This window comes from Georgenia alba, from assembly GCF_042665525.1.
In the GTDB taxonomy this organism is placed as follows: Bacteria; Actinomycetota; Actinomycetes; order Actinomycetales; family Actinomycetaceae; genus Allobogoriella; species Allobogoriella alba.
Window position 1 is genome coordinate 227,678 of record NZ_JBHTCQ010000005.1, and the last position, 56,618, is coordinate 284,295.

Annotated in this window: 49 protein-coding genes and 1 pseudogene (2 of these 50 running past the window's edge); 19 read left to right on the top strand and 31 right to left on the bottom strand. The window is 72.7% G+C overall.

Going from position 1 to position 56,618, the window contains the following annotated elements:
- Nucleotides 1-1,084, top strand: partial view of an ABC transporter permease gene (locus tag ACFQQL_RS18745; RefSeq protein ID WP_382396686.1) — the final stretch only. The gene continues 1,568 nt to the left of window position 1, outside the view; 1,084 of the gene's 2,652 nt are visible here — the last part of the coding sequence; its start codon lies beyond the left edge, outside the window; it ends in the stop codon at nt 1,082-1,084.
- 21 nt (nt 1,085-1,105) lie between these two features.
- Here ACFQQL_RS18745 and ACFQQL_RS18750 read toward each other — a convergent pair whose 3' ends face one another.
- Nucleotides 1,106-3,769: an ExeM/NucH family extracellular endonuclease gene (locus ACFQQL_RS18750; RefSeq protein WP_382396687.1), complete on the bottom strand. Its 2,664-nt coding sequence runs from the start codon at nt 3,767-3,769 to the stop codon at nt 1,106-1,108.
- Between the two features lie 346 nt (nt 3,770-4,115).
- Here ACFQQL_RS18750 and ACFQQL_RS18755 point away from each other — a divergent pair, with 346 nt between their 5' ends.
- From ACFQQL_RS18755 to ACFQQL_RS18765, 3 genes are all read left to right on the top strand, one after another.
- On the top strand, nt 4,116-4,553 hold the full coding sequence (locus tag ACFQQL_RS18755; RefSeq protein WP_382396688.1) for a phage holin family protein: 438 nt from the start codon (nt 4,116-4,118) through the stop codon (nt 4,551-4,553).
- Nucleotides 4,550-4,855, top strand: a complete 306-nt coding sequence (locus ACFQQL_RS18760; RefSeq protein WP_382396689.1) for a DUF3618 domain-containing protein — start codon at nt 4,550-4,552, stop codon at nt 4,853-4,855. Before ACFQQL_RS18755 ends, ACFQQL_RS18760 begins: the two co-directional genes overlap by 4 nt.
- Before the next feature lie 159 nt (nt 4,856-5,014).
- Nucleotides 5,015-5,203, top strand: a complete 189-nt coding sequence (locus ACFQQL_RS18765) for a DUF3073 domain-containing protein (protein WP_382396690.1) — start codon at nt 5,015-5,017, stop codon at nt 5,201-5,203.
- Between the two features lie 325 nt (nt 5,204-5,528).
- Here ACFQQL_RS18765 and purM read toward each other — a convergent pair whose 3' ends face one another.
- From purM to ACFQQL_RS18785, 4 genes are all read right to left on the bottom strand, one after another.
- Nucleotides 5,529-6,638, bottom strand: coding sequence for a phosphoribosylformylglycinamidine cyclo-ligase (purM, locus tag ACFQQL_RS18770; protein ID WP_382396691.1), 1,110 nt, complete (start codon nt 6,636-6,638; stop codon nt 5,529-5,531).
- On the bottom strand, nt 6,635-8,146 hold the full coding sequence (gene purF, locus ACFQQL_RS18775; protein ID WP_382396692.1) for an amidophosphoribosyltransferase: 1,512 nt from the start codon (nt 8,144-8,146) through the stop codon (nt 6,635-6,637). Before purF ends, purM begins: the two co-directional genes overlap by 4 nt.
- Nucleotides 8,147-8,214: 68 nt before the next feature.
- Nucleotides 8,215-8,886, bottom strand: a complete 672-nt coding sequence (locus ACFQQL_RS18780; protein WP_465254076.1) for a response regulator — start codon at nt 8,884-8,886, stop codon at nt 8,215-8,217.
- Nucleotides 8,874-10,178 carry a sensor histidine kinase gene (locus ACFQQL_RS18785; RefSeq protein ID WP_382396694.1) on the bottom strand — a complete coding sequence of 435 codons (1,305 nt, stop codon included), beginning with the start codon at nt 10,176-10,178 and terminating at the stop codon, nt 8,874-8,876. Before ACFQQL_RS18785 ends, ACFQQL_RS18780 begins: the two co-directional genes overlap by 13 nt.
- Nucleotides 10,179-10,285: 107 nt before the next feature.
- Between ACFQQL_RS18785 and ACFQQL_RS18790 the strand changes: the two genes are divergently transcribed.
- Nucleotides 10,286-11,053: an ABC transporter ATP-binding protein gene (locus ACFQQL_RS18790; protein ID WP_382396695.1), complete on the top strand. Its 768-nt coding sequence runs from the start codon at nt 10,286-10,288 to the stop codon at nt 11,051-11,053.
- Nucleotides 11,038-12,747, top strand: coding sequence for a hypothetical protein (locus ACFQQL_RS18795; RefSeq protein ID WP_382396696.1), 1,710 nt, complete (start codon nt 11,038-11,040; stop codon nt 12,745-12,747). Before ACFQQL_RS18790 ends, ACFQQL_RS18795 begins: the two co-directional genes overlap by 16 nt.
- Nucleotides 12,748-12,773: 26 nt before the next feature.
- On the opposite strand, the gene ACFQQL_RS18800 is transcribed toward ACFQQL_RS18795, so the two are convergent.
- The 4 genes from ACFQQL_RS18800 to ACFQQL_RS18815 form a co-directional block, all read right to left on the bottom strand.
- A complete protein-coding gene (locus tag ACFQQL_RS18800; protein WP_382396697.1) occupies nt 12,774-14,252 on the bottom strand; it encodes an RNB domain-containing ribonuclease in 1,479 nt (492 codons plus the stop codon).
- Nucleotides 14,253-14,254: 2 nt separating this feature from the next.
- The gene (locus ACFQQL_RS18805; RefSeq protein WP_382396698.1) at nt 14,255-14,644 is read right to left on the bottom strand and encodes a hypothetical protein; all 390 of its coding nucleotides are present in this window, start codon (nt 14,642-14,644) and stop codon (nt 14,255-14,257) included.
- Complete coding sequence (locus ACFQQL_RS18810; RefSeq protein WP_382396821.1) at nt 14,641-15,000, bottom strand: sterol carrier family protein; 360 nt, start codon at nt 14,998-15,000, stop codon at nt 14,641-14,643. Before ACFQQL_RS18810 ends, ACFQQL_RS18805 begins: the two co-directional genes overlap by 4 nt.
- Before the next feature lie 116 nt (nt 15,001-15,116).
- Nucleotides 15,117-17,264 carry a bifunctional metallophosphatase/5'-nucleotidase gene (locus tag ACFQQL_RS18815; protein ID WP_382396699.1) on the bottom strand — a complete coding sequence of 716 codons (2,148 nt, stop codon included), beginning with the start codon at nt 17,262-17,264 and terminating at the stop codon, nt 15,117-15,119.
- Nucleotides 17,265-17,485: 221 nt separating this feature from the next.
- On the opposite strand from ACFQQL_RS18815, the gene ACFQQL_RS18820 reads away from it, so the two are divergent.
- A complete protein-coding gene (locus ACFQQL_RS18820; protein WP_382396701.1) occupies nt 17,486-18,421 on the top strand; it encodes a CPBP family intramembrane glutamic endopeptidase in 936 nt (311 codons plus the stop codon).
- On the opposite strand, the gene ACFQQL_RS18825 is transcribed toward ACFQQL_RS18820, so the two are convergent.
- Nucleotides 18,390-19,142 carry a copper homeostasis protein CutC gene (locus ACFQQL_RS18825; protein WP_382396703.1) on the bottom strand — a complete coding sequence of 251 codons (753 nt, stop codon included), beginning with the start codon at nt 19,140-19,142 and terminating at the stop codon, nt 18,390-18,392. The genes ACFQQL_RS18820 and ACFQQL_RS18825 overlap by 32 nt on opposite strands.
- 22 nt (nt 19,143-19,164) lie before the next feature.
- The gene (gene purL / locus ACFQQL_RS18830; protein WP_382396823.1) at nt 19,165-21,417 is read right to left on the bottom strand and encodes a phosphoribosylformylglycinamidine synthase subunit PurL; all 2,253 of its coding nucleotides are present in this window, start codon (nt 21,415-21,417) and stop codon (nt 19,165-19,167) included.
- 165 nt (nt 21,418-21,582) lie between these two features.
- Between purL and ACFQQL_RS18835 the strand changes: the two genes are divergently transcribed.
- The gene (locus tag ACFQQL_RS18835; protein WP_382396705.1) at nt 21,583-22,653 is read left to right on the top strand and encodes a DUF2804 domain-containing protein; all 1,071 of its coding nucleotides are present in this window, start codon (nt 21,583-21,585) and stop codon (nt 22,651-22,653) included.
- A 4-nt stretch (nt 22,654-22,657) separates the two neighbouring features.
- Here ACFQQL_RS18835 and ACFQQL_RS18840 read toward each other — a convergent pair whose 3' ends face one another.
- Nucleotides 22,658-24,751 carry an acyl-CoA dehydrogenase family protein gene (locus ACFQQL_RS18840; RefSeq protein WP_382396707.1) on the bottom strand — a complete coding sequence of 698 codons (2,094 nt, stop codon included), beginning with the start codon at nt 24,749-24,751 and terminating at the stop codon, nt 22,658-22,660.
- A 17-nt stretch (nt 24,752-24,768) separates the two neighbouring features.
- On the bottom strand, nt 24,769-25,494 hold the full coding sequence (locus ACFQQL_RS18845; RefSeq protein WP_382396709.1) for a TetR/AcrR family transcriptional regulator: 726 nt from the start codon (nt 25,492-25,494) through the stop codon (nt 24,769-24,771).
- A 78-nt stretch (nt 25,495-25,572) separates the two neighbouring features.
- On the opposite strand from ACFQQL_RS18845, the gene ACFQQL_RS18850 reads away from it, so the two are divergent.
- The 8 genes from ACFQQL_RS18850 to ald all read left to right on the top strand — a co-directional run bounded on the left by ACFQQL_RS18850 (nt 25,573) and on the right by ald (nt 34,774).
- Nucleotides 25,573-26,916 carry an acetyl-CoA C-acetyltransferase gene (locus ACFQQL_RS18850; protein WP_382396711.1) on the top strand — a complete coding sequence of 448 codons (1,344 nt, stop codon included), beginning with the start codon at nt 25,573-25,575 and terminating at the stop codon, nt 26,914-26,916.
- Nucleotides 26,917-26,931: 15 nt separating this feature from the next.
- Entirely contained in the window at nt 26,932-28,323 is a 1,392-nt protein-coding gene (locus tag ACFQQL_RS18855; protein WP_382396713.1) for a 3-oxoacyl-ACP reductase, read from the top strand.
- Nucleotides 28,324-28,376: 53 nt separating this feature from the next.
- A complete protein-coding gene (locus ACFQQL_RS18860; protein WP_382396715.1) occupies nt 28,377-29,342 on the top strand; it encodes a MaoC family dehydratase in 966 nt (321 codons plus the stop codon).
- Nucleotides 29,343-29,655: 313 nt separating this feature from the next.
- On the top strand, nt 29,656-30,426 hold the full coding sequence (locus ACFQQL_RS18865; protein ID WP_382396717.1) for a MerR family transcriptional regulator: 771 nt from the start codon (nt 29,656-29,658) through the stop codon (nt 30,424-30,426).
- Nucleotides 30,427-30,498: 72 nt separating this feature from the next.
- Nucleotides 30,499-31,218: a helix-turn-helix domain-containing protein gene (locus ACFQQL_RS18870; protein ID WP_382396719.1), complete on the top strand. Its 720-nt coding sequence runs from the start codon at nt 30,499-30,501 to the stop codon at nt 31,216-31,218.
- A gap of 43 nt (nt 31,219-31,261) precedes the next feature.
- Nucleotides 31,262-31,825: a dihydrofolate reductase family protein gene (locus ACFQQL_RS18875; protein WP_382396721.1), complete on the top strand. Its 564-nt coding sequence runs from the start codon at nt 31,262-31,264 to the stop codon at nt 31,823-31,825.
- A 75-nt stretch (nt 31,826-31,900) separates the two neighbouring features.
- Entirely contained in the window at nt 31,901-33,556 is a 1,656-nt protein-coding gene (locus ACFQQL_RS18880; RefSeq protein ID WP_382396723.1) for an ABC-F family ATP-binding cassette domain-containing protein, read from the top strand.
- A gap of 93 nt (nt 33,557-33,649) precedes the next feature.
- Nucleotides 33,650-34,774 (top strand): alanine dehydrogenase, encoded by a 1,125-nt coding sequence (gene ald / locus ACFQQL_RS18885; protein ID WP_382396725.1) that lies wholly within the window; start codon nt 33,650-33,652, stop codon nt 34,772-34,774.
- Here ald and ACFQQL_RS18890 read toward each other — a convergent pair.
- From ACFQQL_RS18890 to ACFQQL_RS18930, 9 genes are all read right to left on the bottom strand, one after another.
- A complete protein-coding gene (locus ACFQQL_RS18890; protein ID WP_382396727.1) occupies nt 34,771-35,109 on the bottom strand; it encodes a WhiB family transcriptional regulator in 339 nt (112 codons plus the stop codon). The genes ald and ACFQQL_RS18890 overlap by 4 nt on opposite strands.
- A gap of 271 nt (nt 35,110-35,380) precedes the next feature.
- Entirely contained in the window at nt 35,381-36,082 is a 702-nt protein-coding gene (gene purQ / locus ACFQQL_RS18895) for a phosphoribosylformylglycinamidine synthase subunit PurQ (RefSeq protein ID WP_382396729.1), read from the bottom strand.
- Entirely contained in the window at nt 36,079-36,354 is a 276-nt protein-coding gene (gene purS / locus ACFQQL_RS18900; protein ID WP_382396731.1) for a phosphoribosylformylglycinamidine synthase subunit PurS, read from the bottom strand. The genes purQ and purS overlap by 4 nt, the downstream gene beginning before the upstream one ends.
- Before the next feature lie 115 nt (nt 36,355-36,469).
- A complete protein-coding gene (locus tag ACFQQL_RS18905; RefSeq protein ID WP_382396733.1) occupies nt 36,470-36,964 on the bottom strand; it encodes a CoA-binding protein in 495 nt (164 codons plus the stop codon).
- Nucleotides 36,961-38,298, bottom strand: coding sequence for an O-acetylhomoserine aminocarboxypropyltransferase/cysteine synthase family protein (locus ACFQQL_RS18910; protein WP_382396735.1), 1,338 nt, complete (start codon nt 38,296-38,298; stop codon nt 36,961-36,963). The genes ACFQQL_RS18905 and ACFQQL_RS18910 overlap by 4 nt, the downstream gene beginning before the upstream one ends.
- Before the next feature lie 36 nt (nt 38,299-38,334).
- Nucleotides 38,335-39,489, bottom strand: a complete 1,155-nt coding sequence (sfnG, locus tag ACFQQL_RS18915; protein ID WP_382396737.1) for a dimethylsulfone monooxygenase SfnG — start codon at nt 39,487-39,489, stop codon at nt 38,335-38,337.
- Between the two features lie 38 nt (nt 39,490-39,527).
- On the bottom strand, nt 39,528-40,394 hold the full coding sequence (locus ACFQQL_RS18920) for an ABC transporter permease (RefSeq protein WP_382396739.1): 867 nt from the start codon (nt 40,392-40,394) through the stop codon (nt 39,528-39,530).
- Nucleotides 40,391-41,425 carry an aliphatic sulfonate ABC transporter substrate-binding protein gene (locus tag ACFQQL_RS18925; RefSeq protein WP_382396741.1) on the bottom strand — a complete coding sequence of 345 codons (1,035 nt, stop codon included), beginning with the start codon at nt 41,423-41,425 and terminating at the stop codon, nt 40,391-40,393. Before ACFQQL_RS18925 ends, ACFQQL_RS18920 begins: the two co-directional genes overlap by 4 nt.
- A 37-nt stretch (nt 41,426-41,462) precedes the next feature.
- Nucleotides 41,463-42,287, bottom strand: a complete 825-nt coding sequence (locus ACFQQL_RS18930; RefSeq protein ID WP_382396743.1) for an ABC transporter ATP-binding protein — start codon at nt 42,285-42,287, stop codon at nt 41,463-41,465.
- A 186-nt stretch (nt 42,288-42,473) separates the two neighbouring features.
- Here ACFQQL_RS18930 and ACFQQL_RS18935 point away from each other — a divergent pair, with 186 nt between their 5' ends.
- A complete protein-coding gene (locus ACFQQL_RS18935; RefSeq protein ID WP_382396745.1) occupies nt 42,474-43,622 on the top strand; it encodes an FAD-dependent monooxygenase in 1,149 nt (382 codons plus the stop codon).
- Here ACFQQL_RS18935 and ACFQQL_RS19175 read toward each other — a convergent pair.
- The 4 genes and pseudogenes from ACFQQL_RS19175 to ACFQQL_RS18950 form a co-directional block, all read right to left on the bottom strand.
- Entirely contained in the window at nt 43,597-44,193 is a 597-nt protein-coding gene (locus ACFQQL_RS19175; protein ID WP_465254081.1) for a cysteine hydrolase family protein, read from the bottom strand. The genes ACFQQL_RS18935 and ACFQQL_RS19175 overlap by 26 nt on opposite strands.
- A gap of 84 nt (nt 44,194-44,277) precedes the next feature.
- Nucleotides 44,278-44,694: pseudogene (locus ACFQQL_RS19180) on the bottom strand (GNAT family N-acetyltransferase); the annotation flags it as partial.
- A gap of 19 nt (nt 44,695-44,713) precedes the next feature.
- The gene (locus tag ACFQQL_RS18945) at nt 44,714-45,805 is read right to left on the bottom strand and encodes a fatty acid desaturase family protein (protein ID WP_382396749.1); all 1,092 of its coding nucleotides are present in this window, start codon (nt 45,803-45,805) and stop codon (nt 44,714-44,716) included.
- A 129-nt stretch (nt 45,806-45,934) separates the two neighbouring features.
- On the bottom strand, nt 45,935-46,876 hold the full coding sequence (locus ACFQQL_RS18950) for a phosphoribosylaminoimidazolesuccinocarboxamide synthase (protein WP_465254082.1): 942 nt from the start codon (nt 46,874-46,876) through the stop codon (nt 45,935-45,937).
- A gap of 61 nt (nt 46,877-46,937) precedes the next feature.
- Here ACFQQL_RS18950 and gndA point away from each other — a divergent pair, with 61 nt between their 5' ends.
- On the top strand, nt 46,938-48,386 hold the full coding sequence (gene gndA / locus ACFQQL_RS18955) for an NADP-dependent phosphogluconate dehydrogenase (protein ID WP_382396751.1): 1,449 nt from the start codon (nt 46,938-46,940) through the stop codon (nt 48,384-48,386).
- A gap of 30 nt (nt 48,387-48,416) precedes the next feature.
- Here the strand turns inward: gndA and ACFQQL_RS18960 are convergent, their stop codons facing one another.
- The 5 genes from ACFQQL_RS18960 to ACFQQL_RS18980 all read right to left on the bottom strand — a co-directional run bounded on the left by ACFQQL_RS18960 (nt 48,417) and on the right by ACFQQL_RS18980 (nt 55,790).
- A complete protein-coding gene (locus ACFQQL_RS18960; protein ID WP_382396753.1) occupies nt 48,417-48,899 on the bottom strand; it encodes a hypothetical protein in 483 nt (160 codons plus the stop codon).
- On the bottom strand, nt 48,896-51,337 hold the full coding sequence (locus ACFQQL_RS18965; RefSeq protein ID WP_382396755.1) for a molybdopterin oxidoreductase family protein: 2,442 nt from the start codon (nt 51,335-51,337) through the stop codon (nt 48,896-48,898). The genes ACFQQL_RS18960 and ACFQQL_RS18965 overlap by 4 nt, the downstream gene beginning before the upstream one ends.
- A gap of 117 nt (nt 51,338-51,454) precedes the next feature.
- Entirely contained in the window at nt 51,455-52,303 is an 849-nt protein-coding gene (locus tag ACFQQL_RS18970) for an LLM class F420-dependent oxidoreductase (RefSeq protein ID WP_382396757.1), read from the bottom strand.
- Nucleotides 52,304-52,371: 68 nt separating this feature from the next.
- Nucleotides 52,372-53,649 carry a phosphoribosylamine--glycine ligase gene (gene purD, locus ACFQQL_RS18975; protein ID WP_382396759.1) on the bottom strand — a complete coding sequence of 426 codons (1,278 nt, stop codon included), beginning with the start codon at nt 53,647-53,649 and terminating at the stop codon, nt 52,372-52,374.
- 299 nt (nt 53,650-53,948) lie between these two features.
- Nucleotides 53,949-55,790, bottom strand: coding sequence for a phosphoenolpyruvate carboxykinase (GTP) (locus ACFQQL_RS18980; RefSeq protein ID WP_382396827.1), 1,842 nt, complete (start codon nt 55,788-55,790; stop codon nt 53,949-53,951).
- Between the two features lie 129 nt (nt 55,791-55,919).
- On the opposite strand from ACFQQL_RS18980, the gene ACFQQL_RS18985 reads away from it, so the two are divergent.
- A protein-coding gene (locus ACFQQL_RS18985; RefSeq protein ID WP_382396761.1) for a helix-turn-helix domain-containing protein crosses the window boundary here: on the top strand, nt 55,920-56,618 show its 5' portion. It continues 786 nt past the right edge of the window; the window shows 699 of its 1,485 coding nt (coding positions 1-699); it begins with the start codon at nt 55,920-55,922; its stop codon lies off the right edge, out of view.

Below are 56,618 nucleotides of genomic sequence, written 5' to 3' on the forward strand. Positions count from 1 at the left end.
CACGGCGAACACCTCCGGCGCGCTCATGATCGGCATGGCCCTCGTCGGAGCGTGCTCCGTGCTGGCCTCCTCCGCCGAGGCCTCGACCAGCTCGATCGTCGCCACCGAGGCGCGGGCGGACTTCTTCGTCCAGTCCGCCACCCGGTCGGTCCCGCCGGGGGCTTCAGCGGCCATCACGTCGCTGCCGGAGGTCGGCCGGGCGGACACGATCACCAGCGGCCGCACCACGGTGCGCGGTCCGGGTGACGCGGAGGGTGACGGCGTCGGCGTGCTCGCGCTGCCGGCGGACGCCTTCGGCGAGACGATCGACGTCGAGACGACGGCCGGCTCGCTGGAGTCGCTCGCCGACGGCGAGGTCGCCGTCGCCCGCACCACCGCCGTCGACCGTGGCTGGGCCGTGGGCGACGAGCTGCGGGTCAGCGGCCCGGACGGCACGGTCTCGATGCGGATCGGTGCCGTCATCGCCTCACAGATCCTCAACGCGCCGGTCGTGCTGGCGGAGTCCGAGTTCTCCCGGGCGGTCCCAGCCGGCCAGTCGACGATCCAGTCCCTGTTCGTGGACGCGGCGGACGGCGTCTCCCAGGCCGAGCTGCGGGCCGCGCTCGACGAGGCCGCCGAGCCCTACCTGGTGCTGACCGTCCAGGACGCGGAGGAGCTCAGCAGCTCGCTCGCCGAACAGGTCGAGCAGGCGATGGTGATCCTCTACGCCCTCCTCGCCCTCAGCGTGGTCATCGCCGTCCTCGGCATCGTCAACACGCTCGCCCTGTCCGTGATCGAGCGCACGCAGGAGATCGGCCTGGTCCGGGCGGTCGGCCTCGGCCGGCTGCAGCTCGCCGGGACGATCACCGTGGAGTCGGTCCTGACCGCGGTCTTCGGGACGCTGCTCGGCGTGGCCGTCGGCGTCGGCCTGGCCTCGGCGCTGCCGAGCGTGTTCGCGGAGGAGGGCCTGACCGAGCTCGCCGTCCCGTGGACCATGCTCGCCGGCATGATCCTGCTCTCCGGCGTCGTCGGCGTCATCGCGGCGCTCTGGCCGGCGGCCCGGGCCGCGAACCTGCCCGTGCTCGACGCGGTGACCCACGAGTAGCCGACCCCGCCGGAGGCTCCCTCAGCGGTGCCGCGGGACGTGCACCTCCGCGGTCGCGCTCGTCTCGTTGCCGGCCTCGTCGGTGGCACGGAAGGTCACCGTGTACGTCCGGCCGTCGCCCTGGCCGGACCGTTCGGCGCGCAGCCGGTAGGTCGTCTCGTCGACCACCACGACGTCGTCGGTGGTGTTGCCGTCCCCGCGCCCGTTGTCCGGCTCGTCCGACGTCACCGAGACCAGCTCGTGGTCGACCGCGCCGCCGTCGTCATGCGCGGAGACGTCCGCGGTGACCTCGACGTACCGGTGGTTCGGAGGCCACAGCACGTCGTGGCTGAGCTCCACGGACAGCGACGGCGGGGTGGTGTCCGGCTCGGCGAGGTCGAGGCCGACCAGCACCGGGTCGTGGTCGGAGGAGCGGTAGGCGTCCGGCCGCCACAGGTCCGCGGGCCGGCCGAAGTCCAGGTTGTAGTCCAGGATGTCCGGCTCGTCGGCGTTGATGTGCCACTCGGAGGTGCCCGTGACCTGGCCGGCCAGCGACTCGTTCCCCAGGGCGTGGTCGAGGTAGCCGACCATGCCGTCGAAGACGTAGCCGTAGGCGTGCTCGCCGCCGAGCTGCTCCACGAGGTCGTTGTACCCGCCGGCCCGGAGGGCGTCGATCGGGTCCTCCTGGTCGTAGGCGTTCAGGTCCCCGATGACCAGGTGGTCCGGGTCGCCGCTGCCGGTGGGGTCCTCGGCGAGGTAGTCGACGATCGCCTCCGCGGCCTGCGTGCGGGTGACGTTGCAGTTCCCCTGACCGTCCTCGGGTGTCGATCCGTCGTCGCACGCCGAGCCCTTGGACTTCAGGTGGTTGATCGAGACGGTGAAGACCTCGCCGGTCGCCCGCTCGCGGAAGGTCTGGGTGAGCATCGGCCGGTTGAGGGTGTCGTCGAACCGGGGATCGACCGAGGAGTCGAGGACCGCCACGTCGCCCACGGGCTCCACCACGCGCGGCTGGTAGAGGAAGCCGAGCCGGATCGCGTCGGTTCCGACGACGCCGGTGTCGACGTAGTCGTAGGTGCCGGGACCGAGACGGTCGTTGAGGCCCGCGGCGAGGTCACCGGCCGGCTCCACGCCGGGCGTGTTCTCCATCTCCATGAGCCCGACGACGTGGGCGTCCAGCTCGCCGAGCGCGGCGAGCGTCGCCTGCCGCTGGCGCTGCAGCTCCTCGGTGCTGTCCGCGCCGCGGCACTCCATCGACCGGTCGGGGCCGCAGACCCAGTCGCCCTCGTCGACGGTGAGGAAGTAGTTGAGGACGTTGAAGCTGGCGACCCGCACCGACCCGCCGACCTCGGGCGGCCCCTGCGGGCGCGGGTTGGTGGCGTGGTACGTGCCGTACTCGGTGGGCTGGACCCGGTAGAGGCCGTGGGTGTGGTCGACCACGCCGCGCACGCCGGTCACCGTGTCACCACCGCGGAAGGAGTGGTCGGCGCTGAACGGCTCGCCGGTCCCCGGGTGCGGGATCGTCCCCGGGTTCTGCGCCGAGGCGGAGTCGTCGAGGGTGATCACGCGGCGGTCGTACTCGGCCTGCAGGGCCTGCGCGTCCGCGCCGGGCTCGACGACGGCGGTCGGGGTGTGCAGCCGGTCCTGACCGTCGAGCGGCTTGGCGAGGACCACCTCGCCGTACCGGTCGTAGTTGAAGTACTCGCTGATGACCAGGGTGTCGGTGAGCTCGACGAGCATGCCCTCGTGGGCCTCGAGCGACTCCGGGGAGTCGACCGGGAAGGTGACGGAAGCCGGCTCGATCCTCGCGTCGTCGCCGAGGATCTCGGTGGTGGCGTTCGTGAGCTGGGTCTGGGAGGACTCGCTGGTCGCGTACTCGCCGACCGTGCCGGTGACGCGCACGAGCATGCCCACCTCGAGGGCCTCGGGGAGGTCGCCATAGACGAACAGGCCTTCCGACGTCGCGGCGTCCCCGTCCGAGTCGGCGGCCTCCTCCTGCACGTAGAACCCGTCCAGCCCGGGCTTGACGGTGGTGACGACCGCCTCGACGGTCTGCTCGCCCGAGCAGGCCTCGTCGAAGGTCTCGCCGGTGCCCTGGATGTCCGAGATCAGCGCGACCGCCTCGTCGGGGTCTCCGCAGGTGTCGGTGGGCGGCTCCGGTTCCCCCGAGTCGTCGTTGCGGGTCCCGAAGGAGCTCTCGGCCGGCCCGGTCCACGTCCCGTCGACGCGTTGCAGCGACTGGCCGGCAGGTGTGCTCGACCCTTCGGCGACGCCGATGTCGGTGCTGGTCATGCCGTCGGCCGGGCCGCCGACCGCGGTGAGCTCGCCCTCGTAGGAGAGGAGCTCGACGACGGTGCCCGCGTCGTCGACGAGGGCGACGCCGTCGGGTGCGCCGTTCTGGATCCCCTCGTGCTCGACGACGACCACGCCCGCCTCGGGCACGGGCGCCAGGCTCGCCGTGGCGTAGGGGGCACCGTCGTTGCCGTTGTAGAAGACCAGGGACCAGCCGCTCAGGTCCGTCCCGGCCGGGGCCTCGACCTCGACGGCCTCGCCGGTGTCCGTACCGGCGTTGTCGTAGTGGATCTCGCTGAGGAACACCTCGCCGTCGCTCATCAGCCCCAGGGCCGGGGCGGCCATCAGTGAGGTGAGCACGGCGCCGGCGGCAGCCGCCGCCACCCCCGCACGGGCTCGGGTACGGGGCTGTCTCACGACCTGGTCCTCTCGTCGACGCACGGCACCTGCCCGAGCAGCGGACGTTGCCGCCCCGGAGCGGTCACATCATCACAGCCGCCACCCACGTTGGGAACCGTTCCGCACGGGGTTCACGAGCCGTTCACGTGGTGGCCGTGGAAGGCCTCCCGACGCTCTCAGGTCGGCACGGCCGCCGGAACATGGCACTCTTGGGTACCGGAAAGTGCACAACCGGGGGAAACAACGCCATCATGAGTCCGTTCCTCCGCAGGTGTGCAGGGAACAAGTTCGTCAGACGTGAGGCAGGCGTGCAGCAAGACGTGCAGGAAGGACCGGCGCCGCGGCGCCGCAAGGAGGCGATCGTGTGACCACGTCCACCCAGAGCACACCACGGACGACACCGCCGGCGTCGGGCAAGCCGCGGGAGCGGACGATCGGCGAGCTCGTCGCCGCACTCTCCGACCAGCTCTCCACGCTGATCCGCAGCGAGATCCAGCTCGCCATCGCCCAGGCGACGGAGAAGGCAAAGCATGCCGGCATCGGCGCCGGCTTCTTCGCCGCGGCCGCCTTCGTCGCGCTCTACCTGCTCAACGTCCTGCTCGCGGCCGCGGTCCTGGTCCTCGCGATCTGGCTCCCCGCCTGGGCGGCTGCGCTGATCGTCGCGGGTGTGCTCATCGTCGTCATCGCGGTCCTCGCGCTGATCGGTAGGAGCCGGCTCAACGCCTCGAAGAAGTACGTCCCGGCGCCGCAGGAAGGCCTCATGGAGGACGTCGACGCCGTGAAGAAGGGGATCGAGCAGTGACCCAGCCGAGCGCCGAGAACGGCCAGCCGAACAAGCCGTCGATCGCCGAGCTCGAGGCGCGCATCGCCAAGATGCGGCTCGACGTCACCACGACGGTCGACGAGCTGAGCGACCGGATCGACCCGCGCAGGCAGATCGAGAACGCCAAGGCCCAGGTGAAGGACATGCTGTCCGCGGCGGGCGACCGCGCCCAGGCGTTCCGGAAGGATGTGGCCTCCGGGGATCCGAAAAGTCTAGGTATCCTGGCCGTCGGTGTCGCCGCCGTCGGGTTGGTGATCACCGTGAAGATCCTGCGTCGGTGACCCTCCCGCCCGGCGCCGGCAGTTCCTCGGGCCGCGAGGCCCTGGAATGGATGTATGCCACCTGAACCATGTACGGTGGTTACACGACACAGATGACCACATACACGGGGCCGCACCGACTCGGTGCCTGCCCCGGTTCTATTGGAGGGGGTCGACGCCATGGGGCGCGGCCGTCAGAAGGCCAAGCAGACCAAGGTCGCTCGCAAGCTGAAGTACTTCAGCCCTGAGACCGACTACCGGGCTCTGGAGCGTGAGCTCACGTCGCGCAACGACGACGGGGACCGCGAGGACTACGACGACATCCCTCCGGCAACCGACGACTGGGACGACGTCCGCCAGAGTCGCTGACGAACGCGAGGCGGAGTGCGGGCGTGAGGAACGAGCGCCCGCCGCAGCCGGAGCGTGAGGAAGCGCGACCAAGAACCCAGAGTCGCTGACGAACGCGAGGCGGAGTGCGGGCGTGAGGAACGAGCGCCCGCCGCAGCCGGAGCGTGAGGAAGCGCGACCAAGAACCCAGAGTCGCTGACGAACGCGAGGCGAAGTGCGGGCGTGAGGAACGAGCGCCCGCCGCAGCCGGAGCGTGAGGAAGCGCGACCAAGAACCCAGAGTCGCTGACGAACGCGAGGCGGAGTGCGGGCGTGAGGAACCAGCGCCCGCCGCAGCCGGAGCGTGGTCAGACGCGGTAGGAGCCCACCAACCGGACGGCGCCACCCTGGACGCCCTTGGTGCCGCGGACGACGTCGCCGTCGCGTAGGTCGGGCGCTGCGCCGTCGTCCTCGCGCACCTCGCCGAGGACCCACGCCTCGACACCCGCTCCGGCGACGGCGGCGAGGGCCTCGTCGGCGTGGTCCGGCGCCACCACAGCGATCATCCCGACGCCGAGGTTGAGCGTGTTCTCGAGGTCGCGCCACGGGACGTTGCCCAGCGAACGGACGAGCTCGAAGACCGGTGGCACCTGCCAGGACGCACGGTCCACGTCCGCGAGCAGCCCGGCAGGCAGGACCCGCGCCAGGTTCGCGGCGAGCCCGCCTCCGGTCACGTGCGTGAAGGCGTGGACCTCGACGCGGGTGGTGAGGTCCAGGCAGACGGGCGTGTACAGCCGCGTCGGCTCGAGCAGCTCCTGCCCCACGGTGCGCCCCAGCTCCTCGACGTCCCGGTCCAGCGACCAGCCGGCGACCTGGAGGACCCGGCGGACCAGCGAGTAGCCGTTGGAGTGCAGGCCGGAGGACGCCATCGCGACGAGGACGTCCCCGGCGCGGACGCGCTCGGCCCCGAGCACCTCGTCCGCCTCGACGACGCCCGTCGCCGCTCCGGCGACGTCGTACTCCTCGGGTGCGAGCAGGCCCGGGTGCTCGGCCGTCTCCCCGCCGAGCAGGGGGGTGCCGACGATCGTGCAGGCCTCGGCGATTCCGCGGACGATGTCCGCGATCCGCTCGGGCACCACCTTCCCGGTGGCGATGTAGTCGGTCATGAGCAGCGGACGCGCGCCGACCACGACGATGTCGTCGACGACCATGCCGACGAGGTCGTGCCCGATGGTGTGGTGGACGTCCATCGCCTGGGCGATCGCCACCTTGGTGCCGACTCCGTCGGTCGAGGTCGCCAGCAGCGGACGCCGGTAGTCCTTGAGCGCCGAGACGTCCACGAGCCCGGCGAAGCCGCCCACACCGCCGACGACGGCGGAGGTGTGGCTGGCGCGGACCGCCTCCTTCATGAGCTCGACGGCCTTGTCCCCCGCCTCCGTGTCGACACCGGCGGAGGCGTAGGTGATCTCCTCGCTCACGAGGCGGACGCCGGTTCCGGGGCGGGCAGCTCACCGGGGACGAGGTCCCGCATGCCGGGCATCTCGCAGCCGGAGATCGTGGCGCCCTCGCGGATCGGGACCGGGTAACGGCCGGTGAAGCACGCGGTGCAGAGGCGTGACTCGGGCAGCGTGGTCGCCTCGACCATGCCCTCGACCGAGATGTACCCGAGGGAGTCGGCGCCGATGTTGTCGCGGATCTCCTCGATGCTCAGCCCGTTGGCGATGAGCTCGGCACGGGTCGCGAAGTCGATGCCGTAGAAGCACGGCCACTTCACCGGCGGGGAGGAGATGCGCACGTGCACCTCGGCGGCCCCCGCCTCACGCAGCATGCGCACGAGTGCACGCTGGGTGTTGCCGCGCACGATCGAGTCGTCGACCACCACGAGCCGCTTGCCGTCGATGACCTCGCGGAGCGGGTTCAGCTTGAGCCGGATGCCGAGCTGCCGGATCGTGTCGGTGGGCTGGATGAACGTGCGCCCGACGTAGGAGTTCTTCACCAGACCCTGCGCGAACGGGATGCCGGACTCCTGGGCGTAGCCGATCGCGGCCGGCGTCCCCGACTCCGGGGTCGGGATGACCAGGTCGGCCTCGACGGGGTTCTCGCGGGCCAGCACCCGTCCCATCTCGGTGCGGGCCGCGTTCACGGGCACCCCGGCGATCCGGGTGTCCGGCCGGGCGAGGTAGACGTACTCGAAGACGCAGCCGCGCGGCCTGGCCTCGGCGAAGCGCCGGGACCGCAGTCCGTCGGCGTCGATGACGATCAGCTCGCCGGGCTCCACCTCGCGGACCACGGAGGCGCCCACGATGTCCAGGGCCGCGGTCTCGGAGGCGACGGCCCAGCCCCGCTCGAGCCGGCCCAGCACGAGCGGGCGGATGCCGTGCGGGTCACGCGCGGCGTAGAGGGCGTTCTCATCCATGAACACCAGCGAGTAGGCGCCCTCGAGCATCGGGAACACGTCCGCGGCGACGTCCTCGAGCGCCCCCTCGGAGAGTCCGAGCAGCGTGGTGACCAGGGCCGTGTCGGTGGACGAGCCGCGCCCCATCTCACCGCTGAGGTCCTGGCCGGACCGCTCGCGGATGAGCTCGATGAGGTCGACCGTGTTGGTGAGGTTCCCGTTGTGCCCGAGCGCGACGGTGCCGCGGGACGTGGGCCCGAGCGTCGGCTGGGCGTTGTGCCACTCCGAGGACCCGGTGGTCGAGTACCGGGTGTGCCCGACGGCGATGTGGCCCTTGAGGGACTCGAGGGCGCGGTCGTCGAAGACCTGGGAGACGAGTCCCATGTCCTTGTAGACGAGGATCTGCTCGCCGTTGGAGGTCGCGATGCCGGCCGACTCCTGCCCGCGGTGCTGGAGAGCGTAGATGCCGAAGTAGGTCAGCCGGGCGACTTCCTCGCCGGGTGCCCAGACGCCGAAGACCCCGCACTCGTCCTGCGGGCCCTTCTCACCGGGTAGGAGCTCGTGAGAGAGCCGTCCGTCTCCGCGTGCCACGGACTCATCGTCCCACACGGACGCCCACGCCCGTCCGCGCCGTTGGTCACACCCGGGACTCCGACCGGTCAGTCCCCGCCGGCCGAGTGGGCGAGGATCGCCAGCTGGATCCGGTTGTCCAGCCCGAGCCTCGTGAGGGCGCTGGAGAGATGTGCCTTCACGCTCGACGTCGACAGGTGCAGCCGCTCCGCGATCTCGCCGTTCGAGAGGCCCTCGGCGACGGCGAGTGCCACCGCCCGCTCGCGGCTGGTCAGCAACGCGAGCCGGTCGCGGGCGTCGGGCTCCGGTCCGCCGTGCGGCTCCGCCGTGGCGAGCGCGATGAGGCTCCGGGTCACGCCCGGCGAGAGGACCGGCTCGCCCGCCGTGACCTTCCGGACGGCGGCGACGATCTCCGCCGGCGGGGTGTCCTTCAGCAGGTAGCCGGCGGAACCGGCGCGAAGCGCTTCGACGACGGTGCGGTCCGCACCGAAGGTGGTCAGGACCAGGACGGCGGGCGCCCCGTCCGCCCCGGCGCGGGCCCGCAGCGCCCGGGTCGCGGCGATCCCGTCGAGCACGGGCATTCGAATGTCCATGAGCACGACGTCGGGCGTCAGCCGGTGCACGGCGTCGATGACCTCCGTGCCGTCACCGACCTCGCCGACGACCTCGACGTCGGGCGCCGCGGCGAGCATGAGCCGCAGGCCCGACCGGACCAGCGGGTCGTCGTCGACCACGAGGATCCTGATGCTCACGCCGCCCACGGTATCCGCGCCTCGAGGGTGAAGGCGCCGTCGGCGGCACCGTGGGTCAGGGTGCCGCCGCGGTCGCCGTCGCGGTGCAGGCGGACCCGTTGGTCGAGGCCGTGCAGACCGGCCTGGGCGCCGGCGAGCTCCCGCTCGGTCACCCCCACGGGGAGCGGGTTCGTCACCGTGACGACGGCCCAAGGACCGCCATCACGAACGGTTCGCACGCCCACCGCCACCCGGGCGCCCGGAGCGTGCTTGCGGGCGTTGGTCAGCCCCTCCTGCACCACGCGGTAGACCGTGCGTCCGACGCCGGCCGGGACGTCCTCGGCGTCGAGCTGGACGGTGACGTGCTGACCCGAGGCGCGGACCTCCTCGACCAGGGCGGTCACGTCGGACAGGCCGGGCTGCGGCGGCGCGGTGTCCTCGGGGCCGTGCGCGCCGTCGGCACGTAGCACCTGCAGCACGCCCCGCAGCTCCTCCAGCGCCAGGTGCGCGTTGCGGCGGATGACCTCGGCGGAGTCCTGCAGCTCGGGCGCGGTCGGCGGTGGCCCCTCGTGCGACTCCGCCTGGTCGATCCGGAACTGCAGGGCGCCGGCGTGCACGGCGAGGAGGGAGAGTCGGTGAGCGAGGACGTCGTGCATCTCGCGTGCGATGCGCTCCCGCTCCGTCTGCCGGGCACCCTCGAGACGCAGCTCCGACTCGCGGCGGGCGTCCTCCGCCCGTTCGGCGAGCACCAGGACCACCTGGCGCCGGGCACGGACGCCGAGGCCGGCCGAGACGGCGAAGGCCAGCGTCGCGGCGATCAGCGCCAGCCACACCACCGGCGAGCCGAGGTACGGCGGGAAGTAGACCAGCACGTACGGCGTGCCGAGGAGCAGCGCGAGCGGCACCGCCGGCACGGACCAACGCCAGCCGCGATGCAGGGCGAGCGTGAACAGCGCGACGAGCACCGCACCGGTGGCGGAGTTGGAGACCGAGGCCACCAGCACCGCGGCGATGCCGAGCGCGACCGGGAATCGGCGCCGCCACCAGATCGCGAGGCACAGCACCGCGCCGGCGGCGAGGTCCAGCGTGTACAGCCAGTCCGGGACGCCGAGCGAGGCCAGGAAGCCGAACCGCTCCCCCACCCACGTGACGACGGCGTACAGGAAGGCCCCGGTGTCGACCACCCAGTCGCGAACCGTCCGATGGCGTGGTTGCCCGGCCGTCGGGTCGGCGGCGCGCGCGACCTCACCGGGCAGGGCCCACGCCTCCAGCGCGTCCGTGGCCGGTGTGGCCACTGACCGGGTGGTTCGCTTGCTCGACACGGTCTGAGCGTATTGACCGGGTGGCGCCCGGGTCTCTGGCCGATCGGCCACCGTCCTGGCCGGTAGGCCATGGCGCACGGCGAGGCGGCGCCGGAATGCTGACCGGCATGACCACCAACCCGGCCTTCGAGCTCGACGGCCTCACCAAGGACTTCTCCGGCACGCTCGCCGCGGACGCCGTGTCCGTCGCGGTCCCGGTCGGGTCGCTGACCGGCCTCGTCGGCCCCAACGGCGCGGGCAAGACGACCTCGCTGTCGATGGCCGTCGGTCTGCTGCGCCCGGACGCGGGCACCGCCCGCGTCCACGGCGTCGACGTCTGGGCCGACCCTACTCGCGCCAAGGCGATGCTCGGCGTGCTGCCGGATGGCCTGGCACTGCCCGAGCGCCTCACCGCGGGCGAGCTGCTGCGCTACTGGGGGCTGCTGCGCGGCATGCCTCCGGAGATCATCGCGGCACGCACCGAGGAGCTGCTGCGCATCCTCGAGCTCGACGAGGCCGAGACCAAGGGCGTGCGGGTCATCGAGTTCTCCACCGGCATGCGGAAGAAGATCGGGCTCGCGACGGCGCTGCTGCACGCCCCCAAGGTCCTGGTGCTGGACGAGCCTTTCGAGGCGGTCGACCCGGTCTCCGCGCGGGTGCTGCGGGCGATCATGCGGCGGTTCGTCGCGGCCGGCGGCTCGATCGTCATCTCCTCGCACGTGATGTCGCTCGTGGAGGACCTGTGCGACCGGGTCGCGATCATCGCCCGCGGCCAGGTCGTCGCCGACGGGACGCTGGACGAGGTACGCGGCGGGGCGAGGCTCGAGGACGTCTTCGTGTCGCTGGTGGGCGAGCGGACCATCGCGGAGGAGGAGCTGGCATGGTTGGGATCCTGATCCGGCTGCGGTTCGCCATCCAGCGGCACACCCTGCGATGGAAGCGGACCCTCGGCCTGGCCCTCGGGCTGCTGGGCGCGGCGCTCACCTGGGCGGCCGTCCTCGCCGCCGCGGACCCGGCCCGGCACGACGTCGCCACGCTGGCCCTGACGTTCTGGCTGGTCGGGTGGGTGATCGGGCCGATCCTCACCTCAGGGGCGTCCGTGCTGCGGCCGGAGTACTTCACCCTGCTGCCGCTGGACCGGCGGCGGGTCGGGTTCGGGCTGCTCGCGTCCGTGTTCGTCGGCGTCGGCGCGTTCGTGACGGCGCTCGGGATCCTGGCGACCGTGGGCTACGCCGTGCGCGCCGGCTCCGCCGTCGCCGCGGCGGTGGCCGTCGTCGTGGGCCTGCTGTACCTGATCGGTGTGGTCGGCCTGTCCCGGGCGGTCTACGCCGTGCTGGGGGCGGCGATGCGGACGGCGCTCGGGGTGGAGATCGCGGCGATCCAGTACGGGCTCCTCCTCGCCGCGTTGTTCGCCGGCTGGCTGGTGGTCTCGCCCGTGGTCTCCGCGACGCCGGTCCTGATGTCCACCGGGCTGGCGGCGATCCCGGTCGCCGGGCAGGTGCTCGACGCGCTGCCGTCCGGCTGGGTGGTCCGCGCGATCGACGCCGCCGCGGCGGGGGAGGTCGGTGCGGCGCTCGGCTGGACGGCGCTCGTCGCCGCCTTCGCGGCGGCGGCCGTGGCCGCGGCGACGGCGATGCTGGTACCGAACGTCGGTGGTCGCGCCACCCGGCGGCTGCGCCGTCGCCCGGTGCGCCCGCGCCGGCCGGTGCTGCCCGCGACACCGCTCGGGGCGGTCGTCGGCAAGGAGCTGCGGACCTGGTTGCGTGACCCGTGGCGCAGCCTGGAGATGCGGTCCTCGATCTGGTTCGGGATCGTCCTGGCGGTGCTGCTGGTGGTGTCCGGCGCCGGGCCGTGGGCCGTCTGGGCCACGGTGGCGGTGGCGCTCATGGCGGCGCTCAGCGGCGCGAACCTCTACGGACAGGACGGCACCGCGCTGTGGCAGCTCGTGGTCGGGCAGTCGCCGGCCGCGGTGCGGGCGGACGTCCGTGGCCGGCAGATCGCGATCGTGCTGGCGATGGGCCTTCCGGCTGTGCTGATGACCGGCATCATCGCCCCGCTCACCGGCGGCTGGGCGCTCGTGCCGGCGGTGCTCACCACGATCGTCGTGCTGCTCGGCGTCGGCAGCGGAGTCTCCGCGCTGATGTCCGTCCTCGCCGTCACCCCGGGCGTGGAGCCCGCCAAGCGGGCCAACCCGAACGACGGCGGCGAGAACTCCCTCGCCATCCAGGTCGCGCTGTGGGCGGCGCTGCTGCTCGCCGCACCGACGGTCGCCCTCGTGGTGCTGCAGGTGACCGGCGTCCTCACCCAGCCCTGGCTGCCCGCCGCGGCCCTGGCGCTGGCGCTGGTGAACGGGCTGCTGGCGGCGTGGGGGCTCGGCCGGCTGGCCGTCCACGTCCTGTCCGGTCGCCTCCCGGAGACCTTCGCCCGGCTGCGCTACCCGGCGATGCGGGTGCGCGCCGAGTCGGAGGGCGGCGGGTTCCTGGACTCCATCGCCCGCGCGGCCGAGAAGTCGGCACACCAGGAGCGCGAGGCGGCCGAGGGGAAGAAGCCGGCCAAGCAGCCCGAGCAGGCCGGGCGGCCGGCGCGCTGACCCCTCCGCAGGGCGAGGGCGTCGCCTCAGCTGTCGGCCGGCTCGAACCGGACGCGTCGCTCGGGTACGTCGACGTCGACGAGCCGGACGGTCACCGGCTCCCCCACCGGCAGGTCGCGGCCCTCGATGCGCCCGTGCACGGCGGGCTCCGCGACGGCGACGGTGCCGTGCCGGAGCCCGTCCTTGCCGTCGTCGGCCTCGAGGATGACGCCGTCGAAGGTGTCCCCGACGCGGTTCTGCAGGACCAGCGCCTCGAGCGCGTCGACGGCGCCGCGCTCGTAGGCGTTCGCCCGCCGGGTGGTGGTCGCCATGGTCTCGGGCAGTCCGTCCAGGCCCTCCAGCACCCACGGCGGGACCTCGGCGCCGGCGCAGTGCGCGCGGCAGATCTCCAGGCCGTACCGGTCGACGAGACGCCGCAGCGGGGCGGTGACGTGAGCGTAGTCCGCGGCGATGGCCGCGTGGCGCGTCTCCTCCGGCTGGTGCTCCTGCCCGCCGAGCACGAGGTAGCCCGCACCACGGAAGAGCAGAGTGGCTTCGTTGAGGAACGCCGCGTGCGCCGGAACGCCCGAGTCGAGGCGGTGCAGCAGGTCGGCGTAGGGAGTCTCCCGCGACCAGTCGACGCCCAGGGCCCGGGCGGAACGCCGCAGCCGCTCCACGTCACGCGGGTCGGCCGCGGGAAGCGTCCGGAGCACGCCCACACCCGCGTCCAGCATCATCTGCGCCGCGGCCATCCCGGTCAGCAGCGAGATCTGGGCGTTCCATCCCTCCACAGGGAGGGTGGCCCGGTACGCCAGGACATAACCGTGGTCGTTCTCCTCGACGAGCTGCTCGGGGATGTCCAGGGAGACCCCGCCCCGATCCCGCTCGATCCGCTCCCGGAGCTGGCCCACGGCGCGTAGCAGGCTCGGCAGGTCCGCCGGCACCGAGGGAGGCAGGCCGGAGTCGGGCCCGCCGTCGAGCGCGCCCTGAATCTGCTCGTACGTCAGTTGGGCCCGCGAGCGGACACGTGCGAGGTCGACCGAGGCCTCGACGAGCTCGCCGGCACCGTCGAGCCGGAGCTGCCACAGGTAGGCGGGTCGATCCTCGCCGGGCAGCAGGCTGGCCGCGCCGGCGCTGAGCGCCGCGGGGTGCAGCGGGTAGGAGCCCGTGGGGCCGTAGACGGTGACACCGCGGTCGTGGACCGCGCGGTCGAGCGCCCCGCCTGGGGTGACGAACGTGGCGAGCGCGGCGATGGCGTAGCGGACCAGGTAGCCCTCGCCGTCGCGCTCCAGGTGGAGCGCCTGGTCGAGGTCGCGGGAGCCGGGCGGGTCGATGGTGACCAGCGGCAGGTCCGTGGCGTCGGCCTCCGGCGGCGGGCCGGGCGGGGCGGAGGCCGCGGCCTCGGCCTCCGCGAGGGCGTCTGCGGGGAAATCCGGGGCGATCTCCAGCTCCTCGCGGAGCCGGTCGAGCGCGCGGGTGACCTGCTCCGGGGCGGCCGTGTCCAGGGCGAGCTGTCGTGCGGGCAAGTTCAGCTCTCCTCCTCACGCGGCGTGCCGCCGTCCCGCTCGGCCTCGAGCCGGCGCATGCGCCGTGCGCGGCTGCGGAGCGAGACCCGGTCCACCACGAGGGCGAGCACGGCGCCGCCGATGCCCCCGAAGAACCCGCAGGTGAGGAAGAGGAGCCAGAAGAGGTCGCTGCGCCCCACGACCTGACCGGTCCGCACCGCCTCCGGCGACGGCGGGACGCCGGAGAGCAGGTACGCCAGGACACCACCGAGGATGATCCCGGCGACGACGAATCGTCCGTACCGGGGGGCGCGGCGCACGGTACGGCGATCGACGGCGCCCGCGACCCGGACCTCGTCGCCTTCCTCGGGCCTGCGGCCCTCGCCGTCCGCGTCGGGCTCTGGCTCGTTCACCCTGCGAACCTACCCGGGACGGTGACGAGCGGGAGCACCGGCCCCAGGTCCGCCCGTGCCCCGGACGCGGTTACCGCGCCGGACGCGAGTGCCGCCGGCCACCCGATCCGGCCCGTCGCGAGCGCCAGCCAGGTCTGCGGGTCGGTCTCCACGACGTTGGGAGGTGTGCCGCGGGTGTGTGCCGGACCGGCGATGGCCTGGACCGCGCCGACGGGCGGGACCCTGACCTCGACCGAGCGGCCGGGCGAGCTGGCGGCGAGCTCCTCGAGGGTGAACCGGACGGCGGTGCGGACGGTGGCGGCGGCGACGTCCTCGCCGGCGTCCGCCGCCCCTACCCATGCGGCGAGGGCACGCATGCCCTCGGCCTGATCGATCCTGCGGCGCACCCCTGCACGGTAGCGCGGAGGCCGGCTCCCCGGGTCCCGGCCTCCGCGCCCTCGTCCGCCACCGCGCGCCGGTGGCCTCACGCCCGTCAGGCGGTGACGGTGCGCCGTCGCGCGAGCAGGATGCCCGCGGTCCCCAGGAGGATCAGGGCCGCCGCCACGGCCGCCAGCTCCTCCGGCTCCGTGCCGGTCTCCGGCAGCTGGTCGATGGGCGCCTCGCCCGGGTCATCACCCGGCTCCTCCCCCGGATCCCCGGTCGGCGGTGCGGGCGTGGCCCCCTGCCCGGTGACCTCGAGGGTGAACGGGATCGTCTGGACGCTCTCCTCGGTCGCCCCGAAGACGAGCTCGAACGTGATGACGTCGCCGTCCTCGTACGCGGAGAGGTCCGGGACGGTGAAGGTGACCGATGCCTGCCCGGTCTCGTCCGTACCCGCCGTCACCGTGTTGTCCACCGGGTACCGGCCGATCTCCTCGCCATCCATGAGGAGGGTGACCTCCTCCGGCTTCGGCTCGTCGGAGGTGAAGGACAGCGACGACAGGTCCAGCGCGACCTCCTCACCGCCCTGGTACTCGGCAGCAGGGTCGCTCAGGAAGGTCACGCCGATCGAGCGCTGCGTGTAGTCCGGCGTGAGCTCCTGGTTCGCGGCCAGGTAGTCGACAGTGGCGTCGCGGTCGACGTAGCCGGTGTCGTTCACCGCGCTCGCCTCGGTGAAGACGTCGAAGCTGTCGCCGCCGGCGGCGAGGAAGTTGATGGTCGCCACCCGGTAGGTCGCCTCCGGGTCCACCGGCTCGCCGTCGATCTCCAGACCGAGGACCCGCGAGCCGGGCTCGGCGGTCGGGTCGTAGTAGTACTGCACGCCGCTGCTGAGCCCGAGCCGCAGGCTGCTGTGGTCCTCCTCGGACGGCTGCAACCACTGCTGCTCGAGCATGGTGACCAGCTGGGCGCCGGTCAGGTCGGCGACGGTGAGGGTGTTGCCGAACGGGGAGACGGTCGCCAGCTCGGAGTAGGTGACGACGCCGTCGCCGTTCGGATCGAGGTCGGCCCGCAGGCCGCCGGGGTTCATGACCCCCAGGTCGACGTCCTGGCCGAGATCCTCCGCCTTCCAGACGTAGGCATCGGCTAGCAGGTTGCCGAGGGTGGACTCGGTGCCGCGGTTGCCGCCGGTGTTCGTGCCGTCGTTCGTGCCGCGGTTGAACGAGGCGGTCACCGTGCCGACCTGCTGGGCACCGAGCTCCTCCGCCTCGGCGAAGGCGGCGTCGACCGTGTCCGCGACCTGGCCGACCGCCGGATCGAGCGTGCCGACATCGACGACGGAGCCGTCCGGGCGCGTGAGCTCCCGGGTGCCGGGCTCGTACGTCCCGACCGGGAGGATCTCCTGCGTGACGGTGCTGACCTCGTCCGTCTCGGGGTCGTAGTTGATCCGCAGGTGGGCGAGCTGCTCACCGCCGTTGACCGTCTGCAGCACCGGGCGGCCGCCGATGGTGTCGTTGACCTCGAGATGGCTGTGGCCGGTGAACAGGGCGTCCACGTCGTCACTGAGGCCGCCGGTCAGGGAGTCGTACGCCGCCTCGTGGACGAGGGCGACGACGACGTCGGCCTCGCCGTTGTCCGGGTTGCCGTCGGAGAGCTCGGCGGCGGTCTCGTTGACCGCTTCCGCCTCGTCCGAGAAGGTCAGGCCCGCGATGCCGTCCGGCGAGACGGCCTCCGGTGTCGAGGTGGTCACAGCGCCCACGAAGCCGACGCTCACCCCGGCGGGCGCCTCCCACACCGAGAACGCCGGGAGCTCCGGGCTCCCGCCCTGGACGTTGGCGCCGGTGTACTCGAAGTCGGCACGGTCGGCGACGCGACCGACCAGGTCCTCGTAGCCCCGGTCGAACTCGTGGTTCCCGACGGCGGAGGTGGCCAGACCCATCTGGTTGAGCACGTCGATGGTCGGCTCGTCGTCCTGGATCGCCGACTCGAAGGTGGAGCCGCCGATGTTGTCCCCGGCCGAGACGAACACGGTGTCCGGGTTCTCCGCGGTGAAGCCCGAGACCAGGTCGGCGAGGCCGGGGGCCTGCACCAGGGCGCCGTGGAAGTCGGCGACGTCGAGGATGTCGATCGTGACGGTGCCGTCGTCCTCCTCGATCGCCGCTGCCGGCAGGGCACCGAGCCCGACGGCGGAGAGGGACAGGACACCCAGCGCAGCGGCCGGGCGCAGCATCGGTGCGCGTCGGCGCGCGCTGGAACGTGGCATCAGGGGACCTCGACGGGGGCTCGATCGGGACGGGACAGGCGGCAGGCGCCGCTCGGATGCTAGCGGCATCGAGCGTGGCATAGGTCACGATTCGGTAAAGCGCGTCAACGTTCACGCGGCGTTCACGCGGTGGGCCGCGGGTCTCGGTCCGTCTGCTGGCCCGGCTCGTCCGCTCGGGTTTCTCACTGGCGACACTCAGGTCGGGAGGCGAGGGTGGTGCCATGACGACGTCGAGCCCGGCGCCCTCGGCCCAGCAGCTGCCAGACCCGACCGCCAGCTACAACTACTTCCAGACCCTCCGCCCGGTGCGGCCGAGGTGGTGGCGCTCGCTCCTCGGGCTGCTCGTCATCGGCGGCGGCTACGTGGGGCTGAGCGTCGGCCTCTCCCTGCTCGCCTCGTTCGCGGACCGGGCGGCCGGCCGGACCGACGGCCTGAGCTCGGGCTCGTTCACGCTGACGCCGATGCTGCTGCTGTCCGTGAACCTCTCCGCGGCGGCCCTCATCCCGCTGTCCCTGCTCGTCGAGCGCCTGCTGTACCGGCGCAGCGGCCGACTCCACTCGGTCGAGGGTCCGCCCCGTGGACCGTGGCTGCGGCGGGTCGCGCTGATCATCGTGCCGCTGTTCGCGGGCTACGCGGTGCTCGCGGGCCTGGCCGTCGTCCGGCCGGGCAGCGAGCTCGCTCCGGAGTGGACCGCATGGCTCGCCGTCGTGCTCCTCACCACACCGCTGCAGGCCGCCGGGGAGGAGTACGGCTTCCGCGGCGCGGTCGGGCGCATCGTCGGCTCATGGTTCGCGCCCGGCTGGCTGGCGGTGACGGCCGGCACCGTCGCGTCCGCGGCGGTGTTCGCCGCGGCACACGGCTCGCTCGACCCGTGGCTGCTGGCCTACTACGCGGTCTTCGGCGTCATGATGTCGGTGGTGACGTGGCAGACCGGCGGTCTCGAGGCCGCTGTCGTCGTGCACGTCTCGAACAACGTGGTGCTGGGCGTGGTCGGTGCCCTCACCTCGGACATGTCGACGGCGTTCGACCGGAGCGTGGGCACCGGGGGGCCGTTCATGCTGGTGCCGATGGTCGCGATCGTCGGGCTCGGGGTCCTCATCATCGCGGTCGCCCGTCGGCGCCGCGTCACGCGCCTCGCTGCCCTCCGGACGGGCTGAGCTCCGCGACGGCGGACCGGGCCGCGGCGACCAGGCCGGGGTCGGTCGTGGTGTACACGTCCGCGCCGCCGCCAGGCCCCGATGGACCGGCCGACGCCGGACCGCCGGCGCTGAGATGGACGGCGTCAGCACCGGCGTCCACCAGCGCCACCACGTGCTCGGCGCGCACCCCGCCGCCGGCGACGATCTCCAGCCGGCCGTCGGCGGCCGCGGCGAGCGCCTCGATCACGGGCACGCCCTCGAGCGCTCGCGGGGCTCCGCCGGAGGTCAGCACACCGGAGACGCCGCAGTCGAGGAGCTCCTCGACGAGTCCGGCCGGGTCGGCCTGCCACGGACCGAGGAGGACATCGACGCAGCGGTGCGCCACCACCGGGCGGCCCTCGGCGGCACGGACGAGGGTCCGGAGGGTGGACCGGTCCAGCCCGTCCTCGGTGAGGGCGCCGACCACCACGCCGGCGACCCCGGCGTCGAGCAGCGCCTCGATGTCCCGGACCATGGCGGAGACCTCGGTGGCCGTGTGGACGAACCCACCGGCCCGTGCGCGGACCAGGGCGCGCACCGGAACGCCGAGCGCGGTGACCAGCTCAGTGACGCCGACGCTCGGGGTCAGGCCGCCGACGTCGAGCGCCTGGCACAGCTCCAGGCGGTCGGCGCCGCCCTCGCGGGCGACCCGCGCCCCCTCGGCATCCTGGACGGCGATCTCGAGCAGCATCGCCGTCATCGTCCCACGGCGGGCGCGACGCTCAGGCGAAGTGACGCGGAAGGGTCCTGGCGGAGGTCTCCCGCAGCTCGGTCAGCGGCAGCTCGACGACCGTCTCGGCAAGGCCGGCGAGGCGGAGCGTCTCCCCGCCCGTGGTGCCGATCCGGGCCGCACGCACGCCGTGGGTGTCGGCCAGCTCCTCGAGCCGCCCTTCCTGGCCCTCGGCGACCGCGACCAGCGCCCGGGCACCGGACTCGGCGAAGAGGGCGGTGGCCGCGTCGACGCCGTCGCGCTCGAGCAGGGCGGCGAGGTCCACCTCAGCGCCGACCCCGAACCGGAGAACGGCGTCGACGAGCGCCTGGGAAAGGCCGCCCGCGGAGAGGTCGTGCGCGGCGTGCGCCACGCCGTCGACGGCGCCGACGAGGACCTCGGCGAGCGCCTTCTCCGCCGCCAGGTCGACCCGGGGCGGCACCCCGCCCAGGTGACCGTGGACGACGTCGGACCAGACGGACCCGTCCAGCTCCTCCGCCGTCGTGCCCAGCAGGTAGATCGCGCGGCCCGCTTCCGTCCAGCCCGACGGGGTCGCCGTCGCGACGTCGTCGAGCACGCCGAGGACGCCGACCACCGGGGTGGGGTTGATGGAGGAGTCGAGGCGGCCGGGCTCGCCGGTGCCGTTGTAGAGCGAGACGTTGCCGCCGGTGACGGGCACCCCGAGCTCGCGGCAGGCGTCGGCGAGCCCGGTGATCGCCTCGACCAGCTGCCACATCGCGTCGGGGTCCTCGGGCGAGCCGAAGTTCAGGCAGTCGGTGACGGCGAGCGGCCGGGCCCCGACGGTGGCCACGTTCCGGTACGCCTCGGCGAGGGCCTGGGCGGCACCCGTGCGCGGGTCGAGCTTGGTGAAGCGGCCGTTGGCGTCCGTGCTGATCGCGACCCCGAGCCCGGTGGCCTCGTCGACGCGGACCACGCCGGCGTCGTCGGGCTGCGCGAGGGCGGTGTTGCCCTGGACGTACCGGTCGTACTGGTCGGTCACCCACGCCGCCGAGGCGAGGTTCGCGGAGCCGGCGAGCGCGAGGACCTGCCCGCGCAGGGCGGATGCGTCACCGGGGCGTGGCAGGTGCCGGGCGGAGGCGGCGTCGTCGGTGAGGGCGTCCTGCCAGGCCGGACGGGCGTACGGACGGTCGTAGACCGGCCCCTCGTGGGCGACGGTCTTGGGGTCGACGTCGACGATGCGCCGGCCGTGGTGGTCGATGGTGAGCCGCCCGTCCCCGGTGACCTCGCCGATGACCGCGGTCTCGACGTCCCACTTGGCGGTCACGGCGAGGAAGGCCTCGAGCCGGTCGGGCGCGACGACCGCCATCATGCGCTCCTGGGACTCGCTCATGAGGATCTCCCCGGCGGTCAGGCTGGGGTCACGCAGCAGGACCTTCTCGAGGTCGACGTGCATGCCGGAGTCGCCGTTGGAGGCCAGCTCGGAGGTGGCGCAGGAGATCCCCGCGGCGCCGAGGTCCTGGATCCCCAGGACCAGCTCCTGCGCGAACAGCTCGAGGCAGCACTCGATGAGCACCTTCTCCATGAACGGGTCGCCGACCTGGACGCTGGGACGCTTCGACGGCTTCTCCGCGTCGAACGTCTCCGAGGCGAGGATGGAGGCGCCGCCGATCCCGTCGCCGCCCGTGCGTGCCCCGAACAGGACGACCTTGTTGCCCGGGCCGGTGGCGTTGGCGAGGTGGATGTCCTCATGCCGCAGGACGCCGACGCACAGGGCGTTGACCAGCGGGTTGCCCTGGTAGGAGGCGTCGAACTCGGTCTCGCCGCCGATGTTCGGCAGCCCCAGGCAGTTGCCGTAACCGCCGACGCCGGCGACCACGCCGTGCACCACCCGGGCGGTGTCCGGGTGCTCGACGGCGCCGAAGCGCAGCTGGTCCATGACGGCCACGGGCCGTGCGCCCATGGAGATGATGTCCCGGACGATGCCACCCACGCCGGTCGCGGCGCCCTGGTACGGCTCCACGAAGCTCGGGTGGTTGTGCGACTCGACCTTGAACGTGACCGCCCAGCCGTCTCCGATGTCGACGACGCCGGCGTTCTGCCCGATGCCCACGAGGAGACGCTCGCGCATCGCCTCGGTGGTCTTCTCGCCGAACTGGCGCAGGTGGCGCTTGGAGGACTTGTACGAGCAGTGCTCGGACCACATGACCGAGTACATGGCGAGCTCGGCGGCGGTGGGGCGGCGGCCGAGCAGGTCCACGATGCGGGCGTACTCGTCGGCCTTGAGCCCCAGCTCGGCGTAGGGCATCGCCTCGTCGGGGGTTGCGGCTGCGTGCTCGACCGTGTCCGGTGCGGTGGTGACACTCACGGGAGGAGTCTAGGGTCCGCGCCGAGCCTCGGGTGCCGCCGGCTGCTGCGCACTGATGTGCTGAACCGTGCGGTATACGGCACGTTTCGGCACATCATCGCGTCGATGAGCCGCGATGATGACCTCGTGCTGCGCGAGATCACCGAGCCGGTCGACCTGTGCCTGCCGTCCGGCGTGCTCAACCCGGCCGCGGTCGGGTGGACGCGCCGGCCGCTGCACCGTGCGAACCTCCGGGTCAGCGGCGGCCTGGCCGTCGGGGACGCGATCGGCCGCGCGGCGATGTGGAGCCGGACCAAGCGGTGGGAGTACTGGTGCGTGATCACGCCCACGCACGTGCTGGCCACGACGGTCTCCTCGCTCAACTACGCCGGGGTGCACGCGGTGTGGTTGCTGGACCGGGGCAGCGGCGAGCAGGTCGAGGCGGCGGTGACCGCACCGCTCGGCGGGGACGTGACGATGCCGACGACGGTCGGCGGTGGCCCGGTGCGCGCCCGCTCGGGACGGCTGGCGATCGCCGTGGACCCCGCTCCGGGCGAGGGCCCGCGCCCGGGCGCGCGGCTGCGGGCGGTCAGCCCGCGCGTGCGGTGCGACCTACGCATCGAGGTCCCGCCCGGTCACGAGAGCCTCGGCGTCGTGGTGCCGTGGAGCGACCGGCAGTTCCAGTACACGGTCAAGGACGTCGCCCTGCCGGTGTCCGGCACGATCTGGGTGGACGGGCGGGAGGTGCCGGTCGAGGAGCGTGCGCCGTCCTGGGCGGTGATGGACGTCGGACGCGGCCGCTGGCCGTACTCGGTGGTGTGGAACTGGGGCACCGGCTCCGGCGTGGTCGGCGGCGTGGTCACCGGCCTGCAGCTCGGCGGGAAGTGGACCGACGGGACCGGCTCGACGGAGAACGCGCTCCTGCTCGACGGGCGGGTGCACCACCTCGGCGAGGACCTGTCCTGGGCGTACGACCCGGGCGACCACATGGCGCCGTGGTTCGTGACCGGTTCGCGCGTGGACGTCCGCCTGGAGCCGTTCGCAGAGCGGACCTCCGCCACCCGCCTGGGGATCATCTCCTCCGAGCAGCATCAGGTCTTCGGCACCTGGTCGGGCTGGGTCCAGGACGACGGCGGAGCCCGCCGCAGCGTCGACGGCCTCGTCGGGTTCGCCGAGGACGTCGCCAACCGCTGGTGAGGCTCTACCGCAGCGACTTCTCGCTCACCGGCTCCTGCCCCGAGGCGCGGCGACGACGTGCGTGGTCCCGTGCCTCCGCCTGACGCTCCTGCTCGACGCCGGTCGCGATGGTGGCCCGGAGGTGCTCGGGGGCGTAGCCGAACGCGTCCACCAGGAGCCGGGCGTGCGGGCGCAGCCGTGCGAGCAGCCGGTCCACGTAGCTGGTCACGGTGCGGGCGCGCTGGGCGGAGATGCGGCCCTCGGTGAGGTACCAGGCGAGGTTCTTCTCGATGAGGGTCAGGCCGTAGAGATCCCGCAGGGTGCTCAGGACCTCGCGGGTGCCGGCGTCCCGGACCTGCCCCAGCGCTGCGGTGAACGCCTCCCACTGGAGGAGCTCGGCGTGGGCCCGCGCGGCCTCGATGAGCTGGTGCTGGTGGCTGTTGAACAGGGCGGCCGCCTCGGCGGGTGGCGCCTTGCGGGCGGGCCGCAGCGCCAGCGCGATCTGCTCGACCATCGCCTCCACGCGGTCCTCGAGGAGCTCCCGCTGGGTCTCGGCCTCGCGGAGGTGGCCGGCCGAGCGGGCACGGGACCCGGAGTCCCGGATCGACTGGGCGGCACGCCGCAGCGGGGTGCGGTGCAGCGTCATGTCCGCGGCGCGCTCGGCGACCCAGCGGACGGCGCCGGCGATGTCGACCTGGGCCATCTCCTTGCCGTAGTCGGTGAGCAGCCGCTTGCCGACGAGCTGGAGCAGGACGTTGTTGTCGCCCTCGAAGGTGACGTAGACGTCCATGTCCGCCCGCAGGCCCGTCAGGCGGTTCTCGGAGATGAAGCCGGCGCCGCCGCACGCCTCGCGAGCCTCCTGGAGGGTCTCCAGCGCGAGCCAGGTGTTCACCGGCTTCGCCGCGGCGGCGAGGGTCTCGAGGTCCTGCCGGTCGGCGTCGGTGTCGTGCTCGCCGGAGAAGACGCCGTGGAAGCGCTCCAGGAGCTCGTTGTGGGCGAAGCCGGCCGCGTAGGTGCGGGCGAGCAGCGGCAGCAGACGGCGCTGGTGCTGCTGGTAGTCGAGCAGGACCTGCTCCTCGTGCTCGTCCGCCGTCGTGAACTGACGCCGCTCGGTGCCGTAGCGGATGGCGACGGCGAGGGCCATCTTGGCGGCGGCAACCGCGGCACCGGAGAGGGAGACGCGGCCCTGGACGAGGGTGGAGAGCATGGTGAAGAAGCGCCGTCCGGGGCTCGCGATCGGCGAGGAGTAGGTCCCGTCGGGCGCGACGTCGCCGTACCGGTTCAGCAGGTTGGTACGCGGCACCCGGACGTGGTCGAACCAGATCCGGCCGTTGTCGACGCCGTTGAGGCCGCCCTTGTGACCGTCGTCGGCGCCGTCGACGCCCTTGCAGTAGCGCAGCCCGCCGACGCCGTCCTCCTCGCGGACGGGCACGTAGAAGGCGTGCACGCCGTGGTTGACGCCGCGGGTGATCAGCTGGGCGAAGACGACGGCCGCGATGCCGTGCACGGCCGCGTTGCCGATGTACTCCTTGCGCGCCGCGGTCACCGGGGTGTGGATGACGAACTCGTCGGTGTCCGGGTCGTAGGTCGCGGTGGTGCCGAGCGCCGCGACGTCGGAGCCGTGCCCGATCTCGGTCATCGCGAAGCAGCCCGGGACCGAGAGGTCCATGATCCCGGGGAGGAAGCGTGCGTGCTGCTCGGCGGTCCCGAGGTTCGCGACGGCGGAGCCGAAGAGGCCCCACTGCACGCCGGCCTTGATCTGCAGCGACGGGTCGGCGACCACGAGCTCCTCGAAACCGGCGAGGTTGCCGCCGGGGTCGGCGCCGCCGCCGACCGCCTTCGGGAAGCCGCGGAGCGGCTCGCCCCGCTCGAGAAGCAGGTGGAGCTGGTGCATCGCGCGCTCCCGGTGCTCGGCCAGGGGCAGCCCCTCGATCTTCTGCATGTCCGGGTCGAGGGCGAGTTCACGGGCGTTGCGCCGCTGCTCGGCCCAGCGCCCGTCCAGGAGGCGCGCGAGGGCGACGACGTCGACGCGTGGTCCGCCCGCGGGCGGTGGCGCAGGCACGGCGGGCACGGCGGAGGTCCGGGCGGCGCGGGGGCCGTCGGTGGAGGTCGTGGTCATCGGGTCTCCGGTTCTGCTCAGGCGCGGGTGGTGGCGGTGCGGGTGCGGCGAAGAACTCCGACGGCGCCGTCCCAGAGCCAGTTGGACAGGTGCAGCGCGAGGGCCTCGCGGTCGAGCCCGGTGGCGCTTCCGCCGGCGTCGGCGTCGTCGGGGTCGTCGAGCCGGTCACCGAGCCACAGGTCGACGGCGCCGCGCACCAGGCCCACGACGCCCGCGGCCCAGAGCCGCGCCGCGGTGAGGGTCTCGGCGTCCAGGTCCTCGCGCGCGGGGACCTCGTCGTCCTGCCCCGTCAGGGCCGGCAGGAGGGCGTCCACCACGAGGTCCGCGACCTGGGAGACGAAGCCGCGCAGCTCCCCGGCGTTGGCCTCAGGACGGCTGACGAAGGCGTACACGTGCGGCGAGGCGTCGACCATCTCGAGGTAGACGCGAACCATCGCGGAGATGCGTTCGCGCGGGCCGCCGGCCCCGGCGGCGGCCTCCTCCAGCGCACCCTGCATCCGGGCGAGCACGGCGTGCCCGACGGCCACCTGCAGCCCGGACTTGTCGGTGAAGTAGCGGTACAGGATCGGCTTGGACGTGCCGATGTGGGCGGCGATGTCCTCCATGGACACGTCTGGGCCGCGGTCGTGGACCGCGCGGCGGGCGGCGCGGACGAGCTCCGTCCGGCGCGCGGCGCGATGGTCGGCCCAGCGGGTGGCGCGTCCGTCGGTGGGGGCGTCCGAGGGGACGTCGGTGACCGGCATCACGTAACCGACAGTATCAGGTACTGTCGGTACCGATAGGACGCTCGGTCCCGAGACGAAAGAGACGAGGACGACGACGTGACCACCGACCCCTCTGCATCCCCGACCCCACCCGAGCGACGCGCGGCCGTCATCGGCTCGAACCGCATCCCGTTCGCCAAGGCGGGCAGCGCGTACTCCTCCGCCTCGAACAAGGACATGCTCACCGCGACCCTCGACGGCCTCGTCGCCCGGTTCGGGCTGGCCGGTGAGCGGCTGGACGAGGTCGCGGCCGGCGCGGTGCTCAAGCACTCCCGGGACTTCAACCTCGCCCGGGAGGCCGTGCTGGGCTCGGCCCTGGACCCGCGCACGCCGGCGTACGACGTCCAGCGCGCGTGCGGGACGGGCGTCGAGGCGATCATCGGCGTCGCGAACAAGATCGCGCTCGGCCAGGCGTCGGTGGGCATCGGCGGCGGCGTCGACTCGACCTCCGACGCCCCGATCGTGGTCTCGGACCGCCTCCGCAAGGTCCTGCTCACGGCCGCCCGGGCCAAGACGCTGCAGCAGCGGCTCAAGGCGTTCGCCCGTCTGCGGCCGGCCGACCTGGCCCCGGTCGCGCCGGACGTGGCCGAGCCGCGCACCGGGCTGAGCATGGGCGAGCACCAGGCCCTCACGACGGCGGCCTGGGGCATCACCCGCGAGGCGCAGGACGAGCTGGCACTGGCCTCGCACACGAACCTCGCCGCGGCCTACGACCGCGGCTTCTTCGCCGACCTCATGACGCCGTACCGGGGACTCACCCGGGACGAGTCGCTGCGGGCCGACACCTCGATGGAGAAGCTGGCCAAGCTCAGGCCGGTCTTCGGCACCGGCGGCTCCGCGGAGGCGGCCGCAACCATGACCGCCGGCAACTCGACGCCGCTGTCCGACGGCGCCTCCGCCGTGCTCCTCGCGTCGGACGCCTGGGCCACGGAGCGCGGGCTGCCGGTGCTGGCGCACGTGGTGGACGCGCAGGTGGCGTCCACCGACTTCGTCACCGGCCGGGAGGGCCTGCTCATGGGTGGCGCCTACGCCATCCCGCCGCTCCTGGCCCGCAACGGCATGTCTCTGCAGGACTTCGACCTGGTGGAGATCCACGAGGCGTTCGCCGCGACGGTGCTGGCCACGCTCGCCGCGCTAGAGGACGAGGAGTTCTGCCGCACGCGCCTCGGGCTGGACGCCCCGCTGGGCGCCGTGGACCGGGCCCGGCTCAACGTCACCGGTTCGTCGCTCTCCGCCGGCCACCCGTTCGCGGCCACCGGCGGGCGGATCGTGGGGACGCTCGCCAAGCTGCTGCACGAGCGCGGCGACTCCGAGGTCCGGACGGGCGAGAAGGCCCGCGGCCTGATCTCGGTCTGCGCCGCGGGAGGCCAGGCCGTGACGATGATCCTCGAAGCCGCCTGAGTCTGGAGATCTCGGATGAGTGACACCTACCTCGACCTCGTCAGCTCGGGGCCGGCGGCGAGTCTCGCCAAGAAGCTCGGGCTGCCCAAGCCGGCCCGGCTGCGCCGCACCGACCCGTCCTCTCCCGACTGCCCGCTCACGCCCGGCCCGGTCCTCGTCCTCTCCGACGGCGGGTCCGGCACCGACGCGGACACGGTCGCCTCGGACCTGCTCGCCTGGGACCTCGACGTCCGCCGGGACACCCGGCTCGGTGAGCACGACCGGTGGGGTGCCGTCGTGCTGGTCCTCACCGGCCTCTCCCACCCGGCCGGGCTCTCCGAGCCGGCGCTCGCCCTCGGCTCGGTGCTGCGACGGCTCGCACCCGGCGCCCGCGTGGTGACACTCTCCCGGGGCGCACCACCCGCACTGGCCGCCCCGGTGGGTGCGGACCCTGCGGTGTCGGCGGCGCGGAACGCGGTCGACGGGTTCCTCCGCTCGCTCGCCAAGGAGCTACGGGCCGGCGCGACCGGCAACGGGCTGGTGCTGGCGGACGGCGTCGGGCTCTCCGCACCGTCCGTCCGCGGGGGCCTGCGGTTCCTGCTCTCCGCCCGCTCCGCATTCGTGGACGGCCAGCTCCTGCAGGTCGGCAGCGACGGCGGGGCCGAGCCGGCCGACTGGACCCGTCCGCTGGTCGGCGGCGTCGCCGTCGTCACCGGTGCCGCTCGCGGCATCGGGGCCGAGGTCGTCCGCGTGCTGGCCCGCGACGGCGCCCGCGTGCTCGGCGTCGACGTCCCGGCAGCGGGCGAGGCCCTCAGCACGGTGATGAACTCCGTGGGCGGCATCGCCCTGCAGCTGGACGTCACGGCCGACGACGCTGCCGAGCGCATCCTCGAGGTCGCCCGGTCGCGGTTCGGGCACCTCGACATCGTGGTGCACAACGCCGGGATCCTGCGGGACAAGCTGCTCGCCAACATGACGCCCGAGAGGTTCGACGGCCTGCTCGCGGTCAACATCTCCGCCCCGCTGCGGATGAACGAGACGTTCGCCGCGCCCGGCACGCTCGGCGGCGACGGCGTGGCGCCGCGCATCATCTCGCTCGCCTCGACCTCGGGGATCGCCGGCAACCGTGGGCAGACCAACTACGGCGCCGCGAAGGCGGGCATCATCGGCATGACCAGGGCTCTCGCCGGCCCGGTCGGCGAGGCGGGCGGTACGGTGAACGCCGTCGCGCCCGGGTTCATCGAGACCGAGATGACGGCCTCCATCCCGCCCGTGCCGCGGCAGATGGCCCGCTGGGGCAGCTCGCTGCAGCAGGGCGGACGTCCGGTCGACGTGGCCGAGGCCATCGCCTTCCTCGCCTCTCCGCAGGCGGGGGGCGTGAACGGGCAGACGCTGCGGGTGTGCGGGCAGATGATGGTGGGCCAGTGAGTGGGCCGGTGACGGGTCACGGGCCCGACGGTCACGAGCACAGCGAGGTGGGTATGTCGGAGTCCGAGCCGGCGCGGCGTCGGGCGCGCACGAGCCGTGGCGGACGTCCCGCCACCTCCTCCGGCCCGCCCGCCGGGTACCGCGAGGAGCGCCTCGCCCGGATGCCGACCCTGGCATCGCTCTACGCGAAGGCCGTGGGGCGGACGGGGCGCCTGGTGCTCACCAAGCCGCGGGCCCGGGACCTCCCGGCGATCGCCCTGCGGGTCGACGGCGTCCGTGCCGAGGCAGCCCACCTCGCTGACTACCAGCACCTGGTCGGCGAGCCCGGCACGGACACGCTCCCGGCCGGGTACGTCCACATCCTCGCGTTCCCGCTCGCCATGGCGGTCATGGTCCGCGAGGACTTCCCCCTGCAGGTCCTGGGCCTCGTCCACGTGGCCAACCGGGTCGAGCAGCGGCGGGCCCTCGAGCTGCACGACGCCGTGACCGTCCGGGCGTGGGCACAGGACGCTCGACGGCACCGTCGGGGCGTCACGGTGGACCTCGTCGTCGAGGTCACCGCCGGCGAGGAGGTCGCCTGGCGCGGGGTGTCCACCTACCTGGCCAAGGGCCGGATCCCCGCGGGGCTGACGGTCGGCGAGCCCACCACGCGCGAGCACGAGCCCGGCGAGACGGCCATCCCCTCCGCCCCCACCGCGGTGTGGCGGCTGACCGCGCGCGACACAGCCCGCTACGCGGAGGTCTCGGGCGACCGCAACCCGATCCATGTCTCGCGCCTGGGCGCGCGCCTCTTCGGCTTCCGCCGGCCGATCGCGCACGGCATGGACACCGCCGCGCGGGCACTCGCCGGGACACCGGCTCCCCTGCGGCGCAAGCCGTTCGCCTGGTCGGTCGAGTTCGGCAGGCCCGTGCTGCTGCCGGCGACCGTCGCGTACGCCACGACACCCGACGGCGGGTTCGTCCTGTGGGGCCGGCGCTCCGGGGCGGTGCACCTCACCGGGAGCATCACGCCGCTGTAAGGGCGCACATGTCCACACTTCCGGCCGTGCCGCGGCGTCGCGGCGCACGGCCGGGACCGGTGCGCGCGCCGTCCGCTGACGTGCCGTGTTGCGTGTCGAGACAACTCCCGTTCACCCAACGGACAGAGTTATCCACCGGCGCTGTCCACACCCTTGTGCACATACACACAGTCACCGGAAAGACCCTGTGGACACCCGGTTTCGCCGTCGAGCGGGGGTGCTCCACATCACCACGGACGAGCACTTGCGCTTGACGTAACGTCAACCGGCAGGGTGGTTCCCGATCGATCCGGACGACGGAAGGAGCTTGGTGATGGACGCGACCGAGTGGTCGATCCACGAGGTCACCCGGGCGACCGGGGTCACGAGCCGGACCTTGCGTCACTACGACCAGATCGATCTGCTCAGCCCGACCAGGACTGGCGCGGGCGGTCTGCGGTACTACGACGAGGACGCACTCGTGCGCCTGCAGCGCATCCTGCTGCTGCGCGAGCTCGGTCTCGCCCTGCCGACGATCGCCCAGGTCCTCCAGGGAGAGCAGGACACCGTCGAGGCGTTGCGCACGCACCTGAAGCTCCTCGAGCAGGAGCGGGAGAGGGTCGCGCGTCAGATCGCCTCGGTACGTCGAACCATCGAGAAGAAGGAAGGAGGTGCACGACTCGTGGCACAGGACATGTTCGACGGGTTCGATCACACGCAGTACAAGGATGAGGTCGTCCAGCGCTGGGGGTCGGAGGCCTATGCGGCCGGCGACCGCTGGTGGCGCGGCCTCAGCGAGACCGACCGGACCGCCTGGAAGCAGGCCGCCGAGAAGCTCGCGACGGACTGGTCCGCGGCCGCCGAGCGCGGCACGGACCCGGCGAGTGCCGAGGCTCAGGACCTCGCCCGCCGCCACGTGGAGTGGCTGCGCGGGATCCCCGGCACGCCTGGGTACGGAGCCGAGCCGGTTCGTGAGTACATCCTCGGCCTCGCCGAGATGTACGTGACCGACGCGCGGTTCGGCGCCAACTACGGCGGGACCACGGGCGCGGAGTTCGTCCGGGACGCGCTGCGCGTCTACGCGGACGAGCACATCCCGGCGTAAATCGGCTGGGACGCCGCGGGCATGCCTCGTACTCTCGGGCATGCCCGCGGCGCGTGCGGCAAGGAGGGTGCGATGGTGCTCCAGAGCGAGGACCGGCCTTCCGGCTCCCCGTGCGTCGAGCGGGTCTGGCGCGGGCACATCAGCGGTCTGCAGCGCATGAGCTCCGTCGCAGCCTCGACCTGGGAGCTGGTGTTCTGGGACGACGGCGGGATCCCACGCGTCAGCGTGCGTGGGCCGGAGACCGTCGCCACCACGGTCGAGACCGACGTGGAGTCCGCCTCTTGGGGCATCATCTTCCGTCACGGCACGACGATGCCGCATCTGCCGGTCGCCCGGCTGGTGGACTCCGAGGTCGAGAGTCCGCACGTGACGGCGCGCACGTTCGTGCTGCGGAGTGAGGAGTGGGAGACCCCGACGTACGACAACGCCGAGGTCTTCGTGGACCGCTTGGTACGCGCCGGCGTCCTCGCGCGCGACCCACTCGTCGCGGATGTCCTCGCCGGGGACCGCGCGCGGCTCGGGGCCCGGTCGGTGCAACGCCGGGTGCGGGCGGCGACGGGCCTGACGCAGGGTGCCATCCGCCAGATCGAGCGCGCCCGCGAGGCGACCATGCTGCTGCGTGGGGGCACGGCCGCGCTCGATGTCGTCCACGGGCTCGGGTACTACGACCAGCCGCACCTGGCGCGTTCGCTCTCCCGTTTCATCGGGCGAACGGCCACGGAGCTGCGCCAGCACCGGGCTGAGGAACCGATGTCGCTTCTGTACAAGATCGGGGACGGCCGGCCTGCCTAGCGTGTGCCCGACGTCGCGAGGCGCGACAGCAAGGAGAGCACGAATGGGAACGGTTGCACTCACCGAGTTCATCTCGCTCGACGGCGTGGTCGAGGCTCCCGGGGGCGAGGATTTCCGGCACAAGGACTGGAGCTTCCGGTTCGACCGCGGAGAGGACGGCGACCGGTTCAAGGTCGACGAGGCCCTGGGGGCCGCCGCACTCCTCATCGGCCGGACGACATACGACTCCTTCGCCGATGCCTGGCCGGGGCGGCAGGGCGACCTCGCCGAGAAGTACAACACCATGCCCAAGTACGTCGTCTCCTCCACCCTCACCGACCCGACGTGGCAGCACACGGAGGTGATTACCGGCGACATCACGGCCGAGGTGGTCCGGCTGAAGGACGAGATCGACGGCGAGCTCCAGGTCCCTGGCAGCATCCGGCTGGCCCAGTACCTCCTCGCGCACGACCTCGTCGACGTCATCCGGCTGATGACCTTCCCGGTCGTCCTCGGCACCGGCCGGAGGCTCTTCGGCGAGGCGCACGACCTCACCACGTGGACGCTGACGGAGGCCCGCCGGGTCGGCGCGGACATCCTCGTGACAGAGCACCGCCGGGCGCATTGACACCTCGGCCGTCCGTCACCGCCCGGGCGTAAAACACCGGGACGTCGCGCGGCTCGGCTCCGTAACCTCGGAGCCATGCCCGCAGCGCTGCACGCCTCCGACCTGGGCGCATCCCGGGGGGCACGCCGGCTGTTCACCGGTCTGACGTTCACCGTCGCCCGTGGTGACGTGTGGGGGCTGGTGGGCGCCAACGGCGCCGGGAAGTCGACCCTCCTGACCGTCCTCGCCGGGCTCCCGACGACGGCGGCCGTCGAGGGCCAGGTGACCCTCGCGCCGCCCGGGGCGACCGTCGGGTACCTGACGCAGGAACCCGAGCGCCGGCCCGGCGAGACCGTCCTCGACCTGCTCCGCCGTCGGACCGGCGTCGCGGCCGCCGCGGACCGCATGGACGCCGCGGCGCGGACGATGGCGGATCGGCCGGAGGACACCGCGGCCGGCGAGGAGTACGCCATCGCCCTGGAGCGGTGGCTCGCGCTGGGCGGAGCGGACCTGGAGGAGCGTGCCGCGGCCGCACTCGCCGACGTCGGACTCGGCGCCGCGCCATCGGCCCGCACCACCTCGCTCTCCGGTGGCGAGGCGGCACGTGCGGGCCTGGCCGCCCTCCTGATCGCCCGCTACGACGTCCTTCTGCTGGACGAACCGACGAACGACCTCGACCTGGCCGGCCTGGACCGGCTCGAACGGTTCGTCGCGGAGTCGCCGGCGCCGATGGTGGTGGTCAGCCACGACCGCGAGTTCCTCGCCCGATGTGTCACGGGGGTCGTGGAGCTGGACGTCGCCCAGCAACAGGTGCACGTCTTCGACGGCGGCTACCAGGACTACCTGACCGAGCGTGAGATCGCTCGAACCCACGCCCGCGAGGCGTACGAGGAGTACGCCGGGCGCGTCGAGTCCCTTCGAGACCGGATCCAGACCCAGAAGTCGTGGGTGGACAAGGGCGTACGGAACGCGCGGCGGAAGGCACCCGACGGTGACAAGCACATCAAGCAGCGCAAGCTGGCCCGCACAGAGAAGCAGGCCGCCAAGGTGAGCCAGTCCGAGCGAGCCCTGGAGCGGCTCGAGCGGGTGGAGGAGCCGCGCAAGGAGTGGGAGCTGCGGATGTCGATCGCGCAGGCTCCCCGCAGCGGCGCCGTCGTGGCGGTGCTCGACTCCGCCGTCGTGCGGCGCGGCGCCTTCGTGCTGGGCCCCGTCACCGCGCAGGTCGAGTTCGGCGACCGGGTGGTCCTCACCGGTGCCAACGGTGCCGGGAAGACCACCCTGCTGGACCTGCTTCTCGGGCGGGTGGCCCCCGATGAGGGGCGCGCGTCCCTCGGCGCCGGCGTTGCGGTCGGGGAGATCGACCAGGCGCGAGCGGCCTTCTCCGGCACGGAGTCCGTGGCGGAACGGTTCGGTGCGTTGCTGCCTGACTGGCCGGAGGCGAAGGTCCGCACCCTGCTGGCGAAGTTCGCGCTCGGCGGCGAGCATGCCCTGCGCCCGGCCGGGTCCCTCTCGCCGGGCGAGCGGACCCGGGCCGGCCTGGCGCTGCTGCAGGCACGCGGGACGAACCTGCTGGTGCTCGACGAGCCCACGAACCACCTCGACCTGCCCGCGATCACGCAGCTGGAGCAGGCCGTCGAGTCCTTCCCCGGCACCGTCCTGCTCGTCACGCACGACCGGCGGATGCTGCAGGAGGTTCGGGCGACCCGCCGCTGGGACGTGGCGGCGGGCCGGCTCAGCGAGACGCTGGTCTGACCTGGCCTGACCGGCGGACGGCACCGCCACGCCGGACCTACACTGCGAGACAGAGACGGCCGGAACGGCCGCCGATCCTGACGGGGGTGACTCGTGCGGGTTGCGGTCCCACGAGAGGTCAAGGACAACGAGTTCCGGGTGGCGATCACACCGGCGGGCGTGCACGAGCTCACGCAGCACGGCCACGAGGTCGGGATCCAGACGGGCGCCGGCGTCGGCTCCGCCATCCCGGACGAGGAGTACGTCGCGGCCGGCGCCACGATCCTGCCTGGGCCGGACGAGACGTGGGACTACGGCGAGCTCGTGCTCAAGGTCAAGGAGCCGGTCGCCGAGGAGTACCACCGGATGCGCGAGGGCCAGGTGCTCTTCACCTATCTGCACCTGGCGGCCGACCGTCGGCTCACCGAGGTGCTGATGGAACGCCGGGTGACGGCGGTGGCGTACGAGACCGTCGAGCTCACCGACGGCTCGCTGCCGCTGCTGGCGCCGATGAGCGAGGTGGCCGGCCGGCTCGCGCCGCAGGTGGGCGCGCACACGCTGATGAGCGTGCAAGGCGGCCGCGGTGTCCTCATGGGCGGTGTACCGGGAGTGCACGCGGCAAAGGTCGTGGTGATCGGTGCCGGGGTCTCGGGCATGAACGCGGCCGCGATCGCCATCGGCATGCAGGCCGAGGTCATCCTCCTCGACCGCGACGTGGCCAAGCTCCGGCACGCGGACGCGATCTACCAGGGGCACTGCAGAACGGTCGCGTCCAACGCGTTCGAGGTCGACCGGGCGATCGCGGACGCCGACCTCGTCATCGGAGCGGTGCTCGTCCCAGGGGCCCGGGCGCCCCGGCTGGTGAGCAACGAGCAGGTCGGCCGGATGAAGGCCGGGAGCGTCGTGGTCGACATCGCCGTGGACCAGGGCGGTTGCTTCGAGGACACCCGGCCGACGACGCACGCGGACCCGACCTATCGGGTGCACGAGACGATGTTCTACTGCGTGGCGAACATGCCGGGCGCCGTGCCGCACACCTCGACCTACGCATTGACCAACGTCACGCTGCCCTACGTCGTCGCGCTCGCCGGGTACGGCTGGCAGCGGGCGATGCGAGCCGATCCCGCACTGGCCAAGGGCCTGAACACCCACGCCGGCTCACTGGTGTGCGAGCCGGTCGCCACCGCGCACGGGATCCCGGCGACGTCCCTGCGGGACGTGCTGGCGGACACTCCCTAGGAGGCCTGGGCGCGCGCCCGCTCGAGCGCCTGCACCGCGCGGCGTGGTGCGCGACGCACCGGCAGCTCGACCTCGTTCTCCGGGTCGGCGAGCCACTCGTCCCAGTTCCGCACCTCCGGGTGCGAGCGCAGCATCGCCCGGCGCTCCCGCTCGGTCATGCCGCCCCAGACGCCGTACTCGATCTGCGAGTCGAGCGCCTCCGCGAGGCACTGCATCCGGACGGGGCAGCCGAAGCACATCTCACGGGCGGCACGCTGGGCCGCTCCTCGGACGAAGAAGAACTCAGGTTCTTTCTTGACGCAGGCGGCGCTGCCTGCCCAGGCCCGACCGTCCATCACTAGCTCCTTGAGACCTGCCGCGACGCGGAGGGTGCGTCGCGATCGGTGTGAAGGTAACCCGGCGTTCACCCCGGGCCGGATGGCTTAATCGGTGTAGTGCCGTCCTTGCGACCAGACTGTGACCATTGCAACGCTTCTGCGTCGATCCAGCAGGTCAGAGCGGTGCCGCGGGCGCGCACGGGCCTCGCTCGCGCGAGGTGCGGACGCCGTCGGGCCTGGCCGCGTCAGCCCGGGTGCGGTGGTGCGTTCGGCCCGGGGCGGTGGCTCGTCAGGCGCTGACGAGCGATCGCACCGCGGAGGTGAACAGCCCCAGTCCGTCGGTGCCGCTGCGGGGGGCGCCGGCCCGGTCGGGACCGAAGCCCGGCTCGACGGCGTGCTCCGGGTGCGGCATGAGACCGACGACGTTGCCGCGCTCGTTGGTCACGCCGGCGATGTCACGGAGGGAGCCGTTGGGGTTGAGGCCCTCGTAGCGGAAGACGACCTGCCCCTCCCCCTCGAGCCGGTCGAGGGTCTCCTCGTCCGCCACGAAGCCGCCCTCGCCGTTCTTCAGCGGGATGGTGATGACCTGCCCGGCGGTGAGGTCCGTGGTCCAGGCGGTGGCGTCGTTGACCACGCGGAGCTGCTGGTCGCGGCAGACGAAGCGCTGGTGGTCGTTGCGGATGAGGGCGCCGGGCAGCAGGTGCGCCTCGCACAGGATCTGGAAGCCGTTGCAGATGCCGAGCACCGGCATGCCCCCACGCGCCGCGTCGACGACCTCGGTCATGACCGGGGAGAACCGTGCGATGGCGCCGCAGCGGAGGTAGTCGCCGTAGGAGAACCCCCCGGGCAGGACCACGGCGTCGACGCCCCCGAGGTCGTCGTCGGCGTGCCAGAGGGCCACCGGCTCACCGCCGGCGAGCCGGACGGCGCGCGCGGCGTCGCGGTCGTCGAGGCTGCCCGGGAAGGTGACGACGCCGATACGTGCGCTCACCGCGCGTGCTCCGCGACCGTCTGGTCGGTCAGCTCGTAGACGCCGACGACGTCCTCGATGATCGGGTTGGACAGGGTGGTCTCGGCGGCGCGTCGCGCGGCCTCCAGGTGCGCCTCGGTGACGGGCCCGTCCACGGTCAGCGTGAACCGCTTGCCCTGGCGGACGTCCGTGACGTCGCGGTGGCCGAGCCGGTGGAGGGCTCCGACGACGGCCTTGCCCTGCGGATCGAGGATCTCCTGCTTGGGCATGACCTCGACGACGATGTGGCCCACATGCGCTCCTGGGTGGTCGGGCGAGACGGCAGGGCAATCGTACCTGCGCTCGAGGCAGCGCCGGGTGTCGCGAGGGAACGGCCCCTCGTTCCTGGGGCAGTCCGCCATCCACCTCTCAGGCTTGCAGCTGGCGCTTGGAGGAGATGACGCCGGTGTTGAACCCGGCGAGGTGGAGGCCGCCGTGGAAGCGGGCGTGCTCGATCTTCAGGCAGCGATCCATGACCACGGTGATGCCGGCTGCCTCCGCGTCGTGGGCGACGCCCTCGTGCCAGGAGCCGAGCTGGAGCCACAGCGTCGGCGCGCCGACCGCCTTGGCCTCCTCCAGGACCGCCGGCAGGTCCTCGTGCCGGCGGAAGACGTCCACGATGTCCGGGACCTCGGGCAGGGCCGCCAGGGTCGGGTGGACCGGGCGGCCGAGGATCTCCGTCTCCCGGGGATTGACGAAGTACACCCGGTACGGGGTGTCCGCGAGCAGGTACGTGGCCACGAAGTTCGAGGCCCGCTCGGGCTTGGCGGAGGCACCGACGATCGCGACGGACCGGGCGCGCCGCAGGATGCCGAGCCGCTCGGCCGCCGAAGGACCCTGCCAGGACCGGGTGGCGGTCGTCATCGGGCCACCTCCTCACGGGTGGGCACACCCGTCTCGTCCGCGTCGCCGGCGCGGTGGGCGACGGTCAGGGCCTGGTCCAGGTCCCACAGGATGTCCTCGACGTCCTCCAGGCCCACCGAGATCCGGATGAGGTCCTCGGGCACCCCGGCGGTGGCGAGCTGGTCCGGGGTGAGCTGCCGGTGGGTGGTCGAGGCCGGGTGCAGCACGAGCGTGCGGGAGTCACCGACGTTGGCCAGGTGGCTGGCGAGCTGCAGGGACTCGATGAACCGGGCCCCGGTCTCCCGCCCGCCACGCAGGCCGAAGGAGAAGACGCTGCCGATGCCGTCCGGCAGGTACCGCTTCGCCCGCTCGTGGTGGACGTGGCTCGGCAGGCCGGCGTGGTTGACGTAGGCGACGCGCGGGTCCCGCTCCAGCCACTCGGCCACCGCCTGGGCGTTGCGCACGTGCTCGTCCATGCGCTGCGGAAGCGTCTCCACGCCCTGCAGCAGCTGGAACGCGGCCTGCGGGGTGAGTGCGGGCCCGATGTCTCGCAGCTGCTCCGAGCGCAGTTTCATGAGGAAGCCGTACTCGCCGAAGTTGCCCCACCAGGTCAGCCCGCCGTAGGAGGGGACCGGCTCGGTCATCTGCGGGAACGTGCCACCTCCCCAGTCGAACCGGCCGGACTCCACCACGACGCCACCGAGGGTGGTGCCGTGCCCACCGAGGAACTTCGTCGCCGAGTGGATCACGATGTCGGCGCCGTGCTCGAACGGCCGGATCAGGTAGGGCGTGGTGAGGGTGGAGTCGAGGATCAGGGGCACGCCGGCGTCGTGCGCGACGGCGGCGAGACCCGCGATGTCCGCGATCTCCCCGGAGGGGTTGGCGACGGTCTCGGCGTAGACAGCCTTGGTCTCCGGCCGCACCGCGGCTGCGTAGTCCGCGGGGTCGGTGCCCGGCACGAACGTGGTCTCCACGCCGAACCGGCGCAACGTCACGTCGAGCTGGGTGACGGTGCCGCCGTAGAGCTGGGAGGAGGCGACGACGTGGTCGCCCGCCCCGGCGAGCGCCGCCAGGGTGATGAACTCCGCCGACATGCCGGACGCCGTCGCCACCGCGCCGATGCCGCCCTCGAGCGAGGCGATCCGCTCCTCGAAGGCCGCGACCGTGGGGTTGCCGATACGGGAGTAGATGTTCCCGAACTTCTGCAGCGCGAAGAGGTTGCCGGCGTCCTCGACGTCCTCGAACACGAACGAGGTCGACTGGTAGATCGGCACCGCACGGGCCCCCGTGACGGCGTCGGGGGTCCCGCCCGCGTGCAGGGCACGGGTGCGGAAACCGAACTGGTGATCACTCATGCAGTGCTCCTCGCGCTCATGCAGTGCTCCTCGCGCTCATGCAGACACCTTGGCACCTGCCGCGTCCTCGATGCGCAGCTGGGTGCCGTTCTTCTCGGCCAGGTCGGCCTCCATCTCGCGCACGATCGGCAGCACGTCGCGGCCGAACGCCTCGACCTCCTCCTGGAAGTGCAGGTAGGCGGTGAGGATCAGGTTCACGCCGATCTTCTTGTACTCCACGATCCGGGCGGCGATCTCCTCCGGCGTCCCGATGAGCTGCGTCCGGAAGCCGTCGTTGTACTGCACGAGGTCCTCGAAGCTCGAGTCCGCCCACATCCCCTTCTTGTCCTTGGTGGACGCCCCGGCCTCCTGGACCGCCTGCCGGAAGCCCTCGACGGCGGGCTTGTGCGCCTTGGCGACGATCTCGCGGAGGGTCTCGGTCGCCTCCTTCTTGGAGTCGCGGGCGATGACGAAGCCGTTGAGGCCGAACTTCACGGTCCGGCCCACCTCGGCCGCGGCGGCGGAGACGTCATGGTGCTGCTCGGCGAAGCCGTCGAAGTCCTTGCCGTTGGAGAAGTACCAGTCGGTGGCACGCCCGGCGGCACCTCGGGCCGCCGTGGAGTTGCCGCCGAAGAAGATCTCCGGGTGCGCCCGGCCGGGCACGTCGACCGGCCCGGGCCTCAGGGTGAAGTCCGTGATGTCGTAGTACTTCCCGTGGAAGGAGAAGCTCTCCTCGGTCCACAGGCCGCGCAGGATCTTGATGAACTCCTCCGTGCGCACGTAGCGCTCGTCGTGCTCGAACCACGGCAGGCCGAAACCGTCGAACTCGGCCCGCAACCAGCCCGAGACGATGTTCGTGCAGGCGCGGCCGCCCGAGAGGTGGTCGGCGGTGATGAGGAACTTGGCGAGCACGCCCGGCTGCCACATGCCCGGGTGCACGGCGGCGATGACCTTGAGCCGCTCGGTGGCGGTGAGCAGACCGAGGGAGAAGCTGGTGGCCTCGTGCTGCTGGTCCGCGCCGTACGAGGCGGCGTAGCGCGTCTGCGTCAGGGCGTAGTCGAACCCGGAGCGCTCGGCGATGCGGGCCAGGTCTCGGTTGTACTCGAAGTCCCAGCTGGTGCGCTGCTCGATGGTGGAGACCACGAGCCCGCCCGAGACGTTCGGCACCCAGTAGGCGAACTTCAGCGGCTTCGAGAGGTCGATGTCGGTCATGGGTGTGTCCCTTCGTGGGGTCGGGTGGGACGGGCGGGTCAGGTCCAGCGGCGGATGGCCCACCGCTCGAAGATCCCGAGGACGGCGTCGGAGAGCTTGCCGAGGACGGCGAGCAGGACGATCGCGAGGAGCAGCCGATCCACGCGTCCGTTGTTCTGGCTGTCCGTGAGGAGGAAGCCGAGTCCCATGGAGGAGGCCAGGAGCTCGGCCGCGACGAGGAAGAGCCAGGACTGGGCCAGGGCGAGGCGCAGACCGGAGATCACCGACGGGACGATGGCGGGGAGCTGGACGGTCCGGAACAGGCCGAGGCCGCGCAGGCCGAATGCGCGCCCGGCCTCCACGAGCTGGGCGTCGACGTGCCGCAGCGCCATGGAGACGGTGGTGAAGACCGGGAAGAACGCGCCGATGGCGATGAGCGTGACCTTCGAGTCCTCGCCGATGCCGATCCACAGCAGCAGGAGGGGAACCCAGGCCAGGGACGGGACGGCGCGCAGGGCCCCGACCGTGGTGGACAGCAGCGCGTCGGCACGCCGGGACAGGCCGAGGACCGCGCCGAGCACCAGGCCGCCCGCGGCGCCCAGCAGGAAGCCGAGCAGGACCCGCTGGGTGGAGATGGCCACGTGGAGCGCGAGGTCGCCGCGCTCGATCAGCTGCCGGGCGGCCTCGAGCACCGAGAGCGGGCCGGGCAGCGTGACGGGACTGATCCAGCCGGCGACGGAGGCGACGTGCCAGATCACCAGGAGCGCGGCCGGGACCGCCAGGCCCACGAGGGCGTGCCGGAGCCCGCGACCCGGCCGCCGTCGGCCGGTGGGCGCGCCCGCCGGGTCGGCGTCCGAGGGACGCTGGACCTGCTCGGCCGCGACGTTGACCGCGCCGGCTCCGTTCAGGGCGTCGGTGGAGGTCACGAGCCACCGCCGATCCGGTCCGGGTCGGCCTGGCGGACGTAGGAGTCGTCCAGCAGCGTCTCGAGCGCGTCGTCGATCTGGGACTGCTCGGCGACGTCGCCGGTCTCCACCAGCATGGGCCCGACGGTGGTGAGCACGTCGAGCTGGGCCTGGCCGGGTGCGCCGTCGACGTCGAGGTTGCTGCGCTCGGTGATGACGGTCTCGGCCACGCTGGGCTCGATGCCGGCGACCTCGGAGAGGATGGTCGCCGTCTCCTCGGGGTGCTCGGCGGCCCAGCGGCGGGCGTGCTCGTAGGCGTCCACCACGGCCTGGGCGAGCTCGGGCTCCTCCTCGAGGAAGTCCTCGCGGGCGTTGAGGAAGCCGTAGGTGTTGAAGTCGACGTTGCGGTAGAACAGCTCGCTGCCCTCCTGCTCGGCCGCGGCCATGATCGGGTCGAGGCCTGCCCAGGCGTCGACCGACCCGTTCTGCAGTGCGGCGCCGCCGTCGGCGTGCTGGAGGTTCTCCACCGTGACCTCCGACTGGTCGACGCCGGCCTCGGCGAGCGACTGCAGGAGGAAGAAGTAGGGGTCGGTGCCGCGGGTAGCGGCCACCGACCGGCCGCGCAGGTCGGTGACCTCCTCGATGCCGGAGTCCGGCTGGGTGACCAGGGCCGACCATTCGGGCTGGCTGTAGATCCCGATGGTGCGGATCGGCGAGCCGTTGGCACGCGCGAGCAGCGCGGCCGAGCCCGCGGTGGAGCCGACGTCGACCTCGCCGGAGCGCAGCAGCTCGTTCGCGGTGTTCGAGCCGTCTGACTGGATCCAGGTGACCTCGACGCCCTCGTCGGCCAGTGCGTCCTCGAGCCAGCCGTGCTCGCGGATCAGGAGGCTCAGCGGGTTGTAGGTGGCGAAGTCGATCGTGAGCTCCCCGCCCGAGCCGGCCTCGCCGGCGGGAGCACCGGCGTCGGCGGTGCCCTCCCCGGCGAGGCACCCGGTCATGGTGAGGGTGAGGACGACGGCGGAGCAGGCTGCGGCGAGGCGGGTGCGGGACATGGTTCCTCGATGGGGTCGGGGTCTGGAGGTGACCGGGTCAGTGGCGGTGGATGTCGACGCCGAGGGATTCCAGCAGCTCGCTGCGCAGTGCCGCGAGCTCGCCGGAGCCGCGGCTGCGGGGACGCGTGCCCGGGACGACGAGGGAGCGGACCACGCGGGCGCCCTGCCGGCCGGGCTCCGCGCCGAGCACCACGACCCGGTCGGCGAGCTGGAGCGCCTCGTCGACGTCGTGCGTGATGAGCAGGACGGTCGTCGGGGCGGCCTCGTGGACCTCAAGGAGGAGGTCCTGCATCTTGAGCCGGGTCAGCGCGTCGAGCGCGCCGAACGGCTCGTCCAGCAGCAGCACGCCAGGGTCGCGGGCGAGTGCCCGGGCCAGGGAGGCGCGCTGGGCCATGCCGCCGGAGACCTCGCGGGGACGGTGGTCGGCGTGCGCGGAGAGCCCGACGAGGTCGAGCAGCCGGTGCACCTGCTCCCGCCCGGCGGCCCGCTCTGTGCCGCGCGGCAGGCCGACCGCGACGTGGTCCGCGAGCGTGCGCCAGGGCAGCAGCCGCGGTTCCTGGAAGGCCACCGCGCAGCGCGGGTCCGACCCGGCCACCACGGTGCGGTCGATGCGGACCGCGCCGGCGGTGGGGGTGTCCAGGCCCGCGGTCAGCCGCAGCAGCGTGGACTTGCCGCAGCCGCTCGGACCGAGGACGGCGACGATCTCGCCGGCCGCGACGTCGAGGTCGACGTCGCGCAGCACGGGGCGGGCGCTCTCGCCGGTGCCGAACGTGCGCCCGGTGCCGGCGTGCGAGACGGTGAGCGCGGGGGTTCCGCCGTCGCCGCGGCGTGCGGTGCGCGGCAACGTCAGCTGGGCAGACATCCCGTCCTCCTCGCGTGGTCCGGTTCGGGCACGTGTGTGCCTCGGTGCCCAGCGTGACGACGGCGCGACCACCCACGCCGGGCCGGACAGGCGAATCCCGGCTGCTGAGACGCGCTCGAGAATTGGCGGCGGGCGAGGCGGAACGGTCAGGATTGGTGCGAGCGGCGCCACCGACAGGAGAGTGAGATGCGCGCCATCATCGTGGGTGCAGGCATCGCCGGGCTGGCCACCGCGCTGCGCCTGAGCCACGCCGGCTGGGAGACGCTCGTCGTCGAGCGCGCCGCGGCTCGCCGTGGCGGCGGCTACGCCGTCACGTTCGGCGGCATCGGCCACGACGGCGCAGAGCGACTGGGTGTCCTGCGCGCGCTGAGGGATCGGTCGTTCGTCACCGCGGAGCTCGCCTACCGCAGGCCCGACGGGCGGCTGCGCTTCACGCTCTCCGGGGAGGCCATCGCCGCGACGATGGACGAGACGAGCTTCACCATCCTCCGCGGCGACATCGAGTCCGTGCTCTTCGAGGCGGTGCGGGACAGGACGACGGTCCGGTTCGGCACGACCGTCACCGCTGTCGACCAGGTCGGTCGGACGGTCACGGTGACGCTCAGCGACGGCAGCACCGAGCACGCCGACCTGCTCGTGGGTGCCGACGGGTTGCACTCCGCCGTCCGGAACCTGGTCTTCGGCCCGGAGCAGCAGTACCTGCGGAACCTGGGACACCAGGTCGGCGTCTACATGCTCCCCAGGCGACCGCAGGGGCTCGCGGACGGCGCGTCCGGCACGATCAGCGACGGCGGACGCACCTTCGCGATCAACAGCGTGGGCAATGGCCGGACGACGGCCTTCTTCGGGTACCGGACCGACATCCCGACGGCGGCAGTGACCGGCGACCCGCGCGTGGCACTCCCCGCGGTCTACCGCGACATGGGCTGGCTGGTGCCGGAGGCGTTGGTCGGCCTGCGCACCGCGGACTCCGTCTACTTCGACACCATCAGCCAGGCCGTCCTTGAACGCTGGAGCACGGGCAACGTCGTCCTGGTGGGCGACGCGGCCTGGTGCGTGTCGCTGTTCGCGGGGTACGGCTCCTCACTCGCCGTCGGTGGCGCGGACGCGCTCGGCACGGCTCTCGAACGGCACCGCGGCGACATCCCGGGCGCGCTGGCCGAGTGGGAGCGAGCGCTCCGGCCCGACGTGGAGAGGAAGCAGCGGCTCGGCCGGTGGGTCAAGGACGTCTACGCCCCGCGAAGCCGGCTGATGCTGGAGCTGACGCAGCTGCCGCTCCGGCTCGCGTCCTGGCCACCGGTGCGGTCGCTCATCGGGCGGCATCTCCAGGGCTGAGCACCGCGGTGGACGACGTCAGGGTGATCTGCGGCGCGTATCCGGACATGACCTCCAACGCCCGCTCATGCGCCTCAGGACTCGATCCGGCGCAGGCGTCGGTGACGATCTGGACGCTGGCGCCGGCGTCGGCAGCGGCGAGCGCGGTGGAGATGACGCAGCAGTCGGTGGCGACCCCGGCGAGCCGCAGGTGCGGCGTGGGTCCGGTGATCGCGGCCAGGGCGGGCGTCCACTTCCCGAAGGTGGGCTCGCTCACCACAGCTCCCGGCAGGTCGGCGAGCTCGGGGACGACGGCGTAGAGCGGGTCGCCGTCGGGCACGAGCGCGAAGGGGTACTCGGCGTAGTACGTCGCCCAGGACCCGACCGGACGCGACGGTGCGATGAACCGCGTGGTGACGACCCGGTCCTGGTGGGCGGCCGCGAGGCGGCGGACGGGGTCGATGATCGCCCCGAACCCCGGGACCGTCCACGGGCTCGCGGTGTCGGCGAAGACCCGCTGGGGGTCGACGACGATCAGCCACGGCGCTCCCCCGTCGCCGCGGGTACGGCCGGCCTCCCACTCGCGCCGCAGTACGGCGTACGCCACCGAGGTGACGGGGGCTGCGCCGTCGACCGGCCAGGACTCGCGATAGGCGGCCTCGAGCGTGAAGCCCGCCCGCGCGAACACCGCCCGCATGGCGGCGTTGTCCTCACGGGTCTGCCCCTCGAGCCGGTTGACGTCGGTCGTCGTGAAGACGTGATCGGTGATCGCGCGGAGCGCGGCGAGGCCCAGGCCACGACCGCGGTGCTCGGCAGCCAGGCGGAGGTCGAAGAGCGGTGTCGGATCTGTCAGGTCCTCCAGGACGACGAGGCCGACGCGATCCTCGGCGGTCTCGAGCCAGTAGGCGGCGTGGTCCTCGTCGTCGTAGGCGCCGTTCTCGATCGCGGCCGCGACCTGCTCGGACGTCGGGCGGGTGCGGACGTGGAAGGGCCACTCGTGGGCGGTCAGGAACGCGATCCACGCCTCGCGGTCCGAGCCGCGCACGTCCGCCGGCACGAGGCGGACCTGAGGCTGCGGGGGCACGGTCCGCATCCTAGGCCTGGCGCGGACCTCACACCCGGTAGCGCTTGGCGAGCGGGCAGGCCCACACGTCAAGCCCGCCGCGCCCGACGCGGTTGATGTGTCGCGTCACCGCCGCGTAGGCCCCGCCGAGCGACATCTCGGTGTACCGGACGCCGAGCTGCTCGCAGTAGGCCCGCACCATCGGCGCCACCCGCCGCAGGTGCGGGCGTGCCATCGACGGGAACAGGTGGTGCTCGATCTGGTAGTTCAGGCCACCCATGAACGTCTCGACCCACCGACCGCCGGTGACGTTCCGGCTCATGAGCACCTGCCGGCGCAGGAAGTCGATCTTGACGTTGGGCGCGACGACCGGCATGCCGATGTGGTTGGGGGCGAACGACAGGCCCATGTAGAGACCGAAGACCACCAGCTGGACCGCCACGAACACGGCGGCCTTGTCCGGGGAGAGCACGAGCAGCACGAGCGTCGCGGAGGCGCCGAACCGCACGGCGAGGAAGGACAGCTCCACCCACCGGCGCTCGACCCGCTCGCGGGAGAACAGCCGCCGTACGCCTTGGAAGTGGAGGTTCGCGCCCTCCAGGAGCAGGAGCGGGTAGAAGAACCAACCCTGCTTGCCGACGGCCCACCGGGACAGCGGGTTGGTGCGGGCACGGGCGTCCTGACCGGTGAAGGCCAGCACGCCGGGCGCTATGTCCGGGTCGGCGCCGACCTTGTTGGGGGCGTTGTGGTGCTTGCTGTGCTTGCGGTTCCACCACCCGTAGCCCATGCCGGCGAAGAGGTTGATGACCACGAGGGAGACCCACTCGTTCCACCGGCCGGAGGCGAAGACCTGATGGTGCGCGGCGTCGTGACCGAGGAACGCGATCTGGGTCAGCAGCAGGGCGAGCACGACGGCGGTTCCCACCTGCCACCAGCTGTCGCCGACCAGCACGAACATGCCCGCGAGGACGAGCCCGGCCAGCGGCAGGCCGATGAGCTTGGACCAGTAGTAGCCGTACCGCCGGCGCATGAGGCCGGCTTCCTTGACCGCGGCGCTGAGCGCCTTGAAGTCACTGAGCTGGCGTTCGCGGGGCCGTTGTGCCGCGGGCTGAGCGGGAGCGAGGGTCTGGCTCACAGGCATGCCGCCTTGGGGTCTGAGGGGAACGACCTGCGGCCGAACTGGCAGAGGGCATCCGCCACTTCGAGTGTGTCACGGATCCGGCGACGGCGGTGACCCGAAGGACAGCGGCGCTCGAGGATCGGGTGAACGTCAGGTGAAGGCCTGCCCGGTGAGCCGTTCGTACGCCTCGACGTACCGCGCACGGGTCCGCTGAACCACCTCCTCCGGCAGCGGCGGGGGCGGCACGTCGGCGGCCCGGTCCCAGCCCGACTCGGGTGAGGTGAGCCAGTCGCGGACGAACTGCTTGTCGTAGCTCGGCTGGGACCGGCCGGGCTGCCAGCGGTCGGCCGGCCAGAAGCGGGAGGAGTCGGGGGTGAGGACCTCGTCGGCGAGGATGAGCGCCGGGCCGTCCGCTCCGGCCGAGCTGCCGGCCGGGTCGGCACCGAACTCGAGCTTGGTGTCGGCGAGCAGGATCCCGGCGTCGGCGGCGAGCGTGGCGGCGCGGTCGTAGACGGCCAGCGTGGTGGCGCGGAGCCGCTCGGCGACGTCGCGCCCGACCATGTCCGCGACCCGCGCCAGCTCGACGTTCTCGTCGTGCTCCCCCACCTCGGCCTTGGTGGCCGGCGTGAAGATGGGCTCGGGCAGCCGATCGCCGTCGCGCAGGCCGGACGGCAGGGGGATCCCGGTGACCGCGCCCGTCTCGCGGTACTCCGCCAGGCCGGAGCCCGTGAGGTAGCCGCGAGCCACGCACTCCACCGGGTACATCTCCAGCCTGCGGCAGATCATGGCCCGCCCGGCGACCTCGGCGGGCACGTCCGTGGAGACGACGTGGTTCTCGACCAGGTCGGACAGGCGGTCGAACCACCACAGGCTCAGCTGGGTCAGGACGCGGCCCTTGTCCGGGATCGTCGTCGGCAGCACGTGGTCGTACGCGCTGATCTTGTCGGAGGCGACCACCAGGACGACGTCGTCCGCCGCGTCGTCGTCCGGGACGTACAGGTCGCGGATCTTGCCGGAATACGTGTGCCGCCACCCGGGCAGCGCCGGTGCCTGCTGGTGGGCCGTCTCACCCTGGGTGCTCATGGCGCCCATCTTGGCAGCCGCGGCGTACCGTTCCAGGCACGCACCGTCCGCGACCGCAGGGAGGAAGACGATGCAGGGCTCGACAGCGACCGCCGACGTCGGCATGACCGGTCTGGCGGTCATGGGGGCGAACCTCGCCCGGAACCTCGCCCGACACGGCTACACGGTGGCCGTGCACAACCGCACCTACGCCCGTACGGAGCGCCTCGTCTCCGAGCACGGCGAGGACGGCACGTTCGTGCCGTCGGAGTCGTTGGCCGACTTCGTCGCCTCGCTGAAGACGCCGCGCGTGGCGATCGTCATGGTGAAGGCCGGGTCGGGGACCGACGCCGTCATCGAGGAGCTGGCCGAGCTCCTCGAGCCCGGCGACGTCCTGGTGGACACCGGCAACGCCCACTTCCCGGACACCATCCGCCGGGAGAAGGCCCTGCGCGAGAAGGGCCTGCACTTCGTCGGGTGCGGGGTCTCCGGCGGTGAGGAGGGCGCGCTCAACGGCCCGTCGATCATGCCGGGCGGGACCGCGGAGTCCTACGAGCGTCTCGGGCCGATGCTGGAGGCCATCGCCGCGAAGGTCGGCGGCGTGCCGTGCTGCACGCACGTGGGCCCGGACGGCGCCGGCCATTTCGTGAAGATGGTGCACAACGGCATCGAGTACGCGGACATGCAGCTCATAGCCGAGGCGTACGACCTGCTGCGACTGGGCCTGGGCGCCTCTGCCGCGGAGATCGGCGAGATCTTCGCGACCTGGAACACCGGGGACCTGGAGTCCTACCTCATCGAGATCACCGCCGAGGTGCTCGGCCACGTCGACGCCGCGACCGGCCAGGCGTTCGTCGACGTGGTGCTCGACCAGGCGGAGCAGAAGGGCACCGGCCGGTGGACCGTCCAGAACGGGCTGGACCTCGGCGTGCCGATCACCGGGATCGCGGAGGCCACGTTCGCCCGGGCGCTGTCCGGCGGGGTGCCGCAGCGGGAGGCGGCCCGCGCGTCGCTGCCCGCGGCGACGGCGGAGTGGGCCGTGCAGGACCGCGACGGGTTCGTCGAGGACGTCCGCAAGGCGCTGTACGCCTCGAAGGTGGTCGCCTACAGCCAAGGCTTCGACCAGATCGCCGCGGCGTCGGCCGAGCACGACTGGGACATCGACCGCGGCGCGATGGCACGGATCTGGCGCGGCGGGTGCATCATCCGTGCGCGCTTCCTGGACCGGATCACCGAGGCGTACGAGCGCACCCCGGACCTGCCGCTGCTGCTGGCGGACCCGTACTTCACCGACGCGGTGAGCGCCGGGCTGCCGTCCTGGCGGCGGATCGTCGCCGGCGCGGCCCAGAACGGCGTGCCGACCCCGGCATTCTCCTCCTCCCTCGCGTACTACGACGGCGTCCGGGCCGACCGCCTGCCGGCCGCGCTGATCCAGGCACAGCGGGACTACTTCGGTGCCCACACCTACCGGCGTGTGGACCGGGACGGCACCTTCCACACGCTGTGGTCCGAAGGCCGCGCCGAGGAGCAGTGGGACTGACGGTCGCGGACCGGCCCGACGCGCATCCGATCAGCTGACGAGTACCTGCGTCGAGACTTCCTTCAGCTTCGCGTTCGCCCACCGCATCTGGCGCAGCGTGTCCGGGTGACAACGCTGGGTGAGCGCAAGCAGGTCGGTGTGCTTGATGCCCTGCGCCGCCTGGCCGAGCATCTCCCAGTCCACCGAGACACCGGCCGCCTTCATGTGGATCATGCGCAGGTCGCGCAGCATGAGCAGCCCCGGCGCACGCGCGCGGCCGAGCAGCTCACTGCCCTTGTCGAGGACCTTCGCGGCGACGTGCGACTCCCCCTTCGGGTCCTTGTCGAGCCGCTCGCCGTAGTCCTCGGCGAGCTCGGCGATCTCGCGGACGTGCCGCTGCGACCACGCGGCAAGATCCTGCGCCACGTGGAAGATCTCGTGGTCGACCTTGTGCCGGTCAGCCACCTGGAGCAGCTCGTGCGCGAGGTCGTTCTCCGAGCGCTGCAGCTCCACCAGGGCCAGCCCGATCTTCATCGTCCGGCTCCCCGGACCTGCTCGTCCGCGAGCGCGGACTCGCCGCCCCTCGTGGGCGTCGCCGGAGTGCCCAGCGGGGCGGACGCCGTCGTCGTCGGCGCCGACGACGGCGGACCGGGAGACCGCTCCACCTTCGCCACGCGGGCGGCCGCCGTCTTGAAGATCGGCTGCTTCGACGCGGGGTCCCACTCGGTGATGGTCAGCTCGTTGGCGGCGCGGCCACCGCCGTCGGGACCCACGTCCCAGTACCCGTAGTGGAAGGGCAGGAACACGACGCCCTCGCGAATACCGGTCACGCGGGTGCGGGCGCGAACGGTGCCGCGCGGGGTGGTGATCTCGGCGAGATCGCCTTCCGTGACGCCGAGCAGCTCGGCGTCACCGGCGGAGACCTCGACCCACACGTCGGGTGCGGCAGCCTGGAGCTGCGGGACGCGGCCGGTCTTGGTCCGGGTATGGAAGTGGTAGACGGTGCGGCCGGTGATCAGCTGGAACGGGTACTCCGGACTCGGCAGCTCGTGCGGCGGCACGTACTCGGCGGCCTTGATGACCGCCTTGCCGTCGGGATTCATCGCCCGGTACTCGGTGGGTTCGAGGGGCGCCCCGGTGACCATGTCGCGGCCGTAGCTCTCGCAGTAGTCGGGCGCGGCGAAGAACTGCCCGTCGGCGTAGAGCCTCTCCGTGCCGTCGGGTGCCTCGTCGGTGCAGGGCCACTGGACACCGCTGCCGCCTCGGAGCCTGTCGTAGCTCAGACCGGTGTAGTCGCAGGGCCGGCCGCGGCTGCACTCCTTCCACGCCTCGAACGCCGACTCGGGATCGTGCCACCGCACCAGCGCGCGGCCGTCCTTGTCCTTGAGGTCCAGGCGGCGGGCATAGTCCAGGAAGATCTCCAGGTCGGGACGTGCCTCGCCCGGCGGCTCCACGGCCTTCTCGGACAGGTGGACGGTGCGGTCCGCGTTGGTGAACGTGCCGGTCTTCTCGCCCCAGGTCGCGGCTGGGAGGACGACGTCGGCCAGCTCGGCGGTCTCGGAGAGGAAGATGTCCTGGACGACGAGGAAGAGCCGCTCCTGGGCCAGGATCGAACGGATGCGGGCGAGCTCGGGGAGCGACACCGCCGGGTTCGTCGCCTGGACCCAGAGCATGCGGATGGATCCCTCCTCTGCGTAGCGGATCATCTGCATGACGTGGGTGGGCGGGGAGTAGTGCGGGATCTGCAGCGGATCGACGTTCCAGACCCTGGCCAAGTCCTGCACGTGGTCGTCGTTCGACCAGTTCCGGAAGCCGGGGAGGTCGCCGTCGGCGCCGGCCTCCCTGGTGTTCTGTGCCGTCGGCTGGCCGTTCATCTGCAGCACGCCGCAGCCCGGTCTGCCGAGCATGCCGCGCACGAGGTGGATGTTGTTGACCTGGACCGACGCGGCGGTGGCCTGGTGCGACTGGTAGAAGCCCTGCAGGACGGTGGAGAGCACCCGGTCTGCGGTGCCGAGGATCCGCGCGGCCTCGCGAAGGTCGTCCTCAGGAACGTCGCAGATCCGCGCGACCTTCTCAGGCGGGTACTCCGTCACTCGCGTCGCGAGCTCGTCGAACCCGACGGCGTGCGCGTGCACGTAGTCATGGTCCACCCAGTCGTTCCGCACGATCTCGTGGAGCAGCCCGTTCACGAGGGCGACGTTCGTGCCCGGCCGCGGCGCGAGATGGACGGTCGCGGCCTCGGCGACAGGTGTGGGACGGGGATCGACGCAGACGATCTGGGGCGGGTCCGGGCCGGCCAGCCGGTCGAGGACCCGGGTCCAGAGCACGGTCTGTGTCTCGGCCATGTTGTGGCCCCACAGCGCGATGACGTCGGCGTGGTCGACGTCGGTGTACGAGCCTGGCTGGCCGTCGCACCCGAAGGACTCCTTGAGGGCGGCCGCGGCGGTGGCGGTGCACAGGCGAGTGTTGCCGTCGACATGGTTGGTGCCGAGGCCGCCGTGCGCGAGCACGCCGAGCGTGTAGTACTCCTCCAGGAAGAGCTGACCGGTGGTGTAGAAGCCGATCGCGCTGGGGCCCTGCTCCTCGAGCAGCTCATGGGTGCGGGCGACGATCCGGCCCATGGCGTCGTCCCAGGTCGACTCGACGAGCTCGCCGTCGCGGCGCACGAGAGGCCGGGTGAGCCGGTCCGGCGAGGCGTTGGCCTGCCAGCCGTACAGGTCCTTGGGCCCGAGCCGGCCGTGGTTGACGCGGTCCTCGGCACGTCCGCGAACACCGACCATGCGGCCGTCCCGCACGGCGATGTCGAGGGCGTCACCGTTGGAGTGCAGGATCGAGGCGCTCTGCACCCACGCGACGTCCGCTGCGTCGACACCCGGCTCGAGGAAGGTGTCCACGCGCACCGGCCAGGTCTCCCCGCGGGCATACGGGGTGCGGCTGCCCCAGACGTCGGCGATGCGGTCCGACCGCGCCATCGCGCCTCCTCGCTCGAGCTGCGGTGGCCAGCAGACCAGCGAGACCCAGCGGCCGCAACCGGAACGTCCGGAGTGGCCGCATCCCGGAGGATGCGTGCAGGACGGAAGCGCCGCTCCTCAGCCGGCCTCGCGCAGCCGGGGAAGCGCCTCGACCACCGCGTCCAGCTCGGTGCGCACGTCCGCGGCCCACGGCAGCACGATCACGAACTCGGTGGCCCCGCGGGCCGCGAAGGCCTCGACGTCACGCAGCAGGCCGTTCTCGGTGCGACCGGCTGAGGGAAGCTGCACGGTACGGCGGATCTGCGCCGGGTCCCGGCCGACGTCGGCGCAGTGCCGTTCGAGGACGCCGTTCAGCGCGGCGAACTCCTCGGGCGTGCTCTTGGTGTCGTTCCACGCGTCGGCATGCTCGGCCACCAGCCTGAGGGTGCGCCGCGGCCCGGAGCCCCCGATCCAGATCGGCGGGTACGGGCGCTGGACCGGCTTGGGCTCGGCCACGGCACCGGCCAGCTGATACTTCGCGCCGTCGTAGCTGGTCCGCGGCTCGGTCCACAGCGACCGGATGATCGCCAGCGCCTCGGTCAGCCAGTCGAAACGGGATCCCACGGTGCCGAAGTCCAGCCCGTACATGGTGTGCTCCCGCTCGGCCCAGCCCGCGCCGATGCCGAACTCGAGCCGTCCACCTGAGAGGTGGTCCACGGTGGTCGCGAGCTTCGCCAGCACGCCGGGGTGGCGGTAGGTGTTCCCGGTGACCATGCAGCCGATCCGGACCCGGGACGTCGCCACGGCCATCGCCGCCTGCATGGCCCAGGCGTCGAAGATCGGGCGGTCGTCCTCGGGCCCGAGCGAGGCGATGTGGTCCATCACCCAGACGTGGTCGAAGCCTGCCTCGTCGGCGGTCCGCCACACGTCGCGATAGGCCTCGATCGGAGCGTTCTGGCTGAGCTTGACGCCGATGTGCAGGGTCATGGCTGGTGAGTCTGCCGGGCGGTGTGGTGCCCGGCAAGGGCGGGCGGAGCGTCGCGGGTCCCGCCCGGTCAGACGCCGGCGGCGATGTCCGTGCGGTGCTGGGCATCGGCGAGCGTGATGCGCTCGACGCCGGCGTAGGCGGCGGCGCGGGCGGCGGCGACGTCGTCCCCGGTGGCGACGACGCTGAGCACCCGGCCGCCGGAGGAGACGAGCGTCCCGTCCCCGTCCGTCGCGGTACCGGCGTGCAGCACGTGCACGCCGTCGAGGGTCTCCGCGTTGGTCACGCCGTCGATCGGGTCGCCCTTGCGGACGCTGCCGGGATAGCCGTGCGCGGCGACCACGACGGTCACGGCGGCGCCACGGCTCCACTCCGGCGGCGGCACGTCGCGGAGGCGCCCGGCCGCGGCCGCGTGCAGCAGCTCGCCGAGCGAGGAGGTCAGGCGGGCGAGGACCACCTGGGTCTCGGGGTCGCCGAAGCGGACGTTGAACTCCACGACGCGCAGCCCGCGCGACGTCAGGGCGAGTCCGCAGTAGAGCAGCCCGGTGAACGGGGTGCCGCGCCGTGCCATCTCGGCCACCACCGGCTTGGCCACGCGATCGAGGACCTGGTCGGTGAGGTCCTCCGGCGCCCACGGCAGGGGCGAGTAGGCGCCCATGCCGCCGGTGTTGGGTCCGGCGTCGCCGTCGCGGAGTCGCTTGTAGTCCTGGGCAGGGGCGAGCGGCACCACCTCGGTGCCGTCGCACACGCAGAACAGCGAGACCTCCGGGCCGTCCAGATACTCCTCGACGACGACGGCGGGTGCCCCGTCGGTGGCCGGGTCGCCGCCGTCCTTGGCGAGGCAGGCGGAGGCGTGCGCGAGCGCAGCCTCGCGGTCCTCGGTGACGACGACGCCCTTGCCCGCGGCGAGCCCGTCGTCCTTCACCACGTACGGGGCACCGAACGCGTCCAGCGCCGCGGCGACCTGGTCGACGCTCGTGCACACGTGCGCCATCGCCGTCGGGACCTCGGCCGCCGCCATGACCTCCTTGGCGAACGCCTTGGAGCCCTCGAGCCGGGCGGCCGCGGCGTCCGGGCCGAAGCAGGCGATCCCGGCCGCGCGGACGGCGTCGACCACGCCGGCGACCAGCGGCGCCTCGGGCCCTACGACCACCAGGTCGGCAGCCATCTCCCGGGCGGCGGTCGCGACCGCGGCGCCGTCGAGGATGTCGAGGGCGAGGGTGCGGGCGATCGCCGCGGTGCCGGGGTTCCCGGGTGCGACCACCAGCTCCTCGGTCGCCGGGTCCTGGGCCAGGGCGCGGGCCAGGGCGTGCTCCCGCGCACCCGAGCCGATCAGGAGGATCTTCACGAGCCTCGACCCTAACGCCTCTGCGGCACTCGCCTCATGGCCGGTCACCTCATGGCCGGTCACCTCATGGCCGGTCACCGCAGCCGGTCACCTTCCCGCGGGGCCACGTCGGGTGCCGCGAGGCGACCATCCGCAGCTCCGGGCCCTGGGGGCCCTGCGCTGCTCCCGCCAGGACCATCCAGCCTCGCGGACACTCCGACGTCGCCCCGCACGCGAGCGGTGGCGCCCGACGTCGCACCGCACGGGCAACCACCGCGAACGGGACCACCGCTCGAACGGCAACCACCGCCGAACGGGACCTACCGCGCGAGGCGACCGCGGAGGGCGGCGAGCTGGGCCGTCATCTGCTGCGGCAGCCGCTCGCCGAACTGCTGGAAGTACTCCTCGGTCACGTCCGCCTCGGCGGCCCAGCTGTCCGGGTCGACCTCGAACAGCGCCGCCAGCTCGTCCTCGGTCAGGTCGAGGCCGTCCAGGTTGAGGTCCTCCGTGCGGGGCAGGCGCCCGGTCGGTGCGTCGAGCGCCTCAACCTCGCCGTTGATCCGGCGCAGCACCCACTCCAGGACCCGGGAGTTCTCACCGAAGCCGGGCCAGATGTACTTCCCGTCCGCGTTCTTGCGGAACCAGTTGACCTGGAAGATGCGCGGCGCCTGCTCGCCCAGCGTCTCCCCCATGCGCAGCCAGTGGTTCCAGTAGTCGGCCATGTTGTAGCCGCAGAACGGCAGCATCGCGAACGGGTCGCGGCGAAGCTCCCCGACCGTGCCCTCGGCGGCGGCGGTCTGCTCCGAGGAGACGGTGGCGCCCATGAAGACGCCGTGCTCCCAGTCGTAGGACTCGGCCACGAGCGGCACGTTGGTGGCGCGCCGCCCGCCGAAGAGGATCACGTCGATCGGTACGCCGTCGAGGTCCTCCCACTCCGGGGCGATGGAGGGGGCCTGGTCCGCGCGGACGGTGAAGCGGGAGTTCGGGTGGGCGGCCGGGGTGTCCTTCTCGGGTGTCCAGTCGTTGCCGCGCCAGTCGACGAGATGCGCGGGGGCCTCGTCGGTCAGGCCCTCCCACCACACGTCGCCGTCGTCGGTCAGGGCGACGTTGGTGAAGACGACCTCACGGTCGAGTGCCGCGACCGCGGTCGGGTTGGTCGACTCACCGGTACCGGGAGCGACGCCGAAGAAACCGGCCTCGGGGTTGATCGCGCGCAGCCTCCCGTCGGGGCCGGGCCGCATCCAGGCGATGTCGTCCCCGACCGTCTCCACCGTCCAGCCCGGGATGGTGGGGCGGAGCATCGCGAGGTTCGTCTTGCCGGTGGCGGACGGGAACGCGGCGGCGAGGTGGTAGACACGCCCGTCCGGCCCGGTGATCTTCAGGATGAGCATGTGCTCGGCCATCCACCCCTCGTCCCGACCGAGCACGGAGGCGATGCGCAGCGCGTAGCACTTCTTGCCCAGCAGCGCGTTCCCGCCGTAGCCGGACCCGTAGGACCAGATCTCCCGCGTCTCCGGGAAGTGGCAGATGTACTTGGTCTCGTTGCACGGCCAGGCCACGTCCGGGCGCTCGGCCCCGTCGGTCTCGCGCAGCGGGTAGCCCACGGAGTGCACCGCCGGGACCCAGTCGGCGCCCGCGTCGATCTGCTCGAGGGCCGCGACGCCCATGCGGGTCATGATCCGCATGGAGACGACGACGTACGGCGAGTCCGTCAGCTCGACGCCGACCCGCGAGATCGGACCGCCGACCGGGCCCATGGAGAACGGAACCACGTACATGGTCCGGCCGCGCATCGCGCCGGCGAAGACGCCGCGGAGCTCCTGCCGCATCGCGCCGGGCTCGGCCCAGTTGTTGGTGGGCCCCGCGTCGATCTCGCGCTCGGAGCAGATGAAGGTCCGTGACTCGACGCGGGCGACGTCGGAGGGCTCGGACCGGGCGAGGAAGCTGTTCGGGCGCTTCTCCTCGTTCAGCCGCACGAACGTGCCGGCGTCGACCAGCTCCGCCGTGAGGCGGTCGTACTCCTCCTGGGATCCGTCGCAGACGTAGACGCGGTCCGGCTCGGTGAGCGCGGCGATCTCCCGCACCCAAGCCAACAAGTCGGCGTCCCGGATCGAGGCGCCACCGAAGTCGGCGGCTCCGGTCCGGCGTGCGGCGTCGGTCATGACCATGGGAAGTCCTCCGGTGTCAGCACGTCCTGATGACGCGAACGAGTTCCACTCTCCGCTGAGCAATGGGCATGTACAACCGGACTTGCCAGGAAAATCCTGCAGAAGTTTCGCTACGGTCAACTCATGTCCGTCAAGCATCCGGAGCAGCCCGCACCCGCCGAGCTACCCGCCGCGGACCCGATCGTGCTGGGCCGGCGCATCCGGCACGCCCGCACCGCGCGAGGCCTGACACTCCGCGAGCTGGCCGGCGAGGTCGGGTCCACCACGAGCCAGCTCTCCCTGGTCGAGAACGGCCGCCGCGAACCGCGCCTGTCGCTGCTGACGGCCCTGGCGGCCGCGCTCGGCACGTCCCCGGGCGAGCTGCTGCGTCCGGAGGCACCGCCGGACCGCCGGGCCGCCCTGGAGATCGCGCTCGAGCAGGCACAGCGCGGTCCGCTCTTCGCCTCGCTGGGCGTGCCGCGCGTGCGCCCGGGGCGTCGCCTCCCCATCGACGCCCTGGAGTCCCTCGTCGCGCTGCATGCCGAGCTCGAGCGGCGGGCCCGCGCCACGATCGCCACCCCGGAGGAGGCCCGGCGCATCAACACCGAGCTCCGCATGGAGATGCAGGCCCGGGACAACTACGTCCCCGAGATCGAGGCGATGGCGGAGGACCAGGTCCGCGCCGTCGGGTACTCCGGTGGGGCGCTCACCCACCGCATGGTGGCCGAGATGGCCGAGCGTCTCGGCTTCTCGATCATCCACGTCGACGACCTGCCGCACTCCACCCGCACGGTGACCGACCTGGAGAACGGCCGGATCTACCTGCCGCCGGCGTCCATCCCG

Excerpts from the sequence above, each read along its gene's own strand:
- ACFQQL_RS18950 (WP_465254082.1), bottom strand. The coding sequence starts at position 46,876 with ATGGGCGCCATGAGCACCCAGGGTGAGACGGCCCACCAGCAGGCACCG.
- purL (WP_382396823.1), bottom strand. The coding sequence starts at position 21,417 with ATGCCCTACGCCGAGCTGGGGCTCAAGGCCGACGAGTACGCCCGCATC.
- ACFQQL_RS18890 (WP_382396727.1), bottom strand. The coding sequence starts at position 35,109 with ATGGACGGTCGGGCCTGGGCAGGCAGCGCCGCCTGCGTCAAGAAAGAA.
- ACFQQL_RS18795 (WP_382396696.1), top strand. The coding sequence starts at position 11,038 with ATGGTTGGGATCCTGATCCGGCTGCGGTTCGCCATCCAGCGGCACACC.
- ACFQQL_RS18815 (WP_382396699.1), bottom strand. The coding sequence starts at position 17,264 with ATGCCACGTTCCAGCGCGCGCCGACGCGCACCGATGCTGCGCCCGGCC.
- ACFQQL_RS18880 (WP_382396723.1), top strand. The coding sequence starts at position 31,901 with ATGCCCGCAGCGCTGCACGCCTCCGACCTGGGCGCATCCCGGGGGGCA.
- ACFQQL_RS18870 (WP_382396719.1), top strand. The coding sequence starts at position 30,499 with ATGGTGCTCCAGAGCGAGGACCGGCCTTCCGGCTCCCCGTGCGTCGAG.
- ACFQQL_RS18980 (WP_382396827.1), bottom strand. The coding sequence starts at position 55,790 with ATGACCGACGCCGCACGCCGGACCGGAGCCGCCGACTTCGGTGGCGCC.
- ACFQQL_RS18945 (WP_382396749.1), bottom strand. The coding sequence starts at position 45,805 with ATGCCTGTGAGCCAGACCCTCGCTCCCGCTCAGCCCGCGGCACAACGG.
- ACFQQL_RS18790 (WP_382396695.1), top strand. The coding sequence starts at position 10,286 with ATGACCACCAACCCGGCCTTCGAGCTCGACGGCCTCACCAAGGACTTC.
- ACFQQL_RS18965 (WP_382396755.1), bottom strand. The coding sequence starts at position 51,337 with ATGGCGCGGTCGGACCGCATCGCCGACGTCTGGGGCAGCCGCACCCCG.
- ACFQQL_RS18825 (WP_382396703.1), bottom strand. The coding sequence starts at position 19,142 with ATGACGGCGATGCTGCTCGAGATCGCCGTCCAGGATGCCGAGGGGGCG.
- sfnG (WP_382396737.1), bottom strand. The coding sequence starts at position 39,489 with ATGACCGACATCGACCTCTCGAAGCCGCTGAAGTTCGCCTACTGGGTG.
- ACFQQL_RS18855 (WP_382396713.1), top strand. The coding sequence starts at position 26,932 with ATGAGTGACACCTACCTCGACCTCGTCAGCTCGGGGCCGGCGGCGAGT.
- ACFQQL_RS18925 (WP_382396741.1), bottom strand. The coding sequence starts at position 41,425 with ATGTCCCGCACCCGCCTCGCCGCAGCCTGCTCCGCCGTCGTCCTCACC.
- ACFQQL_RS18970 (WP_382396757.1), bottom strand. The coding sequence starts at position 52,303 with ATGACCCTGCACATCGGCGTCAAGCTCAGCCAGAACGCTCCGATCGAG.
- ACFQQL_RS18835 (WP_382396705.1), top strand. The coding sequence starts at position 21,583 with ATGAGCCGCGATGATGACCTCGTGCTGCGCGAGATCACCGAGCCGGTC.
- ACFQQL_RS18960 (WP_382396753.1), bottom strand. The coding sequence starts at position 48,899 with ATGAAGATCGGGCTGGCCCTGGTGGAGCTGCAGCGCTCGGAGAACGAC.
- ACFQQL_RS18875 (WP_382396721.1), top strand. The coding sequence starts at position 31,262 with ATGGGAACGGTTGCACTCACCGAGTTCATCTCGCTCGACGGCGTGGTC.
- ACFQQL_RS18910 (WP_382396735.1), bottom strand. The coding sequence starts at position 38,298 with ATGAGTGATCACCAGTTCGGTTTCCGCACCCGTGCCCTGCACGCGGGC.
- ACFQQL_RS18840 (WP_382396707.1), bottom strand. The coding sequence starts at position 24,751 with ATGACCACGACCTCCACCGACGGCCCCCGCGCCGCCCGGACCTCCGCC.
- ACFQQL_RS18810 (WP_382396821.1), bottom strand. The coding sequence starts at position 15,000 with ATGCGTGCCCTCGCCGCATGGGTAGGGGCGGCGGACGCCGGCGAGGAC.
- gndA (WP_382396751.1), top strand. The coding sequence starts at position 46,938 with ATGCAGGGCTCGACAGCGACCGCCGACGTCGGCATGACCGGTCTGGCG.
- ACFQQL_RS18865 (WP_382396717.1), top strand. The coding sequence starts at position 29,656 with ATGGACGCGACCGAGTGGTCGATCCACGAGGTCACCCGGGCGACCGGG.
- ACFQQL_RS18930 (WP_382396743.1), bottom strand. The coding sequence starts at position 42,287 with ATGTCTGCCCAGCTGACGTTGCCGCGCACCGCACGCCGCGGCGACGGC.
- ACFQQL_RS18860 (WP_382396715.1), top strand. The coding sequence starts at position 28,377 with ATGTCGGAGTCCGAGCCGGCGCGGCGTCGGGCGCGCACGAGCCGTGGC.
- ACFQQL_RS18845 (WP_382396709.1), bottom strand. The coding sequence starts at position 25,494 with ATGCCGGTCACCGACGTCCCCTCGGACGCCCCCACCGACGGACGCGCC.
- ACFQQL_RS18765 (WP_382396690.1), top strand. The coding sequence starts at position 5,015 with ATGGGGCGCGGCCGTCAGAAGGCCAAGCAGACCAAGGTCGCTCGCAAG.
- ACFQQL_RS18820 (WP_382396701.1), top strand. The coding sequence starts at position 17,486 with ATGACGACGTCGAGCCCGGCGCCCTCGGCCCAGCAGCTGCCAGACCCG.
- ACFQQL_RS18935 (WP_382396745.1), top strand. The coding sequence starts at position 42,474 with ATGCGCGCCATCATCGTGGGTGCAGGCATCGCCGGGCTGGCCACCGCG.
- ACFQQL_RS18905 (WP_382396733.1), bottom strand. The coding sequence starts at position 36,964 with ATGACGACCGCCACCCGGTCCTGGCAGGGTCCTTCGGCGGCCGAGCGG.